Source organism: Massilimicrobiota sp. An105, from assembly GCF_002161155.1.
Classification (GTDB): domain Bacteria; phylum Bacillota_I; class Bacilli_A; order Erysipelotrichales; family Coprobacillaceae; genus Allocoprobacillus; species Allocoprobacillus merdigallinarum.
The window spans coordinates 1-42,683 of the sequence record NZ_NFLY01000019.1; the positions used below are offsets into that span (position 1 = coordinate 1).

Annotated in this window: 39 protein-coding genes and 1 tRNA gene; 2 read left to right on the forward strand and 38 right to left on the reverse strand. The window is 31.8% G+C overall.

Annotation, left to right across the window (positions count from 1 at the left end; all coding sequences use genetic code 11):
• The 34 genes from B5E48_RS06730 to B5E48_RS06890 form a co-directional block, all read right to left on the reverse strand.
• The coding region (locus B5E48_RS06730; protein WP_143747012.1) for a tyrosine-type recombinase/integrase at positions 1-860 on the reverse strand (860 nt) is incomplete at its 3' end.
• Complete coding sequence (gene trmFO / locus B5E48_RS06735) at positions 853-2,142, reverse strand: methylenetetrahydrofolate--tRNA-(uracil(54)-C(5))-methyltransferase (FADH(2)-oxidizing) TrmFO (RefSeq protein ID WP_087242893.1); 1,290 nt, start codon at positions 2,140-2,142, stop codon at positions 853-855. The genes B5E48_RS06730 and trmFO, both read right to left, overlap by 8 nt.
• 36 nt (positions 2,143-2,178) lie before the next feature.
• Entirely contained in the window at positions 2,179-4,254 is a 2,076-nt protein-coding gene (gene topA / locus B5E48_RS06740) for a type I DNA topoisomerase (RefSeq protein ID WP_087304542.1), read from the reverse strand.
• 49 nt (positions 4,255-4,303) lie between these two features.
• Positions 4,304-5,068 (reverse strand): DNA-processing protein DprA, encoded by a 765-nt coding sequence (dprA, locus tag B5E48_RS06745; RefSeq protein WP_087242897.1) that lies wholly within the window; start codon positions 5,066-5,068, stop codon positions 4,304-4,306.
• A 206-nt stretch (positions 5,069-5,274) separates the two neighbouring features.
• A complete protein-coding gene (locus B5E48_RS06750) occupies positions 5,275-5,904 on the reverse strand; it encodes a ribonuclease HII (protein WP_087304543.1) in 630 nt (209 codons plus the stop codon).
• Entirely contained in the window at positions 5,889-6,776 is an 888-nt protein-coding gene (gene ylqF / locus B5E48_RS06755) for a ribosome biogenesis GTPase YlqF (protein WP_224759470.1), read from the reverse strand. Before ylqF ends, B5E48_RS06750 begins: the two co-directional genes overlap by 16 nt.
• 17 nt (positions 6,777-6,793) lie before the next feature.
• Positions 6,794-7,336 carry a signal peptidase I gene (gene lepB, locus B5E48_RS06760; protein ID WP_224759469.1) on the reverse strand — a complete coding sequence of 181 codons (543 nt, stop codon included), beginning with the start codon at positions 7,334-7,336 and terminating at the stop codon, positions 6,794-6,796.
• A gap of 89 nt (positions 7,337-7,425) precedes the next feature.
• A complete protein-coding gene (gene rplS / locus B5E48_RS06765; protein ID WP_087242903.1) occupies positions 7,426-7,776 on the reverse strand; it encodes a 50S ribosomal protein L19 in 351 nt (116 codons plus the stop codon).
• Positions 7,777-7,886: 110 nt separating this feature from the next.
• Entirely contained in the window at positions 7,887-8,606 is a 720-nt protein-coding gene (trmD, locus tag B5E48_RS06770; protein WP_087304544.1) for a tRNA (guanosine(37)-N1)-methyltransferase TrmD, read from the reverse strand.
• Complete coding sequence (rimM, locus tag B5E48_RS06775) at positions 8,606-9,100, reverse strand: ribosome maturation factor RimM (protein WP_241146939.1); 495 nt, start codon at positions 9,098-9,100, stop codon at positions 8,606-8,608. The genes trmD and rimM overlap by 1 nt, the downstream gene beginning before the upstream one ends.
• Positions 9,101-9,139: 39 nt before the next feature.
• A complete protein-coding gene (locus B5E48_RS06780; RefSeq protein ID WP_087242907.1) occupies positions 9,140-9,391 on the reverse strand; it encodes a KH domain-containing protein in 252 nt (83 codons plus the stop codon).
• A gap of 14 nt (positions 9,392-9,405) precedes the next feature.
• Positions 9,406-9,678 carry a 30S ribosomal protein S16 gene (gene rpsP, locus B5E48_RS06785; RefSeq protein ID WP_087242909.1) on the reverse strand — a complete coding sequence of 91 codons (273 nt, stop codon included), beginning with the start codon at positions 9,676-9,678 and terminating at the stop codon, positions 9,406-9,408.
• A 67-nt stretch (positions 9,679-9,745) separates the two neighbouring features.
• Positions 9,746-12,064: a cation-translocating P-type ATPase gene (locus B5E48_RS06790; protein WP_087304545.1), complete on the reverse strand. Its 2,319-nt coding sequence runs from the start codon at positions 12,062-12,064 to the stop codon at positions 9,746-9,748.
• A 135-nt stretch (positions 12,065-12,199) separates the two neighbouring features.
• Positions 12,200-13,591, reverse strand: a complete 1,392-nt coding sequence (gene ffh / locus B5E48_RS06795; protein WP_087297697.1) for a signal recognition particle protein — start codon at positions 13,589-13,591, stop codon at positions 12,200-12,202.
• 11 nt (positions 13,592-13,602) lie between these two features.
• Positions 13,603-13,929, reverse strand: a complete 327-nt coding sequence (gene ylxM, locus B5E48_RS06800; RefSeq protein ID WP_087242915.1) for a YlxM family DNA-binding protein — start codon at positions 13,927-13,929, stop codon at positions 13,603-13,605.
• A 1-nt stretch (position 13,930) separates the two neighbouring features.
• Positions 13,931-14,911: a signal recognition particle-docking protein FtsY gene (ftsY, locus tag B5E48_RS06805; protein WP_087242917.1), complete on the reverse strand. Its 981-nt coding sequence runs from the start codon at positions 14,909-14,911 to the stop codon at positions 13,931-13,933.
• Between the two features lie 72 nt (positions 14,912-14,983).
• Positions 14,984-17,932: a chromosome segregation protein SMC gene (locus tag B5E48_RS06810; protein WP_087297698.1), complete on the reverse strand. Its 2,949-nt coding sequence runs from the start codon at positions 17,930-17,932 to the stop codon at positions 14,984-14,986.
• A 14-nt stretch (positions 17,933-17,946) separates the two neighbouring features.
• Positions 17,947-19,335: a sensor histidine kinase gene (locus tag B5E48_RS06815; protein ID WP_087304546.1), complete on the reverse strand. Its 1,389-nt coding sequence runs from the start codon at positions 19,333-19,335 to the stop codon at positions 17,947-17,949.
• Positions 19,332-20,006, reverse strand: coding sequence for a response regulator transcription factor (locus tag B5E48_RS06820; protein WP_087242923.1), 675 nt, complete (start codon positions 20,004-20,006; stop codon positions 19,332-19,334). The genes B5E48_RS06815 and B5E48_RS06820 overlap by 4 nt, the downstream gene beginning before the upstream one ends.
• A 128-nt stretch (positions 20,007-20,134) precedes the next feature.
• On the reverse strand, positions 20,135-23,455 hold the full coding sequence (locus B5E48_RS06825; protein WP_087304547.1) for an SEL1-like repeat protein: 3,321 nt from the start codon (positions 23,453-23,455) through the stop codon (positions 20,135-20,137).
• 11 nt (positions 23,456-23,466) lie between these two features.
• On the reverse strand, positions 23,467-25,122 hold the full coding sequence (locus B5E48_RS06830; protein WP_087297702.1) for a hypothetical protein: 1,656 nt from the start codon (positions 25,120-25,122) through the stop codon (positions 23,467-23,469).
• A complete protein-coding gene (locus B5E48_RS06835; RefSeq protein WP_087304548.1) occupies positions 25,106-26,038 on the reverse strand; it encodes a DHH family phosphoesterase in 933 nt (310 codons plus the stop codon). The genes B5E48_RS06830 and B5E48_RS06835 overlap by 17 nt, the downstream gene beginning before the upstream one ends.
• Before the next feature lie 117 nt (positions 26,039-26,155).
• Positions 26,156-27,352: an acetate/propionate family kinase gene (locus B5E48_RS06840; protein WP_087297704.1), complete on the reverse strand. Its 1,197-nt coding sequence runs from the start codon at positions 27,350-27,352 to the stop codon at positions 26,156-26,158.
• Between the two features lie 152 nt (positions 27,353-27,504).
• Positions 27,505-27,717 carry an alpha/beta-type small acid-soluble spore protein gene (locus tag B5E48_RS06845; RefSeq protein WP_087242931.1) on the reverse strand — a complete coding sequence of 71 codons (213 nt, stop codon included), beginning with the start codon at positions 27,715-27,717 and terminating at the stop codon, positions 27,505-27,507.
• Between the two features lie 241 nt (positions 27,718-27,958).
• The gene (locus B5E48_RS06850; protein ID WP_087304549.1) at positions 27,959-28,447 is read right to left on the reverse strand and encodes a hypothetical protein; all 489 of its coding nucleotides are present in this window, start codon (positions 28,445-28,447) and stop codon (positions 27,959-27,961) included.
• Between the two features lie 96 nt (positions 28,448-28,543).
• On the reverse strand, positions 28,544-28,768 hold the full coding sequence (locus B5E48_RS13855; protein ID WP_241146940.1) for an NUDIX hydrolase: 225 nt from the start codon (positions 28,766-28,768) through the stop codon (positions 28,544-28,546).
• Positions 28,765-29,067 carry an NUDIX domain-containing protein gene (locus B5E48_RS13860; RefSeq protein WP_241146941.1) on the reverse strand — a complete coding sequence of 101 codons (303 nt, stop codon included), beginning with the start codon at positions 29,065-29,067 and terminating at the stop codon, positions 28,765-28,767. The genes B5E48_RS13855 and B5E48_RS13860 overlap by 4 nt, the downstream gene beginning before the upstream one ends.
• Complete coding sequence (thiI, locus tag B5E48_RS06860; protein WP_087304550.1) at positions 29,067-30,263, reverse strand: tRNA uracil 4-sulfurtransferase ThiI; 1,197 nt, start codon at positions 30,261-30,263, stop codon at positions 29,067-29,069. Before thiI ends, B5E48_RS13860 begins: the two co-directional genes overlap by 1 nt.
• Positions 30,264-30,269: 6 nt before the next feature.
• Complete coding sequence (locus B5E48_RS06865; RefSeq protein ID WP_087304551.1) at positions 30,270-31,409, reverse strand: cysteine desulfurase family protein; 1,140 nt, start codon at positions 31,407-31,409, stop codon at positions 30,270-30,272.
• A 72-nt stretch (positions 31,410-31,481) separates the two neighbouring features.
• Positions 31,482-33,221, reverse strand: coding sequence for a septation ring formation regulator EzrA (locus tag B5E48_RS06870; protein ID WP_087304558.1), 1,740 nt, complete (start codon positions 33,219-33,221; stop codon positions 31,482-31,484).
• Between the two features lie 159 nt (positions 33,222-33,380).
• Positions 33,381-33,986 (reverse strand): 30S ribosomal protein S4, encoded by a 606-nt coding sequence (rpsD, locus tag B5E48_RS06875; protein WP_087242940.1) that lies wholly within the window; start codon positions 33,984-33,986, stop codon positions 33,381-33,383.
• A gap of 288 nt (positions 33,987-34,274) precedes the next feature.
• Complete coding sequence (locus B5E48_RS06880) at positions 34,275-35,105, reverse strand: IS1096 element passenger TnpR family protein (RefSeq protein WP_087297116.1); 831 nt, start codon at positions 35,103-35,105, stop codon at positions 34,275-34,277.
• A 335-nt stretch (positions 35,106-35,440) separates the two neighbouring features.
• Positions 35,441-35,525 (reverse strand) — tRNA-Leu (locus tag B5E48_RS06885).
• 43 nt (positions 35,526-35,568) lie between these two features.
• Positions 35,569-36,114, reverse strand: coding sequence for a DNA-3-methyladenine glycosylase I (locus B5E48_RS06890; RefSeq protein ID WP_087304552.1), 546 nt, complete (start codon positions 36,112-36,114; stop codon positions 35,569-35,571).
• Between the two features lie 82 nt (positions 36,115-36,196).
• Between B5E48_RS06890 and B5E48_RS06895 the strand changes: the two genes are divergently transcribed.
• Positions 36,197-37,519 carry an RsmF rRNA methyltransferase first C-terminal domain-containing protein gene (locus B5E48_RS06895; RefSeq protein ID WP_087304553.1) on the forward strand — a complete coding sequence of 441 codons (1,323 nt, stop codon included), beginning with the start codon at positions 36,197-36,199 and terminating at the stop codon, positions 37,517-37,519.
• Positions 37,516-37,965 (forward strand): HD domain-containing protein, encoded by a 450-nt coding sequence (locus B5E48_RS06900; protein ID WP_087304554.1) that lies wholly within the window; start codon positions 37,516-37,518, stop codon positions 37,963-37,965. The genes B5E48_RS06895 and B5E48_RS06900 overlap by 4 nt, the downstream gene beginning before the upstream one ends.
• A gap of 10 nt (positions 37,966-37,975) precedes the next feature.
• Here B5E48_RS06900 and trxA read toward each other — a convergent pair whose 3' ends face one another.
• The 4 genes from trxA to B5E48_RS06920 form a co-directional block, all read right to left on the reverse strand.
• Positions 37,976-38,284, reverse strand: a complete 309-nt coding sequence (gene trxA, locus B5E48_RS06905; RefSeq protein WP_087304555.1) for a thioredoxin — start codon at positions 38,282-38,284, stop codon at positions 37,976-37,978.
• A gap of 115 nt (positions 38,285-38,399) precedes the next feature.
• Positions 38,400-40,256 carry an ABC transporter ATP-binding protein gene (locus B5E48_RS06910; RefSeq protein WP_087304556.1) on the reverse strand — a complete coding sequence of 619 codons (1,857 nt, stop codon included), beginning with the start codon at positions 40,254-40,256 and terminating at the stop codon, positions 38,400-38,402.
• A 1-nt stretch (position 40,257) separates the two neighbouring features.
• A complete protein-coding gene (locus tag B5E48_RS06915; protein ID WP_087242957.1) occupies positions 40,258-41,991 on the reverse strand; it encodes an ABC transporter ATP-binding protein in 1,734 nt (577 codons plus the stop codon).
• A gap of 41 nt (positions 41,992-42,032) precedes the next feature.
• Complete coding sequence (locus tag B5E48_RS06920; RefSeq protein ID WP_087304557.1) at positions 42,033-42,491, reverse strand: MarR family winged helix-turn-helix transcriptional regulator; 459 nt, start codon at positions 42,489-42,491, stop codon at positions 42,033-42,035.
• Between the last annotated feature and the right edge of the window lie 192 nt (positions 42,492-42,683).

A 42,683-nucleotide genomic window follows, 5' to 3' on the forward strand; every position in this document is an offset into this window, starting at 1 on the left:
TGTTTTGTAATGTGTGTATAAACCTGTGTTGTTGATAAATGAGCATGTCCTAATAGCTCCTGAACAACACGTAAATCAATACCCTGTTCTAATAAATGCGTTGCAAAGGAATGACGAATGGTATGAGGATGAATTTTCTTAGTGGGATCATATGCTTTGACAACACGATTGACAATATCTTCCACACCACGATTTGTTAAAGGTTTACCAAACTTATTAATAAATACAAAATAATGATCCTGTTGTGATTTTGACATTATCTCCTGGCGATCGTTTTCAATATAATCTTTTAACCATGAAGCCGCATAATCATGAAACGGAACGTAACGATCTTTACCACCTTTTCCGTGAATCAACAGCAGTTGTCTAGAAAAATCAATTTGTGATAACTGCAACTCTACAACTTCTGAACAACGCAGTCCTGAGGCATACATCAATTCAAGCATTGCTTTATTACGACGTCCTAATGATGTATGTGTATCAATACTATCTAACAAATCTAACATTTCATCAATATATAAAAAATCTGGTTGACGTTGTGGTTCTTTCAACGATTCAATAAGTAGAAACGGATTATCATCAATGCGTTCTTCTTTTTGTAAATAGCGATAAAGTCCTCTTAGACTACTCATATGATGATTAATCGTTTTAGGTGATAAATTCTTAGTATGTAAATAAGCCAAATAGCCTCTTAAAAAAGAATACTTCACTGTTTCAAAACAAGAAATATTCTCACGCTGACAGTATTGAATAAACTCTTCAATATCTCTTTGATATCCTTTGATTGTTAAAGATGAATAGTTTTTAAAATACTGCAAATAATGTAAATATTCTTTCATTGTCTTATAAAAATCAGACATTTGAAATAAAATCCTCCATTGTTTCAATAGCTCGTTTGGCATAGGCATCCTTACGTTCTTTTTTCTTCACACGCACAGCTAAATCAGGTAAAATCCCAAAATTAGCTTTCATTGGCTGAAAATCATCTTCACTACCATGAGTAATATAATATGCCAAAGAGCCCATCACTGTCTCTCTAGGAAAAATCAGTAATTCCTGATCTTGTAAATATCTTGCCATATTAATACCAGCCACTATGCCACTTTGAGCTGACTCCACATATCCTTCAACACCTGTCATTTGTCCAGCAAAAAACAGATCATCACGATTTATAAACTGATATGTTGGTTTCAGATAGCGAGGCGAACAGATAAAACAGTTTCGATGCATAACACCATATCGTACAATTTTAGCATTTTCTAAACCAGGAATCATATGAATAATACGTTCCTGTTCTCCCCATTTTAAATGTGTCTGGAATCCAACAATATTATAAAGTGAACCAACAGCATTGTCTTGTCTTAATTGAACAACCGCATATGGTCTTTGACCATCCTTTTCTAATCCAACAGGTTTCATCGGTCCGAAAAGTAAAGTCTGTTTTCCTCTTCTGGCAATTTCTTCAAAAGGCATACAGCCTTCAAAAAACTTTTCTTCAAAATCTTTTGGTTTAACAACTTCAGCTTCAATTAAAGCTTTATAAAAAGCTTCAAATTGTTCTTCATTCATCGGACAGTTAATATATTCAGCATCTCCTTTATCATATCTTGATTTGAGATAAGCTTTTGAAAAATCAATACTTTCTTTTTCTATGATAGGTGCTGCTGCATCATAAAAATAAAAATAATCTTTCTGCAATAACTGTTGAATATCTTGTGATAAAGCAGGGCTTGTCAGTGGGCCTGAAGCAATAATTGTTGGACCTTCAGGAATCCGAGTCACTTCTTGTCGTACAACTTCAATTAATGGCTGAGATTCGATGTATTCACTAATTGCTTTTGAAAACCCAAAACGATCAACAGCTAATGAACCTCCAGCAGGAACTTGATGTTCTCTGGCAAATTTCATAATTAAGCTGTGATTCATTTCCATTTCTTTTTTTAATACACCTACAGCATTATGAAGTCCATCTGCTCTTAATGAATTAGAACAAACCAATTCAGCAAAGTATTCAGTTTTATGAGCACCAGTTGTCTGATGTGGACGCATTTCATATAGACGCACAGGAATATTGCGTAAAATCAACTGATGAGCAGCTTCTACTCCTGCTAATCCGCCCCCTATAATATTGACTCTTTCCATTTGTTTTTCCTTTCTAAAAAGTCCCATATGGGACTTTTATTTAATAATTGTTTTACATTTTGGATAAGCTGAACAAGCTTTAAATTCTCCAAATCGTCCCTTTTTAATGACAATTGGACTACCACATTTTGGACAAACTTCATCTGTCATCACTGGTTCAGCTTTTTTTCGTTCATTTTTAATATATTTACACTCAGGATAATTTGAACATGCTTCAAACTTTCCATAACGTCCTGTCTTATAAATCATTGGACTACCACATTTTGGACATGTTTCTCCTGTATACTCAATCGTTTCAGGTTCCTTTTTAATATATTTACATGTTGGATAGTTAGAACAAGCAACAAACGATCCATATTTTCCTTTACGAATCACTAGATCACCACCACATTCAGGACATGTTTCCCCTGTTTTTTGTGGTTGAATCTGCTCCATCTTATCATAAGCATTTTCTAACAAAGGTTCAAACTTATCTTCAAATGTTGTTAAAGCATGAACATAATCATCATGTCCTTCAGCAATTTCATCAAGTTCTTTTTCCATTTGAGCTGTATATTCAACATTGATAATACTATCAAAGAATTCAACCAGCTTTTCATTTGTTAATAAACCTGACTCCGTTGGTTTAAATGCTTTATCAACAAGTTCAACATATTGTCTTGTTACAATTGTATCAATAATACTTGCATAAGTACTTGGTCTCCCAATTCCTAAATCTTCAAGTTCCTTAATTAATTTTGCTTCACTATAACGAGCTGGTGGTTTTGTAAAATGCTGTGTTTTTTGAATATCCTGACTTAACAATTTTTCATCAACTGTCACTTCAGGTAGAATTTCATCAGTTTGTTTTTCATAAGCGCCATAAACTCTTAAATATCCATCAAAGCAAATAACTGAACCACTCGCTTTAAATTCATAACCATTATTATCCAATGAAAGTGTTGTAGCATTCAATTTAGCTGGAGCCATTAATGAAGCAATCGCTCTAGCATAAATTAAAGAATATAACTTATATTCATCACGACTTAAATACTCTTTCACACTTTCTGGAGTACGCATAATACTTGTTGGTCGAATACCTTCATGAGCATCCTGAACATTGTCTTTTTTCTTTGACACCTTCACACTACCGACATAGTCTTGACCAAACTTTTCACCGATATATTGCTTAGCTTCATGAATAAATCCTTCAGATAAACGAATCGAATCCGTTCTCATATACGTAATAAGACCGACAGTTTCATTACCAATATCGACACCTTCATAAAGTTTTTGGGCAATCATCATTGTACGTTTTGCTTTAAAATTCAACTTTGAAGATGCTTCCTGCTGTAATGTAGATGTAATAAATGGTGGTTTTGAAGCACGTTTCTTCTGTGTTTTCTTCACATCAGAAACACGAAACTCTTTATTTAAAGCCTCATAAACAGCATTTGTTTCTTCTTCATTATGAAGTTCAATTTTTTTATTGTGATATTTAGCAAGCTCTGCTTCAAATGTCACATCATCTTTTTCAAATTGAGCTTTGACTTTCCAATATTCTTCAGGAATAAAAGCTTCAATTTCTTTTTCTCTTTCACAAATCAATCTCAATGCAACTGACTGAACACGACCAGCTGATTTCGATTTAATCTTTTTTTGTAGAAGCTTAGAAAGCTTAAATCCAATAATACGATCTAAAACTCTTCTCGTTTCTTGTGATTTAACAAGATTTTGATCAATTGTACGAGGATTTTTCAATGCATTGATAACAGCATCACGTGTAATCTCATTAAAAACAATACGATTTGTTGAATTTTCATCTAATCCCAACACTTCTGCAAGATGCCAAGAGATTGCTTCACCTTCACGGTCAGGGTCAGTAGCCAAATAAACATAATCAGCTTCCTTCACGCATTTTTTCAACTCTTTCACAACATCTTTTTTGTCTTTATTAATAACATAATTAGGCTTGAAATTATTTTCCACATCGACTCCTAAACCACCTTTTCCAGTAGTTGCCAAGTCCCTAATATGCCCTTTTGATGAAGTCACTTCAAAATCTGCACCTAAATACTTTTGAATTGTTTTTGATTTTGATGGCGACTCAACAATCACTAAATTCTTACCCATCATATTACCTCCTACGTGTTTTCTATTATTAAGTCTTTTTTTTGATTTGTCAACCATAATCTTCATCTTCCATAATATCCTGAGCACTTAAAACAAGTTTAGCTCCCTGTTTAATAAGCTCATTACACCCCTGATAATCATCAAAACGTCCTGGAATACAATAAATGTCTTTTCCTTGTTCTAAAGCATAGCCAGCTGTAATCATGGTTCCACTTTTTTGTTTTGCCTCACTTATTAATATACTATAAGATAAACCCGCAATTATACGATTACGAAATGGAAATAGACGTTTTTGAGGAGCAGTTAAAAAAGGATATTCACTTAATACCAACTGATGTTCTTTCAGCTCCTCATATAATAGTCTATTCTCTTTAGGATAACAGTATTCAATCCCTGTTCCAAGTACAGCAATGGTACGTCCACCATAGGCAATTGCATTTTGATGAGCTACAGTATCAATACCTCTTGCCATCCCACTGACAATGGTATACCCATTTTGAACTAAATCTTTCACAAACAAATGTGTTGCTCGTTTCCCATATTCACTCATATTACGCATTCCCACAACACCAATCGTTTTTGTTTTCAACAATGATAAATCCCCATAATAATACAAAACAAATGGTGGACAGTTAATCTGTTTCAGCAATTCTGGATATTCATCACTAAAAATTGTTATGTAACGACAATTCATCCTTTTCATTAATTCTACTTTTAATTCTTCATCAACTCTTTCTTTATTCATTAAAGCTTTATAGATTTTTTGAAAATCCCCTTCATACTTTAAAGAAAAATACAATACTAATTCTTCCATATAATTATCCTCCTATTATTTATATACGCAAAAAATTGTCATTTTTCTTTTTTTCCATGAATTTTTTTCAAAAAATAAAAAACAATCAATTTTTCTATTGATTGCTTTGATCAACGCATTGAGAAAAATGCACTTCACAGAACGTAAGATATGATAATTTTAATATTTTTTACTTTGTAGTAAAAACATAGAATCTGATGATGTCTTTATTCATCAAATAAACTTAATTGTTGATTTAACATTTCAATAACTGGCTGAAAAGAACGTCTATGAATAGGTGTAACACCATATTTTTTGAGAGCTTCTTTATGTTGCTTTGTGGGATAACCCTTATGCTTATCAAAACCATATTCAGGGTATATCTTAGCATAATCCTGCATGATACGATCACGTGTCACTTTAGCCAAAATACTCGCTGCACCAATACTTAAAGATAATCCATCCCCTTTTATAATAGACTGATGTTCAATACTATCACCTAAAGGCATAGCATCTGTCAATGCATAATCTGGGCGAATAGATATATGTTCAATAGCATCCAGCATTCCTTTTTTACTAGCCTGATAAACGTTTAAACGATCGACATCTTCAACATTAATAATTTCAATTTGATAAGCTAATGCATTTTCAATAATAATACGATAAAGTTCTTCACGTTTTTTTTCAGTTAATTTTTTAGAATCATTAATTCTTTCATCATAATAATCTCGAGGGAAAATAACAGCTCCTACAACCAATGGACCTGCCATTGGACCACGACCAGCTTCGTCAAGTCCCACAATATAATGTTTTCCTAAATCATAAGCCATTTGCTCATATTTTAGTCGTTCACACATGTTGGATCCTCCCATGTGATTTTTCCAATGCTACCATCATTGACTTCACTAAAGAAAAGTTCCATAACACGATCATAATCCGTTTCCCCACGTAACGGTTTTATTTTTCTTATTTTTGCAATATGATCAAATGTATGAATAATCCAATCAGGATCATTTTCATCAATTTCTAATTGATAACGTTCTTTTAAAAGTTCCGGATAATGCTTAGACAAATAACGCATAGCTTCAATAAACAAATCATCTAAAGGTAAAATACTTTGTTTGATTGATCCTAATAATGCTATATTTTTGGCCACATGTTCATCATCAAGTTTTGGCCATAATACACCTGGTGTATCAAATAATTCAAAATCTTTAGCAATGCGAATAATTTGTTGAGCCTTAGTCACGCCTGGTTTATTTCCCGTCACTGTAGCTTTACGGTTTGCCAGTTTATTAATAAAAGTTGACTTCCCTACATTTGGAATTCCCAAAACCATAGCACGAATAGCACGTGGTTTGAGACCTCTGGCTTTTTCCTTTTCCATTTTATCTTTCAAAACAACACGGCATTTTTCAATAACTTTCTGGTATTCATTGAAATTCTTTAGATTCACACTCATAGCCTGATAGCCACATTTTTCATAATATTGAACCCACTGTTTGGTATACTGGTCATCTGCCATATCCTTCTTTGTTAAAACAATAAGACGAGGCTTATTTTTTGTTATCTCATTAATCATTGGATTTTTTGATGAATAAGGAGCACGTGCATCTACCAATTCAATAACAATATCAATAACTTTTATTTTTTCTGTTATTTCTCTTCTGGCTTTAGCCATATGTCCAGGAAACCAATGAATATTCATTTTTGATCCTTGATTAGCCATTTTCATCACCATCCTTTTTAATCAATCCATTGAATATCAGTAAATGGATAGATCACAAGTCCTTTCATTCCAACAAAATCATCAATAGTAAATGGTCCCAACTCTCGAGAATCAGTGGAACGCAAACGATTATCTCCCATCACAAAATATTCACCATCTTGTAAAGTGACTTCAAAGTCATCTGTAAATTGTTCAACATTATAAGTTAATTTTGATTCTTCAACAAAATCCTGATCTAAAAAATCTTGTTGAACAAGCTCATCATTTATATATAATTCATCATTTTCAAAACGTACTGTTTCATTTGGCAATCCTATAACACGTTTAATAATCTTTTCATTAAGCTGCTGACTATCAATCACTACAATATCAAAACGATGGATATTATCTTCTTGAATTCCCATGGCATTAATCATAGCTATACTATGATCATGTAATGTATTTTCCATTGAAATGCCTTCAATTCTTACTGGTATTACAACAAATTTAAAAATACCGATAGTCACAGCAATCACAACTATAATTTCTACAATAGAAACATAGAGTTTCTTTTTGTTCATTCTCATCGCTCCTTTTCTATGTACCTTTTTATTATACATTTAATAGGCTCAAAAGACTAGAAAAAAAGTATGGGACCATCCCATACTTTTTATTTACGAATTTCTTTAATTCTTGCAGCTTTTCCTGATAATCCACGTAAGTAATGTAATTTAGCTCTACGTACTTTACCAATTTTAGCAACTTCAATTCTATCAATGATTGGTGAATGAAGTGGGAAAACTCTTTCTACACCAACTTGGTAAGAAATTTTTCTAACAGTAAAAGTTTCAGAAATTCCTCCACCTTTTCTAGCAATACAAACACCTTCAAATAACTGAGTACGTGTTTTATCTCCTTCTTGAATTTTTACATAAACTTTTAAAGTATCTCCAGGTTTGAAATCTGGAATGTCGTTTCTTAATTGTTTTTTAGTAATTTCTTGTACTAATTGCATATTCATGATATGACTTCCTCCTTCACAAAATTTATCTTCGAAGTTCATACGTTATTTAACCAGCGGAGCTTCTGCGTCCAAAGACTAAGAAATATTATCATTTTTTATTATAAAAATCAATCTTTTTTTGTGATTTTTTCTAATATTTTTAATTCTTCATCAGTAAAGTTTCTAGTTTTTAACAAATCAGGGCGTTTCAAATAAGTTTTCTTTAAAGATTGTTCCAAACGCCATTGTCTAATTTTTTCATGATGACCACTCATCAAAACATCAGGAACACTGTTTCCATCATATTCATAAGGACGTGTGTATTGTGGATATTCTAACAATCCTTGACTAAAAGAATCATCTTCATGAGAAGATTCACGAATAGCGCCTTCCAATAAACGAATAATCGCATCACAACATACCATACTGGCAAGTTCTCCACCTGTTAAGACATAATCACCAATGGAAAGTTCCATATCCACATAGTCACGAATACGTTCATCAAATCCTTCGTAATGTCCACATATAAAAATCAAATGTTTTTCTAAAGATAATTGATAACTTAATTGCTGATGAAATGTCTGTCCCTGTGGTGACATTAAGATGACAAGACTGTCAGGAGTCGTCAGTGTCTTTAAACAATCAATAATAGGCTGACACATTAAAACCATACCTTGTCCCCCACCATAAGGATAATCGTCTACTTTTTTATGTTTATTATCAGCAAATTCTCTAAAATCATGAACGTGAACTTCCACAACCTGTGCATCTATAGCTCTTTTGATAATAGAAGTTTCTAAGAAACCATTAAACATTTCAGGAAACAATGATAAAATATCAATTTTCATTATAAAAATCCCTCTATTAAATGTACGTCTATACGCTTATTTTCTATATCTTCATCAACAATAAAAGCATCAACATAAGGAATCATAATTTTTTCTTTTCCCTTAACAACTAAAATATCATGATGATCATAAAGTTGAACATCTTGTACAACACCAATCAACTGACCATCATTATAAACCTGACAGCCAATAATATCACTGACATAATATTCATCATCACCTAATAAGTTTTCATCTTTATAAGCATAAAGTAAACATCCTTTATATTTTTCCACTAAATTAATATCACGGTGATTTTCAAAAGTCACTAACACATGTCCTTTATGAAAACGGTGTGAAGCAACTGTCATTTCTATAGTTTGGCCCTGATATTCCAGATAAAGTGTAGCCCCTTTTTGAAATCTTTCTTCAATAAAATCTGTTGATGCTTTTACTTTCAATTCTCCTTTAATGCCATGTGTATTCACGATTTTTCCAACAATGACTTGATTCATAATGTCCTCCTTGAATAAAAAATAGATGTGGAACCACATCTATTCTCCGTAAGATTCAAATTTGATGTCTAATTTTTGATGATTTAAACGTCCACTTACAGACATAAGTTGACGTATAGAATTAGCCATCATTCCTTTTCTACCGATTAATCTTGCAATATCACTTTTTGAAGCATAGACATATAAAACGATTGTATCTTCATCTAATGAAGGCATCTGTCTGACTTCTAATTTATCTTTTTCAATAACAAGTTCACTTGCAAGTTCCTGTAAAGTTTTGACGTAATCCACTTTATATCACCAGCTTATTTTTTTGCTTTTGAATCAGCAAATTTTTTCATAATACCTTTTTGGCTTAAGATATTTCTTACTGTATCAGAAGGTTGAGCACCTTTATTTAACCATGCTAAAACTTCTTCTTCTTTGATTGTGACAACAGCTGGATCTTGTCTAGGATCATAAGTTCCTAATTGTTCTAAGAAACGTCCATCTCTAGGCATTCTTGAATCTGCCGCTACAATTCTATAAAATGGTGATTTTTTTGCACCCATTCTTTTTAATCTAATTTTTACTGCCATAATCTTTCCTCCATTTATTGATTTTGCTTTCCTAGTATAACATATATTTGAAATGTGTCAAGTATTTTTACTTAACATCTTTTGTTTTGAAAGCAATAATATGTCTAACAACCTCTTTAAAGAGCAATCCAATGCAAGTAATAATGATTGTGAGAATGATTTGAGAATATGTAAGCATTGTGATGTGTAATAATTGATGGAATAAAAGGATAGCCAAAATAAATCCTAAAACCATAGTTACACAGACAAATAAACGTAATTTCGTCATTGGGAAACTTGAAACAATGACAGCCTGCATACTCATACATGCAAGTGCCAAATACATCATTGTGACACTTTGTTCCATAGGAATATGGAATAATGGTCGACCTGTATAAACAAGTAAAAAACATAATAAGACACCACAAGCATGAGGGAATGTATTTTTTAATACTGTTGGTAAGAACTGACCTTTGATTTTTTGTGTTTGTGGTTCCAACAATGTTAAAAATGATGGCCAAGCTTCAATTGCAAAGTCAATTAAAGTAATTTGAATAGGAATAAATGGGAATGGAATATTACAGATTGCACATGCTATTGTTAAAATAATAGAATAAATTGTTTTAATAAAGAAAACACTAGCAACTCTTGTTAAGTTATTAACAACTCGACGTCCTTCTAAAACAACTTCAGGCAAACATGAAAACTCTGAATTCAATAAAACAATTTGAGATAACTGTTTAACTGCTTCACTCCCTTCAGCAATCGCAATACTACAATCTGCCTCTTTTAAAGCCAGCATATCATTCACCCCATCACCTGTCATTGCGACTGTATGACCTTGTCTTTTTAATGCTTCAACAAGCCATTTTTTCTGTTGAGGTGTCACTCTACCAAAAACTGAATATTGATTCACAAGTTCATCCATTTGACTTTCACTATTTTGAACTTCACTTAAGTCAATATACTTATCATAATTTTTCAATCCTGCCATTTGAGCAATCTTAGAGACAGCCAAAACATGATCTCCTGAAATAACTTTCACATCTACACCCTGACTATCAAAATACTGCAATGTTTTTTCAACATCTTTACGTATCATATCAGTTAAAACAATAGCCAAAACGGGTGTCACTTCAGGAAGTGGAGCTTTAGCATCAAGCTTATTTTGAGTATAGGCAATAATAATCACACGTTTACCATTTTCAATCTGCTGCATTAAAGATGCTGGAAGATTCTTCATTAAACGTTCAGGTGCTCCCATAACAATACTTCCATAATCATCAAATGTCATGGCACTCCATTTTCGTTGTGATGAAAAGGCAACCTTTTGACTTGGAACATGTTTTTCATTCAGTGTAAAATGATCACATATCGCTTGATAAGTTGCATTGTTATCATCACTATAATGCAAATAAGAACCAAAATATTCTGTAAATGTATCAGATGATAAAGAAGATAAAACCTCTACCTTTTCAACTTTCATTTTTCCATTTGTTATTGTTCCTGTTTTATCCAAACATAATGTATCAACATGAGCAAGTGTTTCTAAAGAATAAATATCCTGAATTAAAATTTTCTGCTTGGCAAGTTTTGTGACCCCTGCTGCCAAACTTACACTCATCAATAGAACAAGCCCTTTTGGCAACATTCCTAACAAACCTGCAGAACTACTAATCACAGCCTGTGACAAAGCATCTTGTCTAAGAAAATAAGCTTCAAGAAATAAAATAATTCCTAAAGGAACAATCATAAAACTTGTTACTTTTGTTACTTTACGCATTGAATTTAATAATTCTGATTGTAATTCTTTTGCTTTTTTGACTTCATTTGTTAAACGTGATGTATAGTTATCTTCACCAACATGAATAACTTTTGCATAACATTTTCCACTAATAACACTACTTCCTGAAAGCAAATCACTTTCTTGATTTTTATGAATAGGATCAGATTCTCCAGTTAATAAAGATTCATTAGCTTCAATTTCACCATCAATAACAACACTGTCACAACAAATCTGATCTCCTGCTTCTAAAATCATAATATCATCCATTACGATTTCATCAACATGAATTGTCACTTGTTGCTGATCTCTTAAAACTTTAACATGAGGAATCATCAGCAATGATAACTCATCAACCAGCTTTTTAGCGTGTATCTCTTGAATAATTCCTATACAGACATTAGCAATGATAATCACAATAAAAACAAGATTTGACCAAGCTCCAACAAGCGCTAAAGCAATCGCAATTAAAACATTTAATAAATTAAATAATGTACAGATATTTTCGCGAAATATCTGACTATAACTTTTACTAATTGTTTTTTGTTGTCGATTAACTTCACCACGTTGCTGACGTTGTAGCACTTCACCTTGAGTTAATCCTTTAATTTGTTTTTGATCCATTTTACTATCTCCAATCATTTATTTTCCTATAATACTATCATACTTTCTGTATAAATTCTTTTATTTTATATTTTTTTACATAGCTTCACAACATGCAAAAGCCTTATTGATTATATCATCAATAAGGACTTTTGGCTATCTTTTCTTTTTCTTCTTATGTCTTTCCTTTTTACGATTAGGATTAAAATTCATACGATTTTGTGGCCTTTGCGTAGGCATACCCGTTGTTGGATCTAAATTTCCCATCTGTTTCATCATTTGTTTAGAAGCTTCAAACTGTTTTATCAAACGATTGACATCAGCCACACTACGTCCACATCCTTTTGCAATTCTTTCTTTACGTTTAGCATTTAAAATAGAAGGATCACGTCTTTCTTCCAATGTCATGGAATATATAATGGATTCTGTTAATTTTAATTTTTTATCAGTATCTTCATCATTGATTTGAGGCATTTTTGGCATACCTGGAATCATCTTTAAAATACCAGATAAAGGTCCTAATTTTCTAACTTGATGCATTTGTTCAAGCATATCATCCAAACCAAAAGTACCACGTTTCATACGTTCAAATGTTTTCATTGTTTCTTTTTCATCATAAACATCTTGAACTTTTTCAACTAATGAAACAACATCACCCATTCCTAAAATACGATCTGCCATACGATCTGGATAGAATAAATCAATCGCATCTAATTTTTCACCAGTCCCAATGAACTTAATCGGTACATGTGTAATATGACGAATAGATAGTGCTCCCCCACCTCGTGAATCACCATCTAATTTTGTTAAAACAGCACCTGTAATTTGTAAATGATCATGGAATGATTGAGCAACATTGACAATATCTTGTCCTGTCAAAGCATCAACAACTAATAAGATTTCACTAGGATGAACAATATCTTTAATATTCTGTAATTCATTCATTAAAGGTTCATCAATATGTAAACGCCCAGCAGTATCAATAAGAACAACATCATGATGATTCGCATAAGCATAATTCATAGCCTCACTGACAATTTGTTCTGCTTTCACATCTGTTCCCTTTTCAAAGACTGGAATATCTAATTGTTCCCCAAGCGTCTTTAACTGATCAACTGCGGCTGGACGATAAATATCTGCCGCAACCAATAATGGATTTTTACTATATTTTTTAGATAATAATTTTGCAATCTTTCCAGAAGTTGTTGTTTTCCCAGAACCTTGCAATCCAACCATCATAATAACTGTTGGTTTTTTTGATAAATCTAGTTCACTGACTGTTGTTCCTAATAATTCAACCAACTCATCATGAACAATCTTGACAACGACCTGTCCAGGTTTTAATGAACCTAAGACATCCTGTCCCAAAGCTTTTTGTTTCGTATTTGCAATAAATTCTTTAACAACTTGAAAATTCACGTCTGCTTCTAATAAAGCCAATCTAATTTCTCGAAGCATCTCGTCCATATTTTCTTCTGTTAAAGTTGCTTGTCCTCTAATCTTTTTTAAACTCTCCTGCAATCTTTCAGAAAGCGATTCAAAAGCCATATTTTATCCTCCTATATCTTCTTTAACATTTCTAAATAATCTTGCATTTGTTGATTATCAATTTGCTGATTTTCAATTTTTTGAATCAAAGCCATACGCTCAATATGCTTTTCCATTAAATGAAGCTTTGACTCATATTCTTCTAATGAAGCTACTGCTCGTTTTAGTTGATCATATACAGCATTACGAGAAACCATCAGGTCTTCAGCAATTTCAGACAAAGAAAAATCTTCTTCATAATATAACGATAAATATTGTCTTTGTTTATCTGTCAATAAATCACCATAACAATCCATCAACAAATTCACACGTTGTGTCTTTTCTAAATGTGATGTCATATTATTTCTCCAATAATCCTTTGCATAAACCATAGATATATTGTTCAAGATCAAATTCCTGTAAATCATCCATTTGTTCACCTAAACCAACAAATTTAACTGGAATATTTAAAGCATCTTTAATAGATAAAACAATACCACCTTTAGCAGTTCCATCCATTTTTGTTAAAACAAGACCTGTAATATCTGTGATTTTAGAAAATTCCTGTGCCTGTGAAACTCCATTCTGTCCTGTTGTCGCATCAATAACCAAAAGAGTTTCCTGTGGTCCCTGTGGTACAACACGCTTTATGATACGATTCATCTTTTCTAATTCGTTCATGAGATTCACTTTATTTTGTAAACGTCCGGCTGTATCACAAATCAAAACATCCACTTTTTGTTCTTTTGCACGTTTTAAAGCATCAAAGACAACTGAAGACGGATCTCCACCTTCTTTACCTTTCACACATTCAATACCTAGACGTTTAGCCCAGACATCTAGCTGATCAATGGCTCCAGCTCTAAAAGTATCACCTGCAGCAACCATGACTGTCTTACCTTCATTTAGCATCATATGAGCCAACTTAGCAATCGTTGTTGTTTTCCCTGCACCATTAACACCAATCATTAAAATAACTGTTAAATCTTCATCATCATAATTGATTTTTGTAGTCATATAGGAATCATTGGCATAAATGACAAACATCTTATCAATAATAATTTCATTAATTTCTTTAGGATCTTTGATGTTTTGAAGACGAACCTCTTTTTTAATTTCATCCACAATTGTCATAACCATATTGACACCAACATCACTCATAATCAAAATATTTTCCAGTTCTTCAAAATAATCATCATCTATTTCACGATAACGTGCTGCTAATTCATTAATTTTTGATGAAAATGAAGAATTAGACTTATCCAAACCAGCTACATATTTATCATTTTGTTTCGCTGACTTTCCTACTAATGTTTCTTTGATTTTACTAAAAAAGCCCATAAACATCCTCCTCAAACTGATTGACATATCATAAAGATAACACTTCTTGATGATATGTCAATATTTTTTCATCTATGATGCCGTTTGTGCCAAATCAATAGCATCCTTTAATTTCACACTCACAAGTTTTGTCACACCTTTTTGTTGCATAGTAGCTCCATATAACAAATCACATTCTTCCATTGTTCCCTCACGATGAGTGACAACAATAAATTGTGTCTGATGAGAAAACTCTCTTAAATATTTGGCAAAACGTTCTACATTCGCAACATCCAAAGCGGCTTCAACCTCGTCTAAAATACACATTGGCACTGGTCGCACACGTAAAATAGCAAATAGACATGAGATGGCAATCAATGCTTTTTCTCCTCCCGAGAATAAAGTAATATTCTGGACTGCTTTTCCTGGTGGCTGTACATCAATGTCAATTCCTGTTTCTAAAATATTATCAGGATCACTATATTTCAATTCCGCTTTTCCACCACCAAAAAGATTTCTAAACACAATATTAAATTCATGATTAATCTTTTCAAATGTTTCACTAAAACGTGAAACCATGATTTCATCCATTTCATCAATAGCTTTTAAAATACTATCCTGAGCATGTATAAGATCTAAACGCTGATGATTTAAAGTTTCATAACGTGTAGACACTTCTTCATAATCTTCAATAGCCTGTAAGTTGACATGTCCCAAAGAATCAATCTGATGTCTTAATAAACGTACTTCTTCTTTGGATTTTTGCATATCAATATCACGAGCATATTCTTCACTGGCAAATTCATATGTCATCTTATATTCTTCATTTAAACGCTGTAAGTGATTTTGCAGTTCTGTTTCCTGTTTGGCTTTATCAACCTGCTTTTGTGTCATATCGTTTTGAATTTGTCTTAAATGAGCTCGTGTGACTTTTAAAGTATCTTCCAGCTGATCATTTTCATTAACAAAACTCATACGCAATTCTCGCTTAGCCTGAATACTTTCAGTCAAACGATCTCTTCTTTTTTTTGCTTCATTTAGCTCTTGAAGCAATTGATTATCTTGCGTTCCTTTTTCAATCTCTGATAATTCAACGCTTTGATGTGTTAAACTTTCATATTCACTTTTGGCAATCTGTAATTCACTTTTCTTATTTGTGACAACCAACTCCAATTTAGCAAATGACATCTGTTTTTGTAGAAGATTATGAGAAATTTCTCTTGCTAAATTATCTAATTCATTAAGTTTGGCTTTCTTCATTGTTATATCTTGTTCACTTTGACGAATCGTTTCCTGTAACAATTCTAATTCACGTTTATTTGTTAAAAGTGATGAAGATTGTTTAAAACTTCCTCCAGTTAATGAACCACCCACATTGATGACTTCACCAGCCAAAGTTACAATTTTATATCTGGCATATGTTGCTTTTGATAAAAGAGATGCATTTTCTAATGTATCAGCTACAATCACATGTCCTAATTGATTCAAAACAATCGTTTTAATTTTATCAGGATATCTCACAAAATCACTCATAACACCTAAAAATCCTTGTGTATTTTGACATACCAGTAAATGTTCTTCTCGTAAATGTCTTTCCTTCATTGTTGTAATAGGTAAAAATGTTGCACGTCCTGATTTATTATTCTTTAAAAAATGAATAGCATGTCTCGCATCTTCATCACTATCAGTCACAATAAACTGCACTGCATTTCCTAAAGCAACTGCTAAAGCTGTTTCATATTCTTCTTGAGTTTCCAATAAATCTCCAAGTACACCTACAATTCCATTCATGGAATCTTTAGCTTTTATAATAGAACGTACACCATAACTATACCCAGATTTGTTTTCTACCAAATCAACCAGTTGCTCTCTACGGTGACGGTCTTGATGCAATTTTAAATTAAGATTTTCAATATCCTGTCTTAAAGCATTCATCTGAGCACGATTTTTTTCCTGAGAAGCTTCCAAAGTTAATTTTTCTTCCTTTGTTTCATTATAACGATTAACACGATCATTATATTCACTAATAGCATCTTGTAAAATAGCTTTTAACTGCTCCATACGTGCCTGTAAATCTTCTTTGTTAGTTGTCTCTAAAATATGTTTACGATTAGCATCAATCTCAACTTTTTGTGTTTCTAATTGATTAACATTATTCATAGCTGTTAAAAGCTGCCCTTGAAGTCCATTGACTTCCTGATCCAAATCAAACATCTTTTTCTTTAAGCTTTCATTTTGTTGTTCATTAATTAAGATTTGTCCTTCAATTGTCACTTTTTCTTTATCCAGTAAATCTAAAGATTGATTTAAATCCTGTAAAGATTGAGATAAAGTTTCAATTCCTTTTACCAGTACACTCACTTCAATAGACTGTAACTGTTCTTTTAAATCCAAGTAAATTTCAGCTTTTTCCTTTTGACGTTTTAATGGTGAAATCTGTTTTTCTAATTCCAAACAAATATCTTCAACACGATCCAAATTATCCTTTGTTCTTTCTAATTTTCGAATCGATTCAAGCTTTCTTTTTTTATACTTCGCTACACCTGCTGCTTCTTCAAACATTCCTCTTCTTTCTTCAGGCTTACTATCAGCAAATGAAGAAATATTTCCCTGTGAAATGATGGAAAGTGAATCTCTTCCTAAACCTGTATCCATAATTAAATCAACAATATCTTTTAAACGACATGGTTCCTTATTAATTAAATATTCTGCCTCATTATTTTGACGATATAAGCGTCTTGTTATTTCTACTTCATTATAATCAACATTCATAAAACGATCTTCATTATCAAATACAAGTGTCACTTCAGCAACATTTTGTGCCTTACGGTCTTCACTACCATTAAAAATAACATCGGACATATTAGAACCACGTAATGATTTCACTGACTGTTCACCTAATACCCATCTGACAGCATCGCTAATATTCGATTTTCCACAACCATTAGGACCAACTATCCCAGTAATTCCTGGTTGAAATTCAATGACTGATTTATCGGCAAATGATTTAAAACCATGCAATTCAATTCTTTTTAAATACATAAATCAATTCCTTTCTAACCATGATTTTCTTTTTTTATAAGTCTTTCACTAATATGAAATGATTTATTTTGAGGCAAATGAACGGTAAAGCGACTGCCTCCTTCTTCTCTTGATATAACATCAATACGTCCCTTATGTAAATCAACAATTCTTTTTACAATAGATAACCCTAATCCATTGCCTTCTACACTTCGTGATTTATCTTGACGATAAAAACGTTCAAAAATATGTGATATAGCTTCTTTGCTCATACCAACACCCGTATCCTCGATACTGACTTCCACTTCTTTAGATGTTTTCTTGACATGTACCATGACAACTCCATTATCTTGTGTGTATTTAATCGCATTGTTGATCAAATTAATCCACACTTGTTCTAAACGTGACTCATCTGCTTCAATACGAATATCATTTTTAGGTATTTCAAATTCTATTTCAATATTTTTACTTAACGCAAAATTATCTTGTGTTTCAATAACACGATTTAACTGTTCAATTAACGAGAACTCACTGATTTCCAATTTGACATCTTCACCTTCCAATAAAGTTAACTGTAACATATTTTTAGAAAGTGTAGATAAACGTTTACTATGAAATAAAATGATATCTGCATATTTTTGACGTTGCTCATCAGTTAATTTTTCATTCTTTAAGATTGTCGCAAAACCTTGAATAGCCGTTAAAGGCGTTTGAAACTCATGTGAAACATCAGATATGAACTGTTGACGTGTTTCATCCTGCTTGGCAAGCTGTTGAGCCATTTGATTAAAACTGCGATTTAAACGTGCAATTTCATCCTTACCAGTATAATTAACACGAACACGATAATTTCCTTTTGATAATTCATTTGTTGCTTTAGTTAAACGTGAAATAGGTTTAACAATAATATCAGCAATGACTAAAAATGTGATACTTCCAGCAACAAGCATACAAAAGACAGCTATTAAAGCAGAATCCAGGAAAATCATTTCCCTTTTACTCATATCTTTTTGAACATAGACAATATAATTTTGATTTTTGACTTCAAAAGATTTTGCATAAATACGTATAGATGAATCTTGTAAAATAATACTTTGTCCTATATTTTCTCTTAAAACATCTGTTTCTTCATGTGAGAGATGTTGTCCTTTGATATTTCCATAAGTCTTTTTTTGACCATTACTTTCAATATAAAAACTCACTTCTGAAGTTGAGGCATAACCCTGTAATATTTTATCTAAATCATCTCGGTCGATTAATTGAATAAAATCTTCTATAAGTTCTGTTGAATTTTTAAGTTCTTCAACAGCCAGTAACCCCAGTTCATTTGCATTTTTACGCAATGAAAAATATCCAGCAATTGAAAAACTAAATAAAATACTGACTAAAAATCCAATAATCAGCTTCCCATAAATGGATTTCATGGTTCAACCTCAATCTTATATCCTAATCCCCTGACTGTCACCACTTTAAATCCAGGCAAATGTCCTAAATTTTCACGAATACGTTTAATATGAACATCTACAGTACGATCAAATCCATCATAATCCATTCCCCAAATTTTTTCAATTAACTGTTCACGAGTAAAAATCTGATTAGGATTTTTCGCTAATTCAAAGGCCAATTCAAACTGTTTTAAAGGCAAATGAATTGTTTGATCTTTATATCTGATTTCATATTTATCACCATCAAAAACCACATCATGTAAAGTCACAATATTCTGACTATTGATACTATATCTTTTTAAAATTGTTTTCACTCTTGCTAAAAGTTCATCAGGATCAAATGGTTTTGTCACATAATCATCTATTCCTAATGAAAAGCCTCTTAATTTATCTGCTGACTGTGATTTGGCAGTTAACATAATAACGGGAATGTCTTTCATTTCCTTCATTTCCTCTACCAATTGAAATCCATCCATCACTGGCATCATAATATCAACAATTGCTAAATCAATATATTCATTTTCTAAAAGATGTAAAGCTTCCTCTCCACTGGCAGCCTGAACCACTGAGAATCCCTCTTTATCTAAATAAAAACGGATCAATTCTCTAATATGTTCTTCATCATCAACTATTAAAATCTTTGATTTCATAATCTTTCCACCTCAATTCATTTTGTAATTATATCATAATTATGCATGAATTCCTATATTTATTGTTATTCCCTTATGAAATATACCAAACTTTATTCCATAATAAAAACAACACATCTGTGTTGTCCTTATTTTATCTTTTTAGGATGCAAAAATGACTTTCTTTTAATCACTTTCATTAAATCATTTGCCCCCTCAATATGAGCATCCAGTGCTTTTTGACACCAGTATTTAGCATCTTTTAAAGAAACCTGTGTTCCTTGTCCATACGTATATGCTCTCGCAAGATTGAGATAAGCGTGTCCATTATTAAGGTTGGCAGCTTTTAAAAATAATTCAAAAGCCTTTTTTAAATCTTTGCTGACACCATCTCCTTCTTTATAACAGACTGCCAGATTATTCATGGCCCCTGCATGTCCACAATCAACAGCCTGCTGATAATAGGTGATTGCTTTTTGTTTATCTTCAAACTCTTTACCAGCTTCAAAATCATATAGCACAGCCAGATTATAAAGCGATGAAGCATGATTCATCTTGGCGGCATGTTGAAAATAATCAATCGCTTTTGAATAATCCTGTTGAACACCTTTTCCATCTTTATACATATTTCCAAGCGCATAATAAGCGCGTGGTGATTGCATATCAAGCGCTTTTTTATAATATTCTATAGCTTGATCATTGGATTGTTTCAATATGCCCCATTCATACATTCTCCCGATTTCGACATATCCATCTGCTATACCATTTTGACCAGCCAATTCATAGTATTGTACAGCTTTTTCTATGTCCACTTCAATTGCTAAGCCATCTTCATAGAAACGACCAACATGATACATAGCTCGAGCCCATTGATTTTTGGCTGCTTTTAAATATAATTCAAAAGCACGTGATAAATCGACCTTTGTCCCTATACCATTTTCATAACATGAGGCTTCATTGCAAATGGCAGGCGAATAATTAAACTTTGCACTTTGATGATAAAGTTGTAAAGCTTTTTTTTCATCCTTTTGACATTCTAGTCCCAATTCATACATGACACCCAAATTACATAAAGCTCTTGGATATCCTTTTTGAGCTGATAATTCATAATAATATTTGGCCTGAGCAAAATCCTGCTCGACACCGATTCCATGTTCATAACAAAAAGCTAAATTACATTGACAGACTTCATCATTCAGTTGTGCACCTTGTTGATAATATTCAAAAGCTTTCGTTAAATCAACCGGCACTCCTCGACCTTCTTCATAAATAAGACCTAAGCCACATAAAGCACGTGGATTATTTTGTTTAGCAGCCTCCTGATAGTATTGAATAGCCTTAGACATGTCCTGTTCTACACCTATACCATCTTCATAACAGTATCCTAAACGCCATTGGGCAACATCAAATCCTAAATCAGCTGCCTGTTGATAACAGGAAATAGCCTGAGATAAATCTTTTTCAACTCCAATACCGAGTTCATAACAGCAACCTAAATTTGTTAAACCACGCAAGTTTCCAGATTCCGCCGATTTTTGATAACACTCTACAGCCTGTTGTTCATCTTTTTGACAGCCAATCCCGTTTTCATAATAGTAGCCTAAAGTACACAAAGCGGCTCCATCATGTAAATTAGCTGCCTGTTGATAATAATCAAATGATTTTTCTAAATCAACATCAACGCCTAATCCTTCATCATAGAAATAACCTAAACAACAAAGTGCACGAGGATATTGATATTGAGCAGCCTGCTCATACCATTTTCTAGCTTCCTGATAATCAGGTTGACCGTCAACGCCCTGTTCATATAAATAAGCCAAGTTACACATAGCTCTTAAATGTCCTTGTTTTGCAGCTAACAAATAAAAGGTTTTGGCTTTTTGTAAATCAGGTTCTACCCCAATTCCCACTTCATAGCAATATCCTAAATTACATTGCGCCACATCATAACCCAAATCAGCAGCTTGTTGATAAATCTCTATAGCCTTTGACAAATCCTGCTCAGTTCCAATACCAGCTTCATAACAATAACCCCAGTTTGTCATACCATGTAAATGTCCTGCCTTGGCAGATTGACGATAATATTCAAAAGCTTTGGCTGTATCTTTTTTTGTTCCTATGCCCATTTCATAGTAGTATCCTAAAGTACACATCGCTTGTGCATCTTGATCATTGGCAGCTTTTTGAATATATTCAAATGCCAGCTTTTCATTTTTTTCTATACCTATTCCTTTTTCCAAATAATAGGCATACTTATTGATAGCTGGATAATAGCCATAATCCGCACTACGCTTAAGATAATCCAAGGCTAATGCAGGATGTTCATCTTCAATCATATGTCCATAAGCCATCATAGCACGAGGATATCCCATATTCGCACTAAGTAAATACAGTTCTTTTGCTTTTTTTAAGTCAACAGGAGTTCCAATTCCCATTTCATAGCAATATGCCAGATAACAATGAGCAGGTGCATAATTTTGTGACGAAGCCTGCTGATACCAATACACAGCCTGTTCACTATCCTGTTTAACACCTTCACCAACTTCATAGGCAAAACCAACTTGAACCTGTGCAACAGGTAGTCCATCTTTGGCACCATCCAAGTACCATACAAAAGCTTTTTCAAGATCTTTAGCGACACCTATACCATATTCATAACAATACCCAATGCTATATTTAGCTTGTGTATATCCTAAATCTACTGCCTGTTTATAATAAGTCATGGCTTTCATTTCATCTTTGAGCGTTCCATAACCAAAGCAATAGCATTCTCCTAAATAATAAACAGCTCGAGGATATTGATCTTGGGCAGACTTTTCAAAATATTCAAAAGCCTGCTGTAAGTTGCTTTGACAGCCTATCCCCTTTAAACAGCAATAAGCATAATTACAGGCTGCCAGACTATCACCTAAATCAGCAGCCTGCTGATAAAAAGCAACTGCCTGTTCCTTATTGACTTTTGTTCCTAACCCCACTTCATTCATATATCCAAGTGAACAAATAGCTTTGGCATGTGAATGATAAGCTGCTTTTTCAAACAATTGATAAGCACGATATTCATCCTGAACTCTATCCTGTCCATTCATATATTGTAGACCTAATTGAAACAATTCATTGGTAGATAAAAGCTGATTGTTATCTTCCTCTAGTGAATATCTAGATAACAAACAGATATCAACACCTTTGACTTCAGATCCATCTTCAATATAATAATGTTCTTCTTCTAAATAAGGTGAATGTGTTAAATCAGGAAAATCCAAGATGTCATATTTATTCATCAATTCATAAACTTCATTTTCCACATCTTCTTCTAAGCAAAATAAAGTTTTCACTTTCATTAAAGCATCATTGCCATAATCATCTTTCAAATAGACCCATGCCATATCTGTATAAGTGATGGCAATAAAATCTATTTTCCATTTCCCAAATAGAGGTTCATACATTTTTAAACGTTGAAATAATTCACCCATAATCTTCCTCCTTATTGAATCGTAATTGAAGAAACAGTTTGTGAAGTCGATTCATCATTGACATATTCAATCGTCACTGTATCACCCGCTTTGACAAAAGGCAACTGAGCATTTAATGAAATAGGTGCAATAAAGACTTGATTCGAATCTTGAAGCTGGAAATAATATTGTGAATTTCCATTAACAACAACTTCATGAATATCACTGACAACAGCTGTTAATTTTTCTGTATCATAATCAACATTTGTTTTACCATTATCTTTCAACAATGCATAATATTCTTTTTCTGCTTCGGCAACGCTATCACCAACTGAAACAATCTGATAATTTTCAACACTGACAAACGCATATTTTTTAACAAGACCTGCACTATCTTTTAAAGACATAAAATATGTTGGTTCTCCTCCAGCATTAATCAAAATAGGGAATGTTGCCGTATATTTTAAATCTGTAACTTTTCCTTCAGCAGAAGACATTGCTGAAAATTCTTCTGCTCCACTAATCGCATAATATTTTGCTTCTTTCGTACGCATATTAATCAATGCAAATCCTACATTGGAAGCATCATTAGATACTGATGTTAAACCTGTATATAAATAAACATCATCATTTAAAGCTATATAATTATATCCGTCTGTTGGTTTTAAAACACCTTTTTGAGAGAAAATCGTATTAAAGAAACCGTGTGTATATTTTCCCCAGTTATTAAGCTGTTCTATTAACAATTCAGAAGGATAAACACGATCAATCCATGTTGGAACATCTTGAATATCATAATATTGACAGTCACCACTCACAGCATCAACTAACACTGCACCTGTGATATCTTTACCACCAAATAAACCAATTTTATAAGTATAAGTCGGTGCTACCCAATATGGATGTCCATCATCATCAATTTCAAATGAAGGTGTTTCAAACATTTTAGTTGGATAGTGAACACGTAAATGACGATCAATATTTCTAAAGAATAAATCAGAATGTGAGTATTTCATTCCTTCATCTAAACGAACAACTTCACTTTCCTGTGTCACCATATCTACGCGAATATAGGCAGGTAATCCCTCACGATGATTCGTAAACCATTTAATCAAATCACTATATGATAATGTTGTGACTCTATAAGGTTTATCCTGATAATTGATTTGAACATAATCATTATCAACTTCAAATTGTGAAACATAATCGACAATCTCACCCATTTTACGATCTCCTAAACGTTCAGCACTCTCTTTATCAACAACAGGAATTGACTGATAATTCACTTTAGGATTATCTTTATAGAAATCAGCATTTTTATCAACATCTAATTGTTTTTGATAACTTGATGCAAAAAAGATAGGTGAACTGATTAATTGTCCAGCAAAGACATAAACTAACAATAACGCAATCACTACACTAAGTATCTTATTTACTTTATCAAATGAAGCCTGAAATAAACTTCTTAATGCTATAAAAATAACAAGCAGAATACTGAAAAAGAAAACAAAATCAGGTGATCTCAAATTAATAGGAATCAAAACAAAGTATTCAACAATCAAAAAAACAATCAAAACAATGACCAGTGCCTTTATTGTCCCGCCTTTTTGGGGCTGACGTTGTTGAAAAAATTGACGTTGCCTATTTTCTGTCATTCTTGTAAAAAACTTTTCAAATATATTTTCCATTGATTTTCTCCTTTAATTTTTCAATAAGTTCTTCCAATTCATCTAATGATTGAAGAGTTGCTCCTGCAGCATAAGCATGTCCACCACCATGAAAAAGCGCTGCCACTTCATTAACAGGAATACCACGACTTCTGATACTTACACGATAGTTGTTGTCTTTTTTATTTTGAGTCACAGCCATCCATACAGCATACTCTTCAAAATTAGCTAACACATTGACATAAGAAGACCCTTGTTCTCGACTCATCTGTAATGCTTTTAAATTTTCATCACTCAAATAATACCATGCTATATGATCATTTTCCTGATAATGATTATAAATAAATTTTGTAATTTCTAAATCCTGTTTTGTACGCATATAAAGCTTCTGATATAATTTTTCAATATCAATTCCCATATCCAATAGATAAGAAGCTGCTTCAAAAGTTTTTTGAGATGTCGAATGATATAAAAAGCGATTGCTATCTCCAATAATTCCTAAATACAAAGCATTGGCAGCTTCTAATGGGATTTGAGCTTTCCCACGTTTCATTAATAAAGTTACAATTTCACTACATGAAGATGCTTTTTCATCTTCAATATTAATATCACCATATGAATCTACAACTATATGATGATCAATCTTTAGTATCTGATCACACACAGATATATCCCCATCAATACGTTCACGATTGGCTGTATCTAAAACAATTCCTAAAGTATAACCTTTTTTGATTTCACCCATTTCAAAAGAAGGATAATACTTTAATAAATCACTGTTCATTTCACCAGCTAAAACAATATTTTTTTGTGGATAGATTGATTTTAATGTCCAATACATTCCCAGTTGTGAACCAAATGCATCTAAATCAGGATTCACATGTCTATATATAATAACCTGATCAAACTCTTTTCTAATTCTTAATATTTTATCCATTTCTCATCACCTTTGTTTATCATAATACCATATTATCACATAAATATGAACTTATAAAAGATTTATTCTTCTATATCAAAATAACCATAATAAAAAAGAGTTGATCATTCAACTCTCTTATAGCCCTAATAATCTGACTGTATCTCTTGCAATCATAACTTCTTCATTTGTTGGAATAACCATAACTTTAATTTGTGAGAACTGATGAGAAATCACTCTATTTTCATCACTTCTCACAGCATTTAGTTTTTCATCCAAGAAGACACCAAAAGCTTTTGAAACATCATCAATAATCAAACGTCTTAAATAAGCTGCATTTTCACCTACACCAGCTGTAAAGGCAATCGCATCGCATCCACCAAGTTCAGCATAATAAGCTCCAATATATTTAGAAACAATTCTTGCATACAATAAACTTGTTAATAATGCTCTATCATCACCTTCTTTAAATAAAGCATTTTCAATATCACGAGAATCTGATGAAATTCCTGAAATACCAAGCATACCAGATTTCTTATTATAAATTTCTAAGACTTCATCTGGTGTTTTATTTAATTTCTTGCATAAATAAGGCATAATAGATGGATCAACATCTCCACAACGTGTTCCCATCATAACTCCTGCAAGTGGTGTGAATCCCATAGATGTATCAATACATTTTCCATTTAATACTGCTGAAATACTTGCACCATTACCTAAATGACAAACAATAACACGTGATTCAGTTGGATTTCCTAACATATCAATCACTTGTTCAGAAACATATTTATGACTTGTTCCATGTGCTCCATAACGTCTCACTTTTAAATCTGTGTAATATTCTAATGGTAATGGATATAAATATCTTTCTTTATCTAAACTTTGATGAAAAGCTGTATCAAAAGTAAAGACATGCTGTACATTAGGTAATTCTGCTTTAAATGCACGATATCCAATTAGATGTGCTGGATTATGTAAAGGCGCTAATTCACAAAGTTCTTCAACCTTTGCGACAACATCATCATCAACAACAGCACTATCACTAAAATATTCTCCACCATGAACAATACGATGTCCAACAGCATCTATTTCTTTTAATTCTGTCACGACTCCTTCATCAACCAATGCTTTTAAAAGCATTTCTACAGCGACCTGATGATCAGGAATCGGACATGTCGTTGTCTTTTTTTCTCCATTATATTTTATTGTAAAAATACCATCATCCATCCCAATTCTTTCTACAATTCCTGATGTAATGACTGTTTCTTCAGGCATTTCAAATAATTGAAATTTTAAAGATGAACTTCCTGCATTGACTGCCATAATTTTTGTCATATTTTTATTCCTCCTACAATACATAACATATATTTATTGTACATAAATTGTAGAATAAACTCAACAAAAATTTGAAAGCGAATACACTTTTTATCAAAAATGAAAAAACCCTACTCATAATAAAGATTATGACTAGGATTTTTTATAATAGCTTAACGATTTTGAGATTGTCTACCTGCCATCTGATTTTGTCCCATTTCAACTAATCTCTTAGTGATTTCACCACCAACAGATCCGTTAGCACGAGATGTTGCATCAGGTCCAAGATTAACACCAAATTCATTAGCGATTTCGTATTTCATTTGATCAATTGCATTTTGAGCACCAGGAACAACTAATCTATTTTTTGAATTTTTTGAGTTCATTGCTTTCACCTCCTGACACAATTAGTTTGTGTCAAGGTGACAAAATTATTCATTTATTTTAAAAAAAATTTTGTAAACTCTCTTTTTAAAAAGAATATGACTGACATCATACTCATTTTTATTAAATGTTCCTGTCAATTTAATATATTATATTTGATATTTTATGACAATTAACGAGATTGAAATATTATAAAATAATTTTACCAAATCATCAAGATATCTCAATTAAAACTTTTATTCATTAGTAACTGCTAATCTTTTTTATAAAAATTAAATTTTCAATTTGATATACATCAATATGATTTCTACTCTCTAGCCACACACCATTTTCAATATAAACTTTATTATTACTAAAAGAAATATTTACAGTATTACTACTGATTGCAGATTTATTCGTCATAAAGAACATCATAGATAAGATAAGTGTTATTATACCTACCCCTGCAATTGATAAAAAGATTTGAATCAATTTAAGTAATAAATTCTTTTTTTCACTTAATATCTCTATAACCACAAGAATAACAGGTATAAGAAAAATATCTATAATCACAAGTATATTAATCATTATACTTATAAATGGGTGAAAATATGTATGAATATCTAATTGACGATTGATGAAATATTGTACTAAAATCAAACTTACCGAGATAACATACCACCATGATATTCTTTGTTTCCATTTAGGTAGCAAATGAAATTGAGTCGATATATCTTTTAATAACTTTTGCATATAAGATTTCCTTTCAACATAGCAACCTGACTTGAATAATCGGTTATAAATTAACAAAACATCATATATATTCAAAATAAATAAAACTTTTTATATTTATAATCTTTGTGCTCCACGTTTATTTTTCATTTCAAAATATAATGATATAAGATCTTGATGATATGGAACGAATTTTTCTTGTTTCAAAAGATTTGTTATGTCTTCAAGACTTGCCCATTTCACATTTTGTACTTCTTCATCTTGTATAACTAAATTTTGAATATTGACAAGATAACGGATAAGATAAATATCATCAAGATCTTGATCAAAATGAATTGTCAAAAAAGTCTTATATCTTTTAAAGATAATTGAATACCTAATTCTTCATAAACTTCTCTTTCAGCTGCCATATAACTCGTTTCATTCATCAATGCACTATCACCAGCACTCATATCCCATAATCCTGACCATGTTTTTCTTTTCTTAAATCTTTGTTGTATCAACATTTCATCTCGATCATTAAAAAGGCAAATATGAACAGCAAGATGATAAAGATGTGAAGGAATCTTCTCGCTTCTCATCATCTTTTGATTTGTTTTTACTCGATCCTGCGTATACAAATCCAAAATTTCATCATTCATTAAAACAAATCCTCTACTTCTTTATAATGATCATCAATAACAATTGTTTCACATTGTTCAATGCATTCATGAATCATCGTTTGATAATCCCATGTTTCTTCCAATGCTTCAGCTTTATAGCTTTTTGGTTTTGTAGCAGGCTGCTTTGGTGTAAAAATTGTACAGCAGTCTTCGTGTGGTCGAATAGAAATATCATATGTTCCAATTTTTTGAGCAATATCAATAATTTCTAATTTATCCATACAAGCAACTGGTCTAATAACTGGCAGATGAATCACTTCATTAATAACAGACATACTTTCTAAAGTTTGAGAAGCCACTTGTCCAATGCTTTCACCATTCACTAATGCTAAACATTGATTTTGATGTGCCACGCCTTCAGCAATTCGATACATCATTCTACGCATAATTGTCATCGCATAACTTTCATCACAATGATCATATACAGCTAACTGCAAATCTGTAAAAGGTATAATATGTACAGTGATTTTTCCATGAGTATAATGTCTTAAAACATCAACAAGATCTAATACTTTTTCTCTTGCCAATTCATTTGTATATGGCGGTGAAGCATAGTGAATACATTCAATATCAACGCCACGTTTTAATGTTAAATATCCGGCAACTGGTGAATCAATCCCACCTGATAACATCAATAAAGCTTTTCCACCAATACCAACAGGATAACCACCAGCACCTTGAATCACATTATCCATAACATAGGTACATTCTTTACGCAATTCAACTTGTATTAATATTTCTGGATGATGGACATCTACTTTTAACTCTTTTGATGTATGATGAAAAATATATCCAGCAATAGCCGTATTGATATCATGTGAGTGAAGTGGATAATCCTTATCATTACGCTTTGTTTTGATTTTAAAAGTATGCCCTTCATTTTTCTCTACAATCTGTAAACATACTTCTTTTATTTTTTCTAAATCACTTTCCACTTTATAACAAACTGAAAAAGAGTGAATGCCAAAGACTGTCTGTAACTTCTGACATACAGCCTCTGGATCTTCATTATTTAACATAATATATAAACGATCAAAAGACATTTCATATCTTAAATGTGAAAACTCTTTTAATATTTCCTTTGTATTTTGTGTTAATTTACGAATAAAAAGTTTACGATTTTTCCCTTTTGTTGTGAGTTCTCCAAATCTGACTAAAATATGACTACATTCCATTGACAATTACCTCTGTTTCTTAATAGTTTTTAAAGTTTTCTTTAAATAAAATAAAAATTCATCTAATTCATCTTGTGTCGTATGATGAGAAAAACTAATACGAATCGCACTTTTAGCAATATCTTCTCGAATTCCCATTGCCTGTAATGTTCTTGAAATATCATTCTTATGAGATGAACAGGTACTTTTGGTTGATACATAACATTCATACATTTCTAAAGCATGTAAAATCACTTCTGGTTTATACCCTACACATGAAAAATTGAGAATATATGGTGAAACATGCTCACTAGGTGTATTGATGACAATATCAGGTATCTGAGTGAGCTGTTCTCTTATATAATGATTCAAAGAAGTCACGTATTGATATTTCTGTTCTAAATTTTCTAGAGCTAATCTTAATGTTTTCGCAAACATTGTATGTGTAGCTGTATTAGATGTTCCTCCACGCAATTGATGTTCCTGCTGACCACCATTAATTAATGGAACTAATGACGTAGATGTTTTTTTATATAAAACACCACTTCCTTTTAATCCATAAATTTTATGTGCTGAAAAACTCGCTAAATCTACATGAGTGAGATCAATAGGCATCTTTCCTAAAGCCTGTACCATATCGACATGTAATTTTATTTTTGGATTGATCTTTTGAATCATCTGATAAACCTTTTCAATAGGAAAAACCATTCCCACTTCATTATTTACATACATCATCGTGATTAAAATTGTATCTGGTCTGATTGCTTCTTCCAGCTGTTTTAAATCAAGATTTCCTGAAGCATCTACTGATATAAAATCAACTTCAAAACCAAAGACATCTCTTAATTGAATACATGACTGATAAACACTGGAATGTTCTACTGCGGTTGTAATGATATGTTTTCCTCTATTTTGATATTGAAAAGCACATCCTTTAATAGCTGCACTATTAGATTCACTGGCACCACTTGTAAAAATAATTTCTTCTGGTAAAACATGTAATAATTGTGCTGTTAATTCTCTTGATTTTTCCATTAAAGCACTTGTTTTTAATCCTAAAGAATATAACGAATCAGCATTAGCAAAATAATCATTTAATAATGACTGATACATATGATTCACTTCTTGGTTCAATGGTGTTGTTGATACATAATCTAAATAAATCATATCTTTCCTCCATAGTTCATTATATGTATATATACCATTTTTATTAAGAAAAAGCCACTAAAAAAGTCCAAATTAGGACTTTTCGCTTGTTTTTTGAATTAAATTTTCATATGAACCTGGCTGAATCTTTTCAATAATATCTACTGCAGTTGATAGAGCTTTTGTGTATTCACCATTTCTAAATAAGACTTCTGCCTTTGTTAATTCAGTATTCACCTCTAAAAAAGTAGAACGATAACGATTTCCAAAAACAATAGCTTCTTCAACCATTTCAGCTGTAACAATTAAGTTATGGACATTATCATATAATTTATAAATAATATCTCTTGCACTATCAACACGTTTAGATAATTCAGATAATTCCACTGGACGGTGCATACGATAGGCTTGAATCTGTGCTGCTTTATCGTATGAATCCTGAATATAATCTTTGTAAGATTCATTGATCATAGGTAAGTGTTTATTCTTAATTTCAGATTTGATTTCCAATAATACAATATTAATATTTTCTAACTCATCAATAGCACGCTGTTCCTGTAAATATAAATGATCACGAAATGCAAAGAATGAATTTAAGTCATCCTGATGAGTTAAAGCTGCATTTTTTATCTTTTCAACTTTATCAATCATTTGTAAGTAAGAGAAATCACCTGCATTCATTTCTTCTTCTAAATCATAAGATTCTCTTAAAATCTGATCAAAGTCCTTATATTTTTCTTGAATATCAACATAATCTTCATTAATCAAATATAAATTTTCAATACGATTTTGATCAATTAGAGCTTGTTTATACTGATCATAAATCTGGGTAATAACTGTATAAGATTCATCCCATTTTGTTTTAAAATCATCATATGATTGTTTTTCAACTTCTAAATCTTTAATAATAGCATCAATATCATCAACTAATTTCTGTAAGACTTCGCCAACATTTTCTAATTGTAATTGTTGAATATGTTGAGTTGTTGTTTCTAAAGTGGATTGGATGGCCTGATAACGTACAGATACATTTAACTTTTCTAACGCAAATTCTCCATTAGACATATCTTTAATCAAATTATCCAAATAATGAATCTTTTTAGGAATATACTGTCTGACAATAGCGATATAATCAGGCAACTCCTGTAATCGGGCATTTAACCAGTCTACTTTTTTATCAATATCCTGTGTTAAATTTTTAGCATCTTCAAACCTCTGATTATTCATCATATCTTCAAGCTTTACAAAAGAATCATCAAGATTATTAAAAATATTTTTAATGCCCTTAACAAAATCTTCTACTTTAAAACGGATTGTTTCATAGTGATCTATCAATTGTCGATACTTTTCTTTCACACGAATAATTTCAATTCTTTGAACATTCTCAATTTCAGTAATTTCTTCAATTTTTGCCAGTAAAGCTTGAGAATCATCTTCATAGATTTTCAACATGCTTTCTAATTCTTTCATTTTAGAAGATATTTTTCTAAGTTTACCATAAAAAAGCTGTTCATCTACTTCATTAACCAATACACCTAATTGATTTTTCTGATAATCTGTAATACGTTCAAATTCCTGAGCATATTCTTCATATTTTTCCAGAACCTCTGGCATATTTTTAGAAATACTGTGGACTCTTCCTAAACGATATTGTAATGGCAGTGATTTAATGCCATTCATGCGATTTTCTACATCCACAATTAATTTCCTATATTTTCTTAATCTCATTCCCCTATAAAATAAAAGTAGTATTACAAGCGCAACAATACCTATACCTATAAAAATGAGATTACGTATACCTATTTGTTCAATCAATCTCATAATATTATCCATCATTTAAAATTCCTCTCTTTTCCTAAGTTTTATTTTATCATAAATAGAAAGGTATTTCATCATCTTTTTCCAAAATCCTACATAGACAAGAGATATACTGCCATCAAAAGAAAAAAGTATTGAACAAAATAACTGTTCAATACTTTGATATTGATCATCTTATCCTAAACGGTTGTAGTATTCAACGATAAGTGATTCATTGATTTCTTGATTTAATTCTGATCTTTCAGGTAATCTGATGAATTTACCTTCCATTTTATCAGCATCAACTTCAACAAATCCTGGTACATGTGTTTGAGAAGCTAAAGCGTTTTTGATAATTTCTAATGAACGAGAACGTTCTTTAACAGAAATAACATCTCCAACTTTAACTTGACAAGAAGCGATATCAGTTTTAACTCCATTTAATAAAATATGTCCATGGTTAACTAACTGTCTTGCTTGTCTTCTTGTTGTTGCAAAACCTAATCTATAAACAATATTATCCAATCTAGATTCTAGTAAACAGAAGAAATTGTAACCAGTAACTCCTTCCATTTTTCCAGCTCTTTTGAATGTGTTATGGAATTGTTTTTCATTAACTCCATACATATGTCTTACTTTTTGTTTTTCAGCTAATTGTAATCCATATTCTGTTAATTTCTTTCTTTTTTGACCATGTTGACCAGGTGCATATGGTCTTCTTGCTAATTCTCTACCAGTTTCTAATGTTGAAAAACCTAAACGTCTAGATTTTTTCCATTGTGGTCCAGTATAACGTGACATTTTCTTTCCTCCTATTGTTTTATTTGGCATAAAACAATAACATGCATAGATCAGTTAGGGTGTGTTTGTACTAAGTATTTCTCTTTGCAGCAAGATACTCTACATCCCTTTGTCACAAACGCATGGGCTAACCCTCTATGTGCTGCTATCATTTATTGCACTAATACATTATAACAAGCTTTTTTATATTGTCAAATATTTTTTTCAATATCAACAGAATATCTATTTTATCTTTATTTTCCATCCTCAAATCACGTTTTTATAGTCTCCATTCAAAAACACAAACCATTACATTTCATATTCATCATACATATAAGCATGTTTTAAAAATTCATAATCATCAAATAAAGCACCATTTGCTGTATTTACATCAAATTCTTCAAAAATAAAGTCATCCAAATTCAAACCTAAATCTTGAATATGCTCAACGAAAGCTTGTCTATCATGATAATACATATCCAAAAGTGAATGTTCATCTTCCCAAATACCAAAGCCTTCTCCAGCCATAATTTCTATATCATGAAGAGTTTGTACATTTGGGTGTTGTTCAATATCTTGAATCTGAATATCAAATATATAATCATCACCAAAATCATACCATAACGAAAAAGTATCTCCCTTTTTCAAATCTAGTTCATCTAAGAAAACATCTGATGCATAATCATCTAACATTTCTTCATCACATTGATCACAACCAAATTTTCCCTGATCAGTTATAAATGTAAAAAGATGAGTACCCTCTGCCTGAAACATGGTTAATATATAATATGCCAATTCATCTAAAGGCATATGATAAGGGATACGTACCTGGCGATGAATATACTTTTCTAACTCTCTAACCACAATACGACATATGACTGTTTTCTTCATTTCAGGAATGGCTTCCATCATATGTTCTAAATATTCCTGTAAAACACCTTCAAACAATTCATCCTGAAATTGAAGCTGATTCAAACATAATGTCATGGCTAACATAATACCTTTCTTTAAAAAATAAGGACTTTCATCTCCTGCTACATCTTCAAATTGACGAATAATATCTTTTAATTCATCAGATCCATTTAAAATAATATCATCATAAATATGATCAACACATTCAAAAATATGATTTTCTAACATATTTTTACACCTCCTGATTTTATTTTACAATATTTCCAAAATATTCATAGAATAACATATGTTTTTGATCTATTTTCTTCACCTTTCTTCACTTTTTCGTCATTTTTTTCCAAGAATATTATCAAATATAGTCATTTTTTCTTTTATCCTGTCGAATTTTATATGAAAGCTACTCCTATAAAATTCTTGAAACAGCTTATCAGTCATATCAATTCATCATCTTGTGTATAAAAATATGTCTTGATCCATAAAAAAATATCGAACAAAATTCTTTATCTTGTTCGATACCTTCATGTTAATGAAAAAGAAATCTTTTCCATGATTTTGTATTCAATTGGTGCCTGAGGTCGGACTCGAACCGACATGACATAGGTCGCAGCATTTTGAGTGCTGTGCGTATACCAGTTTCGCCACTCAGGCAAATCAAATTGCTTATTTATTATATTACATATCTTTTTAAAAATCAATAAAAATCGCAATTTATTTCATGATCATTATATATACCAATAGCCTGCAAATAACTATATATAATTGTTGGACCTACAAAACAAAAACCATGTTTTTTTAAATCTTTAGAGATTTGTATAGACAGATCATCACTTGATGGAACATCCTGTGATGTCTGATAATGATGTTGAACCGGTTGAAAATCAACATAAGACCATATAAAAGAATCAAAACTTCCATATTGTTTTTGAATTTCAAGAAAAGCTTTGGCATTCGTTATAATTGCCTTCATTTTTAAACGGTTCTTGATCAATCCTTCTGTTTGCATTAACTCATCATATTTTTTTGAATCATATAAGGCAATGCGATGATAATCAAAATGATCAAGAGCCTTACCATATAATTCTTCTTTTTTTAAAATAATATCCCAGCTCAGTCCTGCCTGTAAACCTTCTAAAACTAACATTTTATATAATTGCGTTTCATCATGTTGAGGAATACCCCATATATGATCATGATAAGCGATTAAACGCTCATTATATGCCCATTGACACCTTTTCATACCATCACCGTTTCTTATTTTAACATATCTTTTCTAGTTTACATAGACATTTTTCACTTGTATAATAGCATTGGTGAACAAAATGAATGAATTATTTAAAAATGAAATGAAAACAATATTAAAAGATGAATATGATGATTTTATACAATCATTACAAAAGCCTCCTGTTAAAGCTTTTTATTTAAATCCTTTAAAAAAGGATTGTTTACATTATTTCAATCAGGATGCTATTTCTCCCCATCCAGTTGTACCAGATGGATATTATTTTGATTATGAAAAATACCCACTAGGAAAATCTCCTTTTTTCTCTTGTGGTTTGTATTATATTCAAGAACCAAGTGCCATGCTTGTTGCTCATTTTTTAGACATTCAAAAAGATGATTATGTATTAGATATGTGTGGTGCTCCAGGAGGAAAGAGCTGTGCAGTAGCTAGTCGATTAGGTCCTCAAGGTTTAATGATTACCAATGATATCAATACATTGCGTGCAAAAATTCTTTCTGAAAATATTGAAAGGTTTGGTTTAAAAAATACCATTGTAACCAATTGTGATCCTATTCAATTTACAAAAATTCTTCCTGAATTTTTTGATAAAATCATTTTAGATGCACCTTGTAGTGGTGAAGGAATGTTTAGAAAAGACGAGCAGGCTATCACAACATGGTCTCCTGAAAAAGTACAGGAATGTGCCTATATTCAACGACAATTGATTGATCAGGCGATGCAATTATTAAAGCCTGGAGGAACACTGATTTATTCTACCTGTACATATAATACAAAAGAAAATGAAGAACAGATCAAATATATTCTTGAACGATATGATTGTTGTTTAAAGCCACTCAAAAGAAGTCATGGAATGGCTAATGGCATTGGACTAGATAGAGTTGTTCGTTTATATCCGCATCATTATCAGGGCGAGGGACATTTCATTGCCTGCATTCAAAAAAATGGTCAGTCTGTATCTAAAAAATACAAGCCTATGAAACCTCATATTTCTAAACAAAATCAAAAACTGGTTGATGAATTTTATCAGAAATATCTCAACATTCCTACTCCTGATTATCTTTATGACAATCATAATCATATTTATGCTCTCATGCCTCAATTCCCTGATTTACAAGGAATACGTGTTTTACGCAATGGACTTTATCTAGGGGAATGTAAGAAAAACAGATTTGAACCAAGTCTTGCTTTAGCTTTAACATTAACTCAAAAAGACGTCAAACAGTTTTATCGTTTTCATGAAAATGATGATGAAATCAAACAGTATTTGCATGGAGAAGCCATCCAGGGATCAAACCACAAAGGTTATGGTGTCATTTTTGTAGAAGATTATCCTCTTTCTTTTTATAAAGAAAGTCAAGGCTTAGCTAAAAACTTATATCCAAAGGGGTTAAGAAGATGAATCGTTATGAAACATTAAAAGACTATTTCTTTACACATATTGAAGAACAATGTCATGGTATTTATAAGCAAAAAGCTTTACTACACAGCATTCAAGTCTCTACTTTATGTCAGAAACTTGCCTTAGAACATCACTTAGATGTTGAACTTGCAGGCATCATTGGATTATTTCATGACTACATTCAATTCACTCAACATTCCTCATTCCAGCATGGTCTAAGATGTAGTGAATGGATCAGTAGTATTTTAAGTGAATTTCAGGATGATGAAAAAGCTATTATTCAACAAGCCATTGCTAGACATAGTGAAAAAGATAAAGTTGATGATGCATATAGTGAGATTCTTAAAGACGCTGATGTCTTAGCTCAATACTTTGCTGAAACAGATATTGTTTTATCAGACGAAGGACAAAAAAGACTTAAAAAATATCTCCCAGAAAAAATCTAGGAGATATTTTTTATTTCAACATATTTTCTAAAGTTTCATAAGGAACAAATCCTAATTGACGATTGACAGCTTGTCCTTTTTTAAAAGTTATCAATGTTGGAATAGATTGTACACCAAATTGCATTGCAAGAGAAGGTTCCTGATCTACATCTACTTTCACAACTTTGACTTCAGGATGTTCCTGTGCCAATTTATCAATACTTGGAGCTAACATTTTGCATGGTCCACACCAGTTTGCAAAAAAATCTACAAAAACAACATCATTTTGAGCAATAACATTTTCAAATTCCTGACTGTTAACATGTAATACTTCTGCCATATGCAGCGCCTCCTTTATCATATTATAGCTTTTTCTTTTATTGATATACTGAAGTTTATCATAGTCTTTCACTTTTTACAACTTATGTGCTTAAAAAGAAAAAGGTCCTAAGACCTTAATCCATTTCAATAGCTCCTGTATACAATTGATAATATTTACCTTTTTGTTTCATCAATGTTTCATGGTTACCTCTTTCAATGATATGACCATGTTCAAGAACCATAATACAATCACTATTTTTAATTGTAGATAATCTATGGGCAATAACTAATGTTGTTCTTCCTTCCATTAATCCATCCATACCCTTTTGAACAAGAGTTTCTGTTCTTGTATCAATAGATGAAGTAGCTTCATCTAAGATTAAAGCAGGAGGATTCGCAACTGCAGCACGAGCAATCGCAATTAATTGTCGTTGCCCTTGAGAAAGATTCGCTCCATCTCCAGTTAACATTGTATCATAGCCATCAGGTAGATGTTTGATAAAAGCATCTGCATTAGCAAGTTTAGCAGCTTCAATACATTCTTCATCAGTCGCATCTAAACGTCCATAGCGAATGTTATCCATAACAGTTCCTGTAAATAAGTGTGTATCTTGCAATACGACACCTAATGAGCGACGTAAATCATCTTTCTTAATTAATTTGATATCAATACCATCATAAGTAATCGTTCCACTTTGAATATCATAAAAACGATTAATTAAGTTTGTAATAGTTGTTTTACCGGCACCAGTTGCTCCAACAAAAGCAATTTTTTCACCAGGATTAGCAAATACATCAATATCATGTAAAACCATATGATCATCAAAATAACCAAAGTTGACATTTTCTAATTTCAAGTCACCTTTCATTTCAACCAATTCTACTTCACCGTTTGCTCTTGGATGACGCCATGCCCAATGTCCTGTTCTTTTATCAGTTTCCACCATTTTTCCATCAACAAATTCTACACGACATAATGTCACGATACCTTCATCTACTTCTTTTTCCTGATCTAGCAATTCAAAAATACGTTTCGCTCCAGCTTGTGCCATAGCGATAGAATTGATTTGCATAGACACTTGTCCAATTGGGTTATTAAAACTTCTATTCAATGTCATAAATGCAACAAGTGTTCCGATTGTTAATGAAGAATCAAAACCAGATAATGCCAAAACAGCTCCAATCACCGCACATAAAATATATGACATATTTCCTGCCTGAATGGTAACTGGCATTAAAACATTGGCAAATTTATTAGCTTGATATGAACTTTGACGTAATTCTTCGTTAATATCTCTAAAACCTTCAATAGCTTTTTCTTCATGGTTAAACACTTTAACAACTTTCTGTCCAGAAATCATTTCTTCAATATAACCATTGACTTTTCCTAATGTTTCTTGTTGTTTAATAAAATATTTTGCTGAACGTCTTCCAATAGAACGTGAAATAAAGAGAATAATACAAACCATAATGACACTTATTAATGTTAAAGTCACATTTAACATTAACATTGATATAAGAACAGTCATAATTGTAATAGCACTTGAAGTAAACTGTGGAATAGATTGACTAATTAATTGTCTTAAAGTATCAATGTCATTTGTATAAACAGACATAATATCTCCGTGAGTTGTTCTATCAAAATAACGAATTGGTAATGATTCCATGTGTTCAAACATTTCTACACGTAAATCACGTAAGAAACCTTGTGTAACAGTAACCATAATACGGTTATAGGCATAAGCAAAAACAATTCCTGCCAAAAAGAAACAAGCCATAACAGAAAGAGCAGAAAACAATCCAGAAAAATCAGGAGAAGGCTGCCCTATTAAAGGCATAATATAATCATCAATTAATCTTTGTTGGAATACCTGGCCCTGTACACTACAAATGGCCTGTCCAATAATACATATTAAAACAATAACTATAGCCAAACCATAACGTTTAAAGACTTTCTTTAAAAGACGTGCTAAAACATTTTGTTTTTTCATATTATGCTTCCTCCTTTCCTTTTGTCTGTGTTTCATATATTGTACGATAAATACCACTTGTTTTTAATAAATTTTCATGTGTATCAAAATCATCAATAACACCATCATTTAATACAATAATACGATCTGCATTTTGCACACTTGATACACGCTGTGAAATAATAATTTTTGTCGTATCTGGAATACGTTCTTCAAATGATTTTTGAATACTTGCATCAGTCGCAGTATCAACAGCACTTGTTGAATCATCCAGAATTAATATTTTTGGTTTCTTTAACAATGCTCTGGCAATACATAAACGTTGTTTTTGTCCACCAGAAACATTTGTTCCACCTTGTTCAATATAAGTATTATACTTATCAGGGAAATCTTGAATAAAATCATCAGCACAAGCCAAACGACATGCTTCCTGACATTCTTCTAAAGTCGCATTTTCATTTCCCCATCTTAAGTTCTGTAAAATAGTTCCACTGAATAAGACATTGTTTTGTAAAACAACAGCTACTTCATTTCTTAATACTTCCAAATCATATTTTCTAACGTCTTCACCACCAACAATGACACTTCCTCGATCAACATCATAAAGACGACTGATTAAGCTGACAAGGGTACTCTTAGCACTTCCAGTTCCACCAATAATTCCAATTGTTTCACCAGAGTGAATGTGGATATCAATATCTCTAAGCACTGGTTCACCTGTTCCATGTTTATAAGAAAAAGTCACATGATCAAAAGTGACAGATCCACTTTTCACTGTTTTTAAGGCATTTTCAGGAGAAACCAAATCTGATTTTTCATTTAAAACTTCGGCAATACGTCTTGCTGAAGCAAATGACATTGTAATCATAACAAATGCCATAGATAACATCATTAATGACATCAAAATATTCATGATATAACTAAATAATGTCGTCAATTCTCCTGTTGTTAGAGTTCCACCAACAACACTCTTTGCTCCTAACCATGATAAAAGTAAAATACATCCATAAACAGCTGTCATCATAGCAGGGTTGTTTAAAGCCAATACAGATTCAGCCTTTACAAATAAACGATAGATATTTTGTGCAGCTCTTTTAAATTTTTCATTTTCATATTTTTCTCTGACGAATGATTTGACAACACGAATAGCGACAACATTTTCTTGAACACTTTCATTTAAATCATCATATTTAGGAAAGACCTGATTAAAATAACGTGTCGCTGTAATCATGATAAATCCTAAAACAATAATTAAGAATCCCATTGCTCCAACAAAAATCAAACTTAATTCATGATTAATCATAAAAGCCATTGTCAGGGCACAAATTAAATTCATTGGTGCACGAATACACATACGAATAATCATCTGATAAGCCATCTGAACATTCGTCACATCTGTTGTTAAACGTGTAACAAGTCCAGCAGTACTATATTTATCTATATTAGAGAATGAAAATGATTGAATATTTGTATACATTCCATCTCTTAAGTTAGCAGCAAATCCTGTTGAAGCCTTTGCAGCATATTTCCCAGCTAAAAAACCAGTTGATAAAGTTCCAATTGCAATAATAAACATGATAAATCCATATTTATATACAGCATTAATATTTCCAGCTTCAATTCCTAAATCAATAATTCTTGCCATTAACAAAGGAATCAAAATCTCCAAAATAACTTCGACGATAACAAAAAACATTGTTAAAAAAGAATCTTTTTTATATTGTTTGATTTGTTTCATCAATGTTTTAATAACCATATAACCACCCCTTCTTTAAAGATTTGTAACCAACACGATTGCTAATCTGTAGATTCCTGTTCATTTTTAGACATATTTTGAATCATATGATCCGCAACATCTATAAATGTTTCAATTTGTTGAGTTGTTAAACCATCAGTTAATTTATCATGAAGTTGCATCATAGCCTGATTAATCCATTCATGAATCTCTAAACTTTTTTTGGTTAAAACAATTTTTTTCAAACGTCCATCATAATCTACAGGAACACGTTCAATCAACCCCCTCTTATTCATCAAGGTCAGCATTTCAGAAGTCGTTGAACGATTAATAGAAAATTCCTCTTCAATATCCTTTTGAAAAGTATCCTTGCCTTCACTGTCTCTTAATTGAATAAAACCAATGATCCATGTTTGCATCATTGTCGCTCTATCATGTTGGGGTCCCAAATGTTTATCCATATTTCTTTTCATTAAATTGCTTAATGTTTTAATACGATATCCAATTGGATCTCTAAACATCGTACCACCTCCATTGTTCGGTTACGAACAGTATTATAATACACATTTTTTTGAATGTAAAGCATTAATATATCGTCAACTTCTACTAAAATTATACATCTATATAGATATCAAGCCATTAGTGCTTATCTAATGGCTTGATGACTTCTCTAGCGAATTCTATATATTCTTTTTCATTGATTCCTATTTGTT

What these genes read in the sequence shown, in the direction of transcription:
- trmFO (WP_087242893.1), bottom strand. Translation starts at nt 2,142, where the DNA reads ATGGAAAGAGTCAATATTATAGGGGGCGGATTAGCAGGAGTAGAAGCT.
- topA (WP_087304542.1), bottom strand. Translation starts at nt 4,254, where the DNA reads ATGGGTAAGAATTTAGTGATTGTTGAGTCGCCATCAAAATCAAAAACA.
- dprA (WP_087242897.1), bottom strand. Translation starts at nt 5,068, where the DNA reads ATGGAAGAATTAGTATTGTATTTTTCTTTAAAGTATGAAGGGGATTTT.
- B5E48_RS06750 (WP_087304543.1), bottom strand. Translation starts at nt 5,904, where the DNA reads ATGTGTGAACGACTAAAATATGAGCAAATGGCTTATGATTTAGGAAAA.
- ylqF (WP_224759470.1), bottom strand. Translation starts at nt 6,776, where the DNA reads ATGGCTAATCAAGGATCAAAAATGAATATTCATTGGTTTCCTGGACAT.
- lepB (WP_224759469.1), bottom strand. Translation starts at nt 7,336, where the DNA reads ATGAACAAAAAGAAACTCTATGTTTCTATTGTAGAAATTATAGTTGTG.
- rplS (WP_087242903.1), bottom strand. Translation starts at nt 7,776, where the DNA reads ATGAATATGCAATTAGTACAAGAAATTACTAAAAAACAATTAAGAAAC.
- trmD (WP_087304544.1), bottom strand. Translation starts at nt 8,606, where the DNA reads ATGAAAATTGATATTTTATCATTGTTTCCTGAAATGTTTAATGGTTTC.
- rimM (WP_241146939.1), bottom strand. Translation starts at nt 9,100, where the DNA reads ATGAATCAAGTCATTGTTGGAAAAATCGTGAATACACATGGCATTAAA.
- rpsP (WP_087242909.1), bottom strand. Translation starts at nt 9,678, where the DNA reads ATGGCAGTAAAAATTAGATTAAAAAGAATGGGTGCAAAAAAATCACCA.
- B5E48_RS06790 (WP_087304545.1), bottom strand. Translation starts at nt 12,064, where the DNA reads ATGGATCAAAAACAAATTAAAGGATTAACTCAAGGTGAAGTGCTACAA.
- ffh (WP_087297697.1), bottom strand. Translation starts at nt 13,591, where the DNA reads ATGGCTTTTGAATCGCTTTCTGAAAGATTGCAGGAGAGTTTAAAAAAG.
- ylxM (WP_087242915.1), bottom strand. Translation starts at nt 13,929, where the DNA reads ATGACATCACATTTAGAAAAGACACAACGTGTGAATTTGTTGATGGAT.
- ftsY (WP_087242917.1), bottom strand. Translation starts at nt 14,911, where the DNA reads ATGGGCTTTTTTAGTAAAATCAAAGAAACATTAGTAGGAAAGTCAGCG.
- B5E48_RS06810 (WP_087297698.1), bottom strand. Translation starts at nt 17,932, where the DNA reads ATGTATTTAAAAAGAATTGAATTGCATGGTTTTAAATCATTTGCCGAT.
- B5E48_RS06815 (WP_087304546.1), bottom strand. Translation starts at nt 19,335, where the DNA reads ATGAAATCCATTTATGGGAAGCTGATTATTGGATTTTTAGTCAGTATT.
- B5E48_RS06820 (WP_087242923.1), bottom strand. Translation starts at nt 20,006, where the DNA reads ATGAAATCAAAGATTTTAATAGTTGATGATGAAGAACATATTAGAGAA.
- B5E48_RS06825 (WP_087304547.1), bottom strand. Translation starts at nt 23,455, where the DNA reads ATGGGTGAATTATTTCAACGTTTAAAAATGTATGAACCTCTATTTGGG.
- B5E48_RS06830 (WP_087297702.1), bottom strand. Translation starts at nt 25,122, where the DNA reads ATGGAAAATATATTTGAAAAGTTTTTTACAAGAATGACAGAAAATAGG.
- B5E48_RS06835 (WP_087304548.1), bottom strand. Translation starts at nt 26,038, where the DNA reads ATGGATAAAATATTAAGAATTAGAAAAGAGTTTGATCAGGTTATTATA.
- B5E48_RS06840 (WP_087297704.1), bottom strand. Translation starts at nt 27,352, where the DNA reads ATGACAAAAATTATGGCAGTCAATGCAGGAAGTTCATCTTTAAAATTT.
- B5E48_RS06845 (WP_087242931.1), bottom strand. Translation starts at nt 27,717, where the DNA reads ATGAACTCAAAAAATTCAAAAAATAGATTAGTTGTTCCTGGTGCTCAA.
- B5E48_RS06850 (WP_087304549.1), bottom strand. Translation starts at nt 28,447, where the DNA reads ATGCAAAAGTTATTAAAAGATATATCGACTCAATTTCATTTGCTACCT.
- B5E48_RS13860 (WP_241146941.1), bottom strand. Translation starts at nt 29,067, where the DNA reads ATGAATGATGAAATTTTGGATTTGTATACGCAGGATCGAGTAAAAACA.
- thiI (WP_087304550.1), bottom strand. Translation starts at nt 30,263, where the DNA reads ATGGAATGTAGTCATATTTTAGTCAGATTTGGAGAACTCACAACAAAA.
- B5E48_RS06865 (WP_087304551.1), bottom strand. Translation starts at nt 31,409, where the DNA reads ATGATTTATTTAGATTATGTATCAACAACACCATTGAACCAAGAAGTG.
- B5E48_RS06870 (WP_087304558.1), bottom strand. Translation starts at nt 33,221, where the DNA reads ATGGATAATATTATGAGATTGATTGAACAAATAGGTATACGTAATCTC.
- rpsD (WP_087242940.1), bottom strand. Translation starts at nt 33,986, where the DNA reads ATGTCACGTTATACTGGACCACAATGGAAAAAATCTAGACGTTTAGGT.
- B5E48_RS06880 (WP_087297116.1), bottom strand. Translation starts at nt 35,105, where the DNA reads ATGTTAGAAAATCATATTTTTGAATGTGTTGATCATATTTATGATGAT.
- B5E48_RS06890 (WP_087304552.1), bottom strand. Translation starts at nt 36,114, where the DNA reads ATGAAAAGGTGTCAATGGGCATATAATGAGCGTTTAATCGCTTATCAT.
- B5E48_RS06895 (WP_087304553.1), top strand. Translation starts at nt 36,197, where the DNA reads ATGAATGAATTATTTAAAAATGAAATGAAAACAATATTAAAAGATGAA.
- B5E48_RS06900 (WP_087304554.1), top strand. Translation starts at nt 37,516, where the DNA reads ATGAATCGTTATGAAACATTAAAAGACTATTTCTTTACACATATTGAA.
- trxA (WP_087304555.1), bottom strand. Translation starts at nt 38,284, where the DNA reads ATGGCAGAAGTATTACATGTTAACAGTCAGGAATTTGAAAATGTTATT.
- B5E48_RS06910 (WP_087304556.1), bottom strand. Translation starts at nt 40,256, where the DNA reads ATGAAAAAACAAAATGTTTTAGCACGTCTTTTAAAGAAAGTCTTTAAA.
- B5E48_RS06915 (WP_087242957.1), bottom strand. Translation starts at nt 41,991, where the DNA reads ATGGTTATTAAAACATTGATGAAACAAATCAAACAATATAAAAAAGAT.
- B5E48_RS06920 (WP_087304557.1), bottom strand. Translation starts at nt 42,491, where the DNA reads ATGTTTAGAGATCCAATTGGATATCGTATTAAAACATTAAGCAATTTA.